The sequence below is a fragment of the Streptomyces sp. NPDC002911 genome, assembly GCF_053591835.1.
Map to the genome: position 1 here is coordinate 230,687 of NZ_JBSFUO010000007.1, position 57,671 is coordinate 288,357.

At 70.7% G+C, this 57,671-nt stretch carries 51 protein-coding genes and 3 pseudogenes (2 of these 54 running past the window's edge); 19 read left to right on the forward strand and 35 right to left on the reverse strand.

Going from position 1 to position 57,671, the window contains the following annotated elements; translation table 11 throughout:
- The 4 genes in view from ACWD04_RS14015 to hisD are tightly spaced (each overlapping or abutting the next) and all read right to left on the reverse strand, a layout consistent with a single transcriptional unit that may run on beyond the window.
- A protein-coding gene (locus ACWD04_RS14015) for a hypothetical protein (RefSeq protein ID WP_451131505.1) crosses the window boundary here: on the reverse strand, positions 1-64 show its 5' portion. The gene continues 104 nt to the left of window position 1, outside the view; 64 of the gene's 168 nt are visible here — the first part of the coding sequence; its start codon is at positions 62-64; its stop codon lies beyond the left edge, outside the window.
- Entirely contained in the window at positions 61-654 is a 594-nt protein-coding gene (gene hisB / locus ACWD04_RS14020) for an imidazoleglycerol-phosphate dehydratase HisB (protein ID WP_031098999.1), read from the reverse strand. Before hisB ends, ACWD04_RS14015 begins: the two co-directional genes overlap by 4 nt.
- A complete protein-coding gene (locus ACWD04_RS14025; protein ID WP_451131507.1) occupies positions 651-1,778 on the reverse strand; it encodes a histidinol-phosphate transaminase in 1,128 nt (375 codons plus the stop codon). The genes hisB and ACWD04_RS14025 overlap by 4 nt, the downstream gene beginning before the upstream one ends.
- Positions 1,775-3,097 (reverse strand): histidinol dehydrogenase, encoded by a 1,323-nt coding sequence (gene hisD / locus ACWD04_RS14030; RefSeq protein ID WP_451131509.1) that lies wholly within the window; start codon positions 3,095-3,097, stop codon positions 1,775-1,777. Before hisD ends, ACWD04_RS14025 begins: the two co-directional genes overlap by 4 nt.
- 161 nt (positions 3,098-3,258) lie before the next feature.
- Between hisD and ACWD04_RS14035 the strand changes: the two genes are divergently transcribed.
- From ACWD04_RS14035 to ACWD04_RS14055, 5 genes are all read left to right on the forward strand, one after another.
- On the forward strand, positions 3,259-4,860 hold the full coding sequence (locus ACWD04_RS14035; protein WP_451131511.1) for an oxidoreductase: 1,602 nt from the start codon (positions 3,259-3,261) through the stop codon (positions 4,858-4,860).
- Positions 4,861-5,082: 222 nt separating this feature from the next.
- A complete protein-coding gene (locus ACWD04_RS14040; protein WP_451131513.1) occupies positions 5,083-6,117 on the forward strand; it encodes a hypothetical protein in 1,035 nt (344 codons plus the stop codon).
- 11 nt (positions 6,118-6,128) lie between these two features.
- On the forward strand, positions 6,129-6,905 hold the full coding sequence (locus ACWD04_RS14045) for an LON peptidase substrate-binding domain-containing protein (protein WP_451131515.1): 777 nt from the start codon (positions 6,129-6,131) through the stop codon (positions 6,903-6,905).
- A 16-nt stretch (positions 6,906-6,921) separates the two neighbouring features.
- Positions 6,922-7,422: a Cys-tRNA(Pro) deacylase gene (ybaK, locus tag ACWD04_RS14050; RefSeq protein WP_451131517.1), complete on the forward strand. Its 501-nt coding sequence runs from the start codon at positions 6,922-6,924 to the stop codon at positions 7,420-7,422.
- 98 nt (positions 7,423-7,520) lie between these two features.
- Entirely contained in the window at positions 7,521-7,889 is a 369-nt protein-coding gene (locus tag ACWD04_RS14055) for a TraR/DksA family transcriptional regulator (protein WP_451131686.1), read from the forward strand.
- A gap of 45 nt (positions 7,890-7,934) precedes the next feature.
- Here the strand turns inward: ACWD04_RS14055 and ACWD04_RS14060 are convergent, their stop codons facing one another.
- From ACWD04_RS14060 to ACWD04_RS14080, 5 genes are all read right to left on the reverse strand, one after another.
- A complete protein-coding gene (locus ACWD04_RS14060) occupies positions 7,935-8,132 on the reverse strand; it encodes a hypothetical protein (protein WP_451131696.1) in 198 nt (65 codons plus the stop codon).
- 189 nt (positions 8,133-8,321) lie between these two features.
- Complete coding sequence (locus ACWD04_RS14065) at positions 8,322-9,059, reverse strand: ABC transporter permease (RefSeq protein ID WP_451131519.1); 738 nt, start codon at positions 9,057-9,059, stop codon at positions 8,322-8,324.
- Between the two features lie 34 nt (positions 9,060-9,093).
- Positions 9,094-9,942, reverse strand: coding sequence for an ABC transporter permease (locus ACWD04_RS14070; protein WP_451131688.1), 849 nt, complete (start codon positions 9,940-9,942; stop codon positions 9,094-9,096).
- 67 nt (positions 9,943-10,009) lie between these two features.
- The gene (locus ACWD04_RS14075; protein WP_451131690.1) at positions 10,010-10,984 is read right to left on the reverse strand and encodes an ABC transporter ATP-binding protein; all 975 of its coding nucleotides are present in this window, start codon (positions 10,982-10,984) and stop codon (positions 10,010-10,012) included.
- 139 nt (positions 10,985-11,123) lie between these two features.
- Positions 11,124-12,383: an NYN domain-containing protein gene (locus tag ACWD04_RS14080; protein WP_451131521.1), complete on the reverse strand. Its 1,260-nt coding sequence runs from the start codon at positions 12,381-12,383 to the stop codon at positions 11,124-11,126.
- A 265-nt stretch (positions 12,384-12,648) separates the two neighbouring features.
- Here ACWD04_RS14080 and ACWD04_RS14085 point away from each other — a divergent pair, with 265 nt between their 5' ends.
- On the forward strand, positions 12,649-12,828 hold the full coding sequence (locus tag ACWD04_RS14085) for a hypothetical protein (protein WP_451131523.1): 180 nt from the start codon (positions 12,649-12,651) through the stop codon (positions 12,826-12,828).
- 79 nt (positions 12,829-12,907) lie between these two features.
- Here ACWD04_RS14085 and dnaE read toward each other — a convergent pair whose 3' ends face one another.
- Entirely contained in the window at positions 12,908-16,444 is a 3,537-nt protein-coding gene (gene dnaE, locus ACWD04_RS14090) for a DNA polymerase III subunit alpha (RefSeq protein ID WP_451131525.1), read from the reverse strand.
- Between the two features lie 169 nt (positions 16,445-16,613).
- Here dnaE and ACWD04_RS14095 point away from each other — a divergent pair, with 169 nt between their 5' ends.
- From ACWD04_RS14095 to ACWD04_RS14110, 4 genes and pseudogenes are all read left to right on the forward strand, one after another.
- The gene (locus tag ACWD04_RS14095) at positions 16,614-17,939 is read left to right on the forward strand and encodes a DUF2252 domain-containing protein (RefSeq protein WP_451131527.1); all 1,326 of its coding nucleotides are present in this window, start codon (positions 16,614-16,616) and stop codon (positions 17,937-17,939) included.
- A gap of 56 nt (positions 17,940-17,995) precedes the next feature.
- Entirely contained in the window at positions 17,996-18,721 is a 726-nt protein-coding gene (locus ACWD04_RS14100) for a hypothetical protein (protein ID WP_451131529.1), read from the forward strand.
- Positions 18,722-18,770: 49 nt separating this feature from the next.
- Entirely contained in the window at positions 18,771-19,586 is an 816-nt protein-coding gene (locus ACWD04_RS14105; protein WP_451131531.1) for a thioredoxin domain-containing protein, read from the forward strand.
- 186 nt (positions 19,587-19,772) lie between these two features.
- A pseudogene (locus ACWD04_RS14110) lies at positions 19,773-20,222 on the forward strand (alkaline phosphatase D family protein); the annotation flags it as partial.
- Between the two features lie 45 nt (positions 20,223-20,267).
- Here ACWD04_RS14110 and ACWD04_RS14115 read toward each other — a convergent pair.
- On the reverse strand, positions 20,268-20,846 hold the full coding sequence (locus tag ACWD04_RS14115) for a dienelactone hydrolase family protein (RefSeq protein WP_451131533.1): 579 nt from the start codon (positions 20,844-20,846) through the stop codon (positions 20,268-20,270).
- A gap of 37 nt (positions 20,847-20,883) precedes the next feature.
- Between ACWD04_RS14115 and ACWD04_RS14120 the strand changes: the two genes are divergently transcribed.
- Positions 20,884-22,026 (forward strand): mechanosensitive ion channel family protein, encoded by a 1,143-nt coding sequence (locus ACWD04_RS14120; RefSeq protein ID WP_451131535.1) that lies wholly within the window; start codon positions 20,884-20,886, stop codon positions 22,024-22,026.
- 58 nt (positions 22,027-22,084) lie between these two features.
- On the opposite strand, the pseudogene ACWD04_RS14125 reads toward ACWD04_RS14120, so the two are convergent.
- The 5 genes and pseudogenes from ACWD04_RS14125 to ACWD04_RS14145 form a co-directional block, all read right to left on the reverse strand.
- Positions 22,085-22,364: pseudogene (locus ACWD04_RS14125) on the reverse strand (Na+/H+ antiporter); the annotation flags it as partial.
- A gap of 25 nt (positions 22,365-22,389) precedes the next feature.
- The gene (locus tag ACWD04_RS14130) at positions 22,390-22,866 is read right to left on the reverse strand and encodes a GNAT family N-acetyltransferase (RefSeq protein ID WP_451131537.1); all 477 of its coding nucleotides are present in this window, start codon (positions 22,864-22,866) and stop codon (positions 22,390-22,392) included.
- Entirely contained in the window at positions 22,863-23,804 is a 942-nt protein-coding gene (locus ACWD04_RS14135; RefSeq protein WP_451131539.1) for an RluA family pseudouridine synthase, read from the reverse strand. Before ACWD04_RS14135 ends, ACWD04_RS14130 begins: the two co-directional genes overlap by 4 nt.
- Before the next feature lie 23 nt (positions 23,805-23,827).
- On the reverse strand, positions 23,828-24,439 hold the full coding sequence (gene lspA, locus ACWD04_RS14140; protein WP_451131541.1) for a signal peptidase II: 612 nt from the start codon (positions 24,437-24,439) through the stop codon (positions 23,828-23,830).
- A gap of 267 nt (positions 24,440-24,706) precedes the next feature.
- Positions 24,707-25,504, reverse strand: coding sequence for a TraR/DksA family transcriptional regulator (locus ACWD04_RS14145; RefSeq protein WP_451131542.1), 798 nt, complete (start codon positions 25,502-25,504; stop codon positions 24,707-24,709).
- Positions 25,505-26,053: 549 nt separating this feature from the next.
- Between ACWD04_RS14145 and ileS the strand changes: the two genes are divergently transcribed.
- Positions 26,054-29,203 (forward strand): isoleucine--tRNA ligase, encoded by a 3,150-nt coding sequence (gene ileS / locus ACWD04_RS14150; RefSeq protein ID WP_451131544.1) that lies wholly within the window; start codon positions 26,054-26,056, stop codon positions 29,201-29,203.
- A 486-nt stretch (positions 29,204-29,689) separates the two neighbouring features.
- On the opposite strand, the gene ACWD04_RS14155 is transcribed toward ileS, so the two are convergent.
- From ACWD04_RS14155 to rsmH, 16 genes are all read right to left on the reverse strand, one after another.
- On the reverse strand, positions 29,690-30,856 hold the full coding sequence (locus tag ACWD04_RS14155; RefSeq protein ID WP_451131546.1) for a DivIVA domain-containing protein: 1,167 nt from the start codon (positions 30,854-30,856) through the stop codon (positions 29,690-29,692).
- 49 nt (positions 30,857-30,905) lie between these two features.
- Complete coding sequence (locus tag ACWD04_RS14160) at positions 30,906-31,202, reverse strand: YggT family protein (RefSeq protein ID WP_031098947.1); 297 nt, start codon at positions 31,200-31,202, stop codon at positions 30,906-30,908.
- Between the two features lie 68 nt (positions 31,203-31,270).
- Entirely contained in the window at positions 31,271-31,882 is a 612-nt protein-coding gene (locus tag ACWD04_RS14165; RefSeq protein ID WP_451131548.1) for a cell division protein SepF, read from the reverse strand.
- Positions 31,883-32,009: 127 nt separating this feature from the next.
- Positions 32,010-32,729, reverse strand: coding sequence for a YggS family pyridoxal phosphate-dependent enzyme (locus tag ACWD04_RS14170; protein WP_451131550.1), 720 nt, complete (start codon positions 32,727-32,729; stop codon positions 32,010-32,012).
- A gap of 6 nt (positions 32,730-32,735) precedes the next feature.
- Positions 32,736-33,476: a peptidoglycan editing factor PgeF gene (gene pgeF / locus ACWD04_RS14175; protein WP_451131552.1), complete on the reverse strand. Its 741-nt coding sequence runs from the start codon at positions 33,474-33,476 to the stop codon at positions 32,736-32,738.
- A 17-nt stretch (positions 33,477-33,493) separates the two neighbouring features.
- Positions 33,494-34,705 (reverse strand): cell division protein FtsZ, encoded by a 1,212-nt coding sequence (gene ftsZ, locus ACWD04_RS14180; protein ID WP_451131553.1) that lies wholly within the window; start codon positions 34,703-34,705, stop codon positions 33,494-33,496.
- A gap of 276 nt (positions 34,706-34,981) precedes the next feature.
- Positions 34,982-35,779 (reverse strand): cell division protein FtsQ/DivIB, encoded by a 798-nt coding sequence (locus ACWD04_RS14185; protein WP_451131555.1) that lies wholly within the window; start codon positions 35,777-35,779, stop codon positions 34,982-34,984.
- 49 nt (positions 35,780-35,828) lie between these two features.
- Complete coding sequence (gene murG / locus ACWD04_RS14190) at positions 35,829-36,923, reverse strand: undecaprenyldiphospho-muramoylpentapeptide beta-N-acetylglucosaminyltransferase (protein ID WP_359466385.1); 1,095 nt, start codon at positions 36,921-36,923, stop codon at positions 35,829-35,831.
- A gap of 6 nt (positions 36,924-36,929) precedes the next feature.
- Entirely contained in the window at positions 36,930-38,390 is a 1,461-nt protein-coding gene (gene ftsW, locus ACWD04_RS14195) for a putative lipid II flippase FtsW (protein WP_451131556.1), read from the reverse strand.
- A gap of 129 nt (positions 38,391-38,519) precedes the next feature.
- On the reverse strand, positions 38,520-39,953 hold the full coding sequence (murD, locus tag ACWD04_RS14200; protein WP_451131558.1) for a UDP-N-acetylmuramoyl-L-alanine--D-glutamate ligase: 1,434 nt from the start codon (positions 39,951-39,953) through the stop codon (positions 38,520-38,522).
- A complete protein-coding gene (mraY, locus tag ACWD04_RS14205; protein WP_451131559.1) occupies positions 39,935-41,005 on the reverse strand; it encodes a phospho-N-acetylmuramoyl-pentapeptide-transferase in 1,071 nt (356 codons plus the stop codon). Before mraY ends, murD begins: the two co-directional genes overlap by 19 nt.
- Complete coding sequence (locus ACWD04_RS14210) at positions 41,002-42,420, reverse strand: UDP-N-acetylmuramoyl-tripeptide--D-alanyl-D-alanine ligase (RefSeq protein WP_451131561.1); 1,419 nt, start codon at positions 42,418-42,420, stop codon at positions 41,002-41,004. Before ACWD04_RS14210 ends, mraY begins: the two co-directional genes overlap by 4 nt.
- Before the next feature lie 4 nt (positions 42,421-42,424).
- Positions 42,425-44,155, reverse strand: a complete 1,731-nt coding sequence (locus ACWD04_RS14215; RefSeq protein ID WP_451131563.1) for a UDP-N-acetylmuramoyl-L-alanyl-D-glutamate--2,6-diaminopimelate ligase — start codon at positions 44,153-44,155, stop codon at positions 42,425-42,427.
- Between the two features lie 16 nt (positions 44,156-44,171).
- The gene (locus ACWD04_RS14220; protein ID WP_451131565.1) at positions 44,172-46,160 is read right to left on the reverse strand and encodes a peptidoglycan D,D-transpeptidase FtsI family protein; all 1,989 of its coding nucleotides are present in this window, start codon (positions 46,158-46,160) and stop codon (positions 44,172-44,174) included.
- A gap of 4 nt (positions 46,161-46,164) precedes the next feature.
- Positions 46,165-46,680 (reverse strand): FtsB family cell division protein, encoded by a 516-nt coding sequence (locus tag ACWD04_RS14225; protein WP_451131567.1) that lies wholly within the window; start codon positions 46,678-46,680, stop codon positions 46,165-46,167.
- 49 nt (positions 46,681-46,729) lie between these two features.
- Positions 46,730-47,695 (reverse strand): 16S rRNA (cytosine(1402)-N(4))-methyltransferase RsmH, encoded by a 966-nt coding sequence (gene rsmH / locus ACWD04_RS14230; protein WP_451131569.1) that lies wholly within the window; start codon positions 47,693-47,695, stop codon positions 46,730-46,732.
- Positions 47,696-48,103: 408 nt separating this feature from the next.
- Between rsmH and ACWD04_RS14235 the strand changes: the two genes are divergently transcribed.
- The 4 genes from ACWD04_RS14235 (at position 48,104) to ACWD04_RS14250 (ending at position 53,696) form a co-directional block, all read left to right on the forward strand.
- The gene (locus ACWD04_RS14235; RefSeq protein ID WP_451131571.1) at positions 48,104-48,667 is read left to right on the forward strand and encodes a beta-class carbonic anhydrase; all 564 of its coding nucleotides are present in this window, start codon (positions 48,104-48,106) and stop codon (positions 48,665-48,667) included.
- A 195-nt stretch (positions 48,668-48,862) separates the two neighbouring features.
- Positions 48,863-49,909, forward strand: coding sequence for an AAA family ATPase (locus tag ACWD04_RS14240; protein WP_451131573.1), 1,047 nt, complete (start codon positions 48,863-48,865; stop codon positions 49,907-49,909).
- Positions 49,909-51,282, forward strand: coding sequence for a DUF58 domain-containing protein (locus tag ACWD04_RS14245; RefSeq protein ID WP_451131575.1), 1,374 nt, complete (start codon positions 49,909-49,911; stop codon positions 51,280-51,282). Before ACWD04_RS14240 ends, ACWD04_RS14245 begins: the two co-directional genes overlap by 1 nt.
- Positions 51,279-53,696 (forward strand): transglutaminase TgpA family protein, encoded by a 2,418-nt coding sequence (locus ACWD04_RS14250; protein WP_451131577.1) that lies wholly within the window; start codon positions 51,279-51,281, stop codon positions 53,694-53,696. The genes ACWD04_RS14245 and ACWD04_RS14250 overlap by 4 nt, the downstream gene beginning before the upstream one ends.
- Positions 53,697-53,927: 231 nt before the next feature.
- On the opposite strand, the gene ACWD04_RS14255 is transcribed toward ACWD04_RS14250, so the two are convergent.
- The 3 genes from ACWD04_RS14255 to ACWD04_RS14265 form a co-directional block, all read right to left on the reverse strand.
- Complete coding sequence (locus ACWD04_RS14255; protein WP_014156735.1) at positions 53,928-54,332, reverse strand: DUF3040 domain-containing protein; 405 nt, start codon at positions 54,330-54,332, stop codon at positions 53,928-53,930.
- A gap of 301 nt (positions 54,333-54,633) precedes the next feature.
- Complete coding sequence (locus ACWD04_RS14260; RefSeq protein WP_451131579.1) at positions 54,634-55,392, reverse strand: class I SAM-dependent methyltransferase; 759 nt, start codon at positions 55,390-55,392, stop codon at positions 54,634-54,636.
- A 102-nt stretch (positions 55,393-55,494) separates the two neighbouring features.
- Positions 55,495-56,034 (reverse strand): SAV_6107 family HEPN domain-containing protein, encoded by a 540-nt coding sequence (locus tag ACWD04_RS14265; RefSeq protein WP_451131581.1) that lies wholly within the window; start codon positions 56,032-56,034, stop codon positions 55,495-55,497.
- Positions 56,035-56,203: 169 nt separating this feature from the next.
- Here ACWD04_RS14265 and ACWD04_RS14270 point away from each other — a divergent pair.
- From ACWD04_RS14270 to ACWD04_RS14280, 3 genes and pseudogenes are all read left to right on the forward strand, one after another.
- A pseudogene (locus tag ACWD04_RS14270) lies at positions 56,204-56,521 on the forward strand (ATP-binding cassette domain-containing protein); the annotation flags it as partial.
- A gap of 136 nt (positions 56,522-56,657) precedes the next feature.
- A complete protein-coding gene (locus ACWD04_RS14275; RefSeq protein ID WP_451131582.1) occupies positions 56,658-57,269 on the forward strand; it encodes a TetR/AcrR family transcriptional regulator in 612 nt (203 codons plus the stop codon).
- A 351-nt stretch (positions 57,270-57,620) separates the two neighbouring features.
- A protein-coding gene (locus ACWD04_RS14280; RefSeq protein ID WP_451131584.1) for a DUF4126 domain-containing protein crosses the window boundary here: on the forward strand, positions 57,621-57,671 show its start. 567 nt of this gene lie beyond the right edge of the window; only the first 51 of its 618 coding nucleotides appear in the window; the start codon lies at positions 57,621-57,623; its stop codon lies off the right edge, out of view.

The window sequence follows — 57,671 nt, forward strand, 5'->3', positions numbered from 1 at the left end:
AGGAGTAGACGCCGCCGGCCAGGAAGAGGCCGACGATGATCAGAACGGTGTTGAGGCCGGTCACAGCGCGCCCTTCGTGGACGGAAGGATTCCGGCTGCGCGCGGGTCGTGCTCGCTGGCGTAACGCAGGGCGCGGGCCAGTGCCTTGAACTGGCACTCCACGATGTGGTGGGCGTTGCGGCCGTACGGGACGTGGACATGGAGGGCGATCTGCGCCTGGGCGACGAAGGACTCCAGGATGTGCCGGGTCATCGTCGTGTCGTACTCGCCGATCATCGGCGCCATCTTCTCCGGCTCGGTGTGCACCAGGTAGGGGCGGCCGGAGAGGTCGACGGTGACCTGGGCGAGCGACTCGTCCAGCGGGACGGTGCAGTTACCGAAGCGGTAGATGCCGACCTTGTCGCCGAGCGCCTGCTTGAAGGCGGCGCCGAGCGCGAGGGCGGTGTCCTCGATGGTGTGGTGCGAGTCGATGTGGAGATCGCCCTCGGTCTTGACCGTGAGGTCGAAGAGCCCGTGCCGGCCGAGCTGGTCGAGCATGTGGTCGTAGAAGCCGACCCCGGTCGCGACATCGACCTTGCCGGTGCCGTCGAGGTTGATCTCGACGAGCACGGAGGTCTCCTTGGTGGTCCGCTCCACCCTGCCTACGCGGCTCATGCGTCGTGCTCCTTCTTCAGTTCGCGCACCGCATCGAGGAACGCGTCGTTCTCTTCCGGGGTTCCCGCGGTGACCCGCAGCCACCCCGGTACGCCGTTGTCCCGGACCAGGACGCCCCGGTCGAGGATCTGCTGCCAGGCGGTGCGGCTGTCGGCGAAGCGGCCGAACTGGACGAAGTTGGCGTCCGAGTCGGTGACGGCGAAGCCGAGCTCCCGCAGTGCGGCGACCAGCCGGTCGCGCTCGCTCTTGAGCTGCGCGACGTACCCGAGCAGCGTATCGGTGTGCTCCAGGGCGGCGAGTGCGGTGGCCTGGGTGACGGAGGACAGGTGGTACGGCAGACGCACCAGCTGCACCGCGTCCACGACGGCGGGGTCGGCTGCGAGGTAACCCAGGCGCAGGCCCGCCGCGCCGAAGGCCTTGGACATGGTGCGCGAGAGCACCAGGTGGCGGCGGCCCTCGATGAGCGGCAGCAGCGAGGGGTGATGGCTGAACTCGCCGTACGCCTCGTCGACGACGACCATCGAGGGCCGGGCTGCCTGGGCGGCGTCGTAGAGCTCCACGACGGTCTCCGCGTCCACCGCGGTGCCGGTCGGATTGTTGGGCGAGGTGATGAAGACCACGTCGGGGCGGTGCTCGGCGATGGCCTTCTTCGCGGCGTCGAGGTCGATGGTGAAGTCCTCGTTGCGCGGCCCGGAGATCCATCCGGTGCCGGTACCGCGGGAGATGAGGGCGTGCATCGAGTACGAGGGCTCGAAGCCGATCGCGGTGCGCCCGGGTCCGCCGAAGGTCTGCAGCAGCTGCTGGAGCACCTCGTTGGAGCCGTTGGCCGCCCAGACGTCGGCCTGGCCGACCTCGTGGCCGGTGGTGCGGGTGAGGTAGCGGGCCAGCTCGGTGCGGAGCTCCACCGCGTCACGGTCGGGGTAGCGGTTGAGGTCGCGGGCGGCCTCGCGGACCCGCTCGGCGATGCGGGCGACGAGCGCGTCGGGCAGCGGGTACGGATTCTCGTTGGTGTTGAGCCGGACCGGTACGTCGAGCTGGGGCGCCCCGTACGGGGACTGGCCGCGCAGCTCGTCGCGGATCGGGAGGTCGTCCCAGGCGTTGCCGGTGGTGCTGTCGTCTCTCACGCTTGCGGAACCTTCCAGCCGAACCTGGCCTTGAGTGCGGCGCCGTGGGCGGGGAGATCCTCCGCCTCGGCGAGGGTGACCACGTGGTGGGTGACCTCGGCGAGTGCGTCGCGGGTGTAGTCGACGATGTGGATGCCGCGCAGGAAGGACTGCACGGACAGGCCCGAGGAGTGGCAGGCGCAGCCGCCGGTGGGCAGGACGTGATTGGAGCCGGCGCAGTAGTCGCCGAGGGAGACGGGCGACCACGGCCCGACGAAGACCGCTCCCGCGTTACGGACCCGTTCGGCGACGGCGGCGGCGTTCTCCGTCTGGATCTCCAGGTGCTCGGCGGCGTACGCGTCGACGACCTTGAGGCCGTCCTCCAGGTCGTCGACCAGGACGATCGCGGACTGGCGGCCGGCCAGCGCGGGCTCGATCCGGTCCGTGACGTGCCGGGTCGCGGCGACCTGCGGCTTCAGCTCGGCCTCGGTGGCGGCGGCGAGCTGCTCGGAGTCGGTGACGAGGACGGCGGCGGCCATCGGGTCGTGCTCGGCCTGGCTGATCAGGTCGGCGGCGACGTGCACCGGGTCGGCGCTCGCGTCGGCGAGGATCGCGATCTCGGTGGGGCCGGCCTCGGCGTCGATGCCGATGCGGCCCTTGAGGAGGCGCTTGGCGGCGGCGACGTAGATGTTGCCGGGACCGGTGACGAGGTTCACGGGCAGGCAGTCCTCGGTTCCGTACGCGAACATCGCGACGGCCTGCGCGCCGCCGGCGGCGTACACCTCGTCGACACCGAGGAGGGCGCAGGCGGCGAGGATCGTGGGGTGCGGCAGACCGCCGAACTCCTTCTGGGGTGGTGAGGACACGGCGATGCCCTCGACGCCGGCCTCCTGCGCCGGGACGACGTTCATCACGACGGAGGAGGGGTAGACCGAGCGGCCGCCCGGGACGTACAGCCCGACGCGCTCGACGGGGACCCACTTCTCGGTGACCGTACCGCCGGGGACGACCTGGGTGGTGTGCGTGGTGCGGCGCTGCTCGCGGTGGACGAGACGGGAGCGGCGGATCGACTCCTCCAGGGCCGCCCGTACGGCCGGGTCGAGCCGCTCCAGCGACGCGGTGATCGCGTCGGCCGGGACGCGGATCGCGTCGAGGTGTACGCCGTCGAATTTCTCCCCCCACTCGATCACTGCCGCGGAGCCACGATGGCGTACGTCCTCGCAGATGGGCCGCACCGTCTCCAGGGCGGCTTCCACGTCGAACTCGGCACGGGGCAGCAGGTCGCGCAGGGCGCCGCCCTCGGGGAGGGCGGTACCGCGCAGATCGATTCGAGAGATCACACCGCAATTCTCTCAGACCGTTTCCGGCCTCCGGTCGCCCGTATCACTGGCTGATACATGTCCCGGCTGTCACTGCTGACCATGAGCGTTCATCTCGTCACACAGAGGGGAAGAACGACTGTACGAAGCGCGGGACAGAACGCGCAGGCGGAGGTGAGGCAGTGACCGAACCGCACGACGGCGAGATCCCCGACGGGCTCAGCGCCGCGGAGCTGGGTATGTGGCAGTCCTTCCGGAACGGCACCACCTACGATCTGCGCTCCCACGATCCGGTGCGCGACGATCCGTTCGCCCCGCACAGCTGGGGACCGGAGCGGAGCGTCGGCGCCCGGACGGTGGCCCGGCTGCTGCTCAGCGGGCCGGCGGCGCGGCCGGGGCGGGTGGCCGCGCTGAAGCTCCGGGGCGTCCGCATCACGGGGAAACTGGATCTGGCGGGCGGGCGCGTCTCGCCCTACGTGGAGCTGACGGGCTGCCGCTTCGAACAGGAGGTGGTGCTGCCCGAGTGCCATTTCACGACACTTCGGATGGTGGGCTGCGCGGTGCCCAGGCTGGACGCGGCCCGGCTGCACACGGAGGGCGATCTGCATCTGCCGCGCTGCCGGATCGAGCGCGGTATCCGGCTGACCGACGCCCAGATCGGTACGGACCTGCTGATCAACCAGATCCGTGTCGGCCCCGACCGGCGAGGCCGCGCCTTCGTGGGCGACGGGATGTCGGTGGCGCAGGACCTGCAGGCGGAGATGATCGAGACCCTCGGCGAGCTGAGCCTGCGCGGGGCGAAGGTCGGCGGTTCGCTGAGCCTGCGCGGCAGCCGGCTGCGCGCCACGGACGGGCGGCGGGCGCTGAACGCCCCGCAGCTCAGCGTGGAGCGCACTCTGTACATGACGGAGGCCTGGGTGAGCATCGCCACCGGGAACCAGGGCACCACTCCCCCGTTCGGTGTCGCGCGCGGCGGCGGCCCGGCGCGCGGGACGCGCGCGCAGGCCTTCGAGTGCCGGGGCGCGGTGCGGCTCGACGACGGGCGGTTCGGGGACGCGGTGGACCTGCACAAGGCCCGGTTCGTGCTCGCCGACCGCGAGGAGCTGTCGCTGCGCCGGATCGTCGCCCCCGAACTGCGGTTCAACGCGGAGCGCCCGCGGGAGGGCCGGGTCGTACTGAACGGCGCGAAGGTCGTCACCCTGATCGACGTGTCGACCAGCTGGCCGGGCCCGGGCGGCCTGGCGATGGGCGGCTTCGTGTACGAGAACCTTGTCCCGTACGGCCATTTCCCGCTGTCCCGGCGTCTGGAGTGGGTGCTGGCCGCGACCCCGGAGTACGTCCCGGAGCCGTACGAGCGACTCGCGATGGTGCTCCGCAGCTGCGGGGAGGACGCCGACGCCCGGGAGGTGCTGCTGGCCAAGCAGCGGCGCCGGCGCGAGACGCTGCCGCCCGCGGGAAGGATCTGGGGCTATCTGCAGGACTGGACGGTGGCCTACGGCTACCGGCCGGGGCGGGCCCTGGTGTGGATGGCGGTGCTGTGGGCGGCGGGGGCGGTGGCCTTCTCGCAGTACCACCCGGAGTCGATCAAGGGGGACGAACATCCGCAGTGGAATCCCGCGCTGTACGCGCTGGATCTGCTGGTGCCGGTGATCGATCTCGGGCAGGACGGTTACTGGCTGCTGGAGGGGGGATGGCAGTGGACGGCGGCGGCTCTGGTGCTGGTGGGGTGGATATTGGCCACCACGGTGGCGGCGGGCGCGTCCCGGCTGCTGCGGCGCGGCTGACCGACAGGGGGCGCCCCGTCCGTCGCGCCCCCTGTCGGCACGGTGATCGAAAGGGCGCTCGAAGCCCGGCAGGACGAGCGGTCAACGGCACCGGGAAGGTCGGAATCGCGCCAGCCGCACGCGCTTCCTTTGCCGTTTCTTGACCTAGCCCAGGGCAACCCTTCCACTCGCTACAGAAGCTTCACAGAGCCCCTCTGGCGCCGCCCCCACCAGGGCTTTTCAATGGTCTGCACCATGGCTTTCCTCCGCGTACTGCTGAGTTCCGCGCGCACGTTCCGGTACGGCCCCGGGCTGTCGGCCGGGTTGCCGGCGGACGACGCGGTGCTGCTCGACGCCCCCGACAGGCGGCTCTCCCCCGCGTTGGTCGCCGCGGCCATGGGTGACTTCGAACCGGCCGCCGAACTCCTCGCCACCACCCGGGACGACGCCGACTGGGAGACCCGCGACCGCGCCCTGGCCCGGCTGGTCGCCTTCGCCCGCAATCGCGACGACTGGCTCACCGGCTGGCTGGCCGCCGCCCCGCGGGACCCGGACGCCCTGCTCGTCAAAGCCGCGCTGTCGATGCGCCGCGCCTGGGAGTCCCCCGCCCACGCCGAGCTGCTGCGCGAGGTGGGCCCGCTGATCACGGCGGCGACCGAGGCCGATCCCCTTGACCCGGTGCCGTGGCGGCTCGCGCTCGACCACGCCCGCGGCACGCATGCCACGCACACGGTGTTCGAATCGCTGTGGGAGCAGGCGGTGCGCCGCTCCCCGCACCACTACGGCAGCCATGTCGCCGCGCTCCGGTACCTCTCGGCAGAGTGGTACGGCTCCCACAGCGAATGCTTCGACTTCGCCGAGCGGGCGGCCGAGGACGCCGCCGGTGACTCCCTGGTGCAGGCACTCCCCTTACGGGCGGCCTTCGCCCTGCTGCGGGACGAGGAGGCGGTCGTACGGGCGACCTCCGTGCAGGGGGACCGGATCGACGCGGCCGCCGACCTCGCGATCAGCCTCTCGGCCGGCTTCCCCGCCGGTGACCCCTGGCCGGCCGAGGTCCGCAACCTCCTCGCCTACGTCCTGGTCGCCCGGGGCCGCGCGGGCGAGGCGCTGGAGCAGTTCCGGCTGATCGGCCCGTACGCGACCTCGTTCCCCTGGGCGTCCGTGACCGGGGAGGCGCTCGGGGGATTCCTCGACGCGCGGGCGGATGTCCGGCTCCGAGTGGCCTCCTCCACGCCTCTGTGCGGGAGGCCGGAACACAGCGGGCGTCGCGGCCATTAGGCTTGGCGGTTGTGACCACCGCTCGCCTGCCCCTCTTCCCGCTGAACGCGGTGCTGTTCCCCGGCCTCGTGCTGCCGCTCAACGTCTTCGAGGAGCGTTATCGCGCCATGATGCGCGAGCTGCTCGCGATCGACGAGGACGAACTGCGCCGCTTCGTCGTGGTCGCGATCCGCGACGGCCGCGAGACCGCCCCGACGGCCACCGGGATGCCGGACACGATCGCCGCCGCGCCTCCGGCGGAACGGGCGCCGGCCGACGGCTTCGGCCCCGATCCCCTCCAGACCTTCCACCGTGTCGGCTGCGTCGCGGACGCGGCGAAGATCCGTGAGCGCGCGGACGGCAGCTACGAGGTCCTGGCGACCGGCACCACCCGGGTCCGGCTGCTCTCCGTCGACGCGAGCGGCCCGTTCCTGACGGCCGAGGTCGAGGAACTGCCCGAGGATCCGGGGGCCGCCGAGGGCCAGGACTCGCCCAAGGACGAAGCGGGGGCTCTGGCGGAGGGTGTCCTCCGGGCCTTCCGCAGCTACCAGAAGCGGCTGGCCGGGGCGAGCGAGCGTTCCCTGACGACCGGCGCGGACCTGCCGGACGACCCGTCCGTCGTCTCGTATCTGGTGGCCGCCGCCGCCGTGCTCGACGTGCCGACGAAACAGCGGCTGCTCCAGGCCCCGGACACGGCGACCCGGTTGCGCGAGGAGCTGGCCCTCCTGCGCAAGGAGACGGCCGTCATCCGGCACCTGCCGTCGCTGCCGGCGGCCGACCTGACGCGCGACCCGACGTACCCCAACTGACCCGAGGACCTGCCAGGTGGCGAAGAAGTCCAGGAAACAGCAGCCCGGCGGCACCCCGGCCACGGTCGCCCTGACCGGGGCGGGCATCACTTTCACGGTTCACTCGTACGAGCACGACTCCTCGTCCCCGTCCTACGGCGAGGAGGCGGCGGCGGCCCTCGGGGTCTCCGCCGACCGCGTGTTCAAGACGCTGGTCGCCGACGTCGACGGCGAACTGGTCGTCGCCGTGGTGCCCGTCGCGGGATCACTGGACCTCAAGGCACTGGCATCGGCGGTGAACGGCAAGCGGGCGGCCATGGCGGACCCGGCGGCGGCGGAACGCACCACGGGCTACGTGAGAGGCGGCATCTCCCCCCTGGGCCAGCGAAAGCGCCTGCGTACGGTGCTGGACGCCTCGGCCGGGTCGCACGCCACGATCTGCGTCTCGGCGGGCCGTCGCGGCCTGGAGGTGGAACTCTCCCCCACGGACCTGTCCGCCCTGACCGACGCCGCCCTGGCTCCGATCGGCCGGGCGTAGCGCGGAATACGCCTGCGTGGGACGGCCTGCGGGAGGGGCGCGGAATGCGGGGCCGGGGTTCGACCGTTGGCGCCCAGGTGAACGATTTTTCTTCCCCTGTGGGTGCCGGGCCGGGTGACCGCGCCGCCGTCCGCGAGCGGCTGGAGGCGGAACGCCGGGACACGCAGGCCCGGATCGCCGCGCTGCACAGCGATTTCGACGGAATCGTCGAGGCGAACGCGCTGGTGGCGGTCGACGACGAGCACGACCCGGAGGGATCCAGCACCGCCTTCGAGCGGGCCCACATCGCCTCGCTGCTGGCTCAGGCGCGGGACCAGCTGGAGGGGGTGGACAAGGCGCTGGAGCGGCTTGAGCGAGGCGACTACGGTCGCTGCGAAGGCTGCCGCGAGCCGATCCCGCCGGGCCGTCTGGAGGTGCGTCCGGCAGCGACGACCTGCGTGCGCTGCGCTGCGGGCGCACCCCTCTGACGCGGTCCGCACCGGTCCGGGGAAGCCCCTTCCACCGGCACGTGGTCAGTGCTTGAAGGTGTCCTTCGACTTCTCCTTGGTTTCCCGGCCCTTGCCCCGGGCCTCCAGTGCCGCCCCCTTGGCCGCGGTGGTGTCGTTGCCGACCGCGTGGGCCACCTTGCGCACGGCCTTTCCGACGATCTGCTCGGTCTTGGCCTTGGTCTTCTCTCCGGCACTCATGTCGGTCCTTTCGTAGGTGCTCATCCAGTCGCCTGCCCCTCTCCCCGGGGCGGAAACGGCCTGAGCGGAAACGGCCTGAGCGGAAACGCCCCTGCGCGGGAACGGCCCCGGACGGGAACGGGAAAGGCGCCGGAGAGGGCCCGGACGAGGCCTGGGGCCGCAGATCCCGGTTGCCCGGCCGACGAGGCGGAATGCGGCCGACTCCTGGAACCGCTACGGCCGCTCCGGGCCCGGCCCGTCCGCCGGCCGGCCGCCCTCGGCTCCCGGCGCCCCGGCGACATCGGGTGCCGGCCCGAACGCGGTCCCGGCCCCCGGTTCCGCCTGGGGCACGCCGTACGGGACGCCCCACTCGGGCTCAGGATCCCGTGGCCCGAACAGCGCTGTCAGCCCCAGGTGGACGATCATCGCTGCGACGGGCCAGGCGAGCATCGCCGCCCCCACCGCGTGCAGCTCCATCGGCGCGTCGAAGGTGACTCCCTTGCCGACCTCCTTGGCATGGGCCACCACGTCGGACGCCGGCCCGAACCAGGTGCCGATCCCCCACGCCAGCAGGGAGCCGAGCAGGCCGCCCAGGGCGAGCCCCACCACCAGCGGGATGCCTCCGCGCCGGCGGAACAGGAAGACGGCGACAGCCGAGACCAGACCGCAGGCGAGCCCCAGCAGCACGAACGTGCCGTCGGCCCCGATGGCCTCCTCGCCCTCGCTGTTCTTGAGGAACACGGCGGTGTCGTCGGAGACGAGCGGTACCCGGGGCGCCAGCCACAGCCAGAGCAGCCCGAGGACGACACCCGTCACGGTCAGCACCGCGGCGATCACCGCGCCCTGCCGGAGCTCCGCCCGCCGCTCGTCCGCGCCCGGCTCCCCGCCGGGCTCGACATGCGACCCGGAGGGCGGAGCCTGCCACGGGTCGTTCGGCTGGGGCTGGTCCGGCGGCGTCAACGGTGCGGTCACGGTGCCATCGTGCCAGGCCGACGCGTGCACCGCCTCACCGGACCGCCGCCCGCCGGTACGCCCACGTGGCCACGGCCAGCGAGAGCACACCGACCGCCGCGCACACCGCGAGGTCGAGGGCGACGACGGCCCAGTCGGGGTGGGTGTCGAAGGACCGGGACAGTGCCTCGACTCCGTAGGTCGAAGGAAGCAGATCGCGCGCCCACCCGACGGGAGCGGGCAGCCGCTCGGCCGGCAGCACGCCCAGCAGCAGCGCGGCCGACATGCCCAGCTGCCCGAGCAGCGTCGCCAGCTCCTGCCGAGGCGCCAGCAGCCCGAGCGCGGCGCCCAGCCCGGAGAGCGCGGCACCGGAGAGCGGGATGACCGCGACGAGTACCCACAGATGCGTCATCGGCAGCCCGAACAGCGCACTGCCCGCCACCGCGGTGACGATCGTGCCGGGCACGGTGAACGAGGCGTACGCCCCCGCCGCCCCCAGCACCACCGCGGCAGGGGGCACCGGCAGCGTGGCGTAGTGGTCGAGCCCCCCGCCGGCCCGGAGCTGGCCGAAGTACTGGGCGAGCAGGTTGAGTGCGACGAAGGCCACGACCAGCACGCTGGACCCGGCGACGACGGCCCGTGCCTCGGCACCGCCGTCGACGACCCCGCGCATCAGCACCATGATCCCGACGGACTGGAAGGTCGCGACGAACAGCAGGGGAATCCGCGCGACCCTCGCCCGCGACAGCTGCGCCCGGTAGACGGCGGCGAGCGAGGGAAGCAGTCTGGCCCGCGGCGCGAGAGCCGCGGGGGCCGTACGGGCGGGCGGGCCGGGCCGGGCGGCGGAGGTCCGGACCTTCGGCCCGGACACCTTCGCGGACTCCCTGGGAACGATGCTCGTCACCTGGCAGTGCTCCCGTTCGACTCCGACATGTGATGCGACACGCATCCCGACACGCTCACCGTCCTGATCACGCCTTCACCAGCCCCTCGGTGGCCCTGGCAGCGTCCCCGCCGAGCGCCAGATAGACGTCCTCCAGGCTGGGCGTGGCCAACGTGAAGTCGTCCAGCGAGGAGAAGGCCGACCCGCCGGTCACGGCGGCCACCGCGGCCCGCGCCTCGTCCGGTCCGAGCCGAAGGACCCACTTGCGCCCCGACTCCTGCGCCAGCTCGCGGAGCGCGGCCACCTCGGGAACCTCCAGCGGTGCACGCTCGCGCCACACCAGCTCGACCCGGACCTCACCGGCCACCTGCTCCTTGAGCCCGGACGGGGTATCGCAGGCGATGACCTGCCCGCGTTCCATGACGGCCACCCGGTCCAGGACCGTCTCGGCCTCGATGACGTTGTGGGTCACGAGCAGCACCGTCGCCCCGTGCTCGGCCCGCCGCCGGTCGACGGCGGACCAGACGGACCGCCGGGCGACGGGGTCCATCCCGGTCGTCGGCTCGTCCAGTACAAGGACGGGGCGCTCACCGACCAGCGTCGCGGCGAAGCAGGCGAGCCGCCGCTGTCCGCCGGACAGCTTCTTCAGCGGGCGCCCGGCGAGCGCGGTGAGCCCGAGCTCCTCCAGTACGTCGTCGCGCGCGGCCCGGGCTTCCCGTGCCGGCAGGCCCCTGAGCCGCCCGGTGGTCTCCGCGGCGAGCGACACGGTCAGTTCGTCGAGGGCGGTGGACTCCTGGCCGAGGTAGCCGATGAGCCGCGAGGCCCGCTCGGGGTGGCGCACGAGGTCGTGTCCCAGTACCTCGACGCTCCCGGCATCGGGGCGCATCAGCCCGGTGAGCTGGCGTACGAGCGTGGACTTTCCGGCGCCGTTGGGCCCGAGGAGTCCGAAGATCTCACCGCGCCGGACATCGAGGGACACCCCGTCGGTGGCGCGCACCTCGGGAGTGGCGGCGCGGCCGCGTCGGCCGCGGACGGCGGGGTAGGTCCTGACCAGGTCACGCACCGCACAGACGGACTGTGCCTGTGCTGTGCCCGTAGCCTGCGCTGTGCCCGTAGCCTGTGCTGTGCCCGTACTCACGAGGGATGAGACTACGGGGTCGGATGCCCCGTATGGCGTCCGGGGCCGGGCAGCGCCGCCCCGCTCACTCCCCCACGGGTGCGTGTTCGGCGGCGGCCCGTACGTCGATCTCGCGCCAGAACCCCGCCCTGATGGCATAGCGGTCGTGCTCGTCGATCTGGTCGTCCTTGTGCGCGAGCAGCCCGAAGCGGGCCGCGTACCGCAGCAGTTCGCCGTCGATGCGGTGCGGAATGCGGGGGTACATCGTGGACAGCTTCTGCAGGTGGACGGTCTCCGGCAGGCGTTCCATCCAGCGCCGGGCGAAGACCTGACCGACCTCGAAGGGGTCACCGCCGACGGTGGTGATGTCCTCCTCCCGGTCCGCCCAGCGCTGTTCCGCGCTGGTGAGCTGGGCCAGGGTCGGCAGGGACGCGGTCTCCGCGGGTTCGCCGAGCGGTCCGCCGCGCTCGACCCAGCCCCTGTCGGAGGACCAGCGCAGGGTCGCGTTGGCGGCCGGCGGCTGCGGCACGTGCTGCGCGGCCTGGGTCCCGGGGGTGCGCAGGCTCGCCAGGTCCTTGGGGGTGGGGACGCCCCTGGGGCCGGGCGCCGGCCGGGTGTGCGGGGCGGCGTCCTCGTCCGGCGCGGCCGTGCCGTTGGGGGCATCGGTGGCCCGGGCCTCCGACGCCCGCTCGGTGGAGGCGGCGGGTGCGGCCTCGGGCAGCGGCGCGGACAGGATCGCGGCGATCTCGGGGCGCGGGCCGGCCGGGGGCGCGCACACGCCGCCCGTCTCCTTGGCCCGTACGGCCTTGGTGATCCAGGCCCGGTCGAGCACCCGTCGTTCGTCGGCCTCGGCCACCAGGTCCTCGGACTGGTTGTAGTCGCCGTCGGCGGCCTGGACGGCCCAGAGGTGGACGGCGACGCCGTGTTCCTTGGCGGACATCAGCCCGGGCAGCAGATCGCCGTCACCGGTCACGAGCACCACGTCGGAGCAGGCCCGGTTCCTGGCGAGCTCGGTCAGTTCGGCGTGCATGGCCGCGTCGACGCCCTTCTGCGCCCACCGCCCGTCACTGCGGGTGAGGGCGCCCAGCCGAACGGTCACCCGCGGCATGACCCGCAGCCTGCGGTGCTCGGGCTGCGGCACACGGTCGGGGGCTCCGTCGAACCAGTAGATGCGCAGCAGGGGCTGCTCCGTGTCGGCGACGGCGCGCTCACGCAGGCCCTGGATCAGGGCAGCGTGGTCGACGGTGATGCGGGAACGGGCGGGCTCTCCGGCCAGCAGGCTCGCGGCTGCGCCCAGCAAGTAGCCGGCGTCCACCAGGACGACGCAACGGTCCACGCGTTCCACCCTCTTCCACTTCAGGAGCGGATCAGCGGGACCGGACCGGGGGTGGGTCCGCCGACCCGGGATTTACCTACTCAGGGTTTCCTTCGAGTCTGCCTGACGGTGCGGGGGTTGAGGTCCGGAACTCGATCATCGGCGTGGCGGATCGGAGAACGGCGCATGATACCTCGCCCACTACGCTCCGTAATGATCCAACATGCGGCTTTCGTGGTGACATGTGAGTCTGACAGCGGTTCTGGACCCCAGATCGCTCACAGGAGGCATCACGATGGCGAAGAACAAGAACCGCAAGCAGGGCAGCCGGCCCGACCGCGCGTCCGACGCGGAGCGTGGCGCGGAGGAGGCCAAGTCGACGGCGTACGAGTCACGGACCCAGCCTCAGTCGCAGAGTCAGGGCAGCCCGGCCGATGTTGCCCGTAAGCACCAGAAGCGCTTCGGCCACAACTGACGGCCCACAGGGCCCGCAGGCCGAGAGGGGCGCCCCGCCGGCCGGCGGGGCGCCCCTCTCGCGGGTACGGTGCCGGCCGTCAGCCGGCCAGGCAGGACGGGCCGAGCAGCACCTTCAGGTCACCGAAGAGGGCGGGGTCCGGCTTGACGCGATGCCGGTCGAGACGGAGCACGGTGGTCTTGCGGGGGCCCTGGAGCCTGATGCGGACCTCGGTGTCGCCGCGGTGGTTGCTGAGGACCTCGCCGAGCCGGCTGACCATCGGCGGGGTGACCCGGACCGTGGGGATGGTCAGGACGACGGGAGCGTTGGTCCCGGCCGAGGAGATGTCGGGGACCTGCATCTCCATGGCGACCAGGCGCGGCACGTCCTCACGCTTGTCGAGACGTCCCTTGACGAAGACGACGGTGTCCTCGACGAGCTGGGTGGAGACGAGCTGATAGGTCGCGGGGAAGAACATGCACTCGATGGAACCCGCGAGGTCCTCCACGGTCGCGATGGCCCAGGCGTTGCCCTGCTTGGTCATCTTGCGCTGGAGGCCGGAGATGATGCCGCCCACGGTGACGATCGCCCCGTCGGAGTGCTCACCGCCGGTGAGCTGCGAGATCGCCGCGTCCGACTTGTCGGACAGGACGTGTTCGAGGCCGAAGAGCGGGTGGTCGGAGACGTACAGGCCGAGCATTTCCCGCTCCTGCGCGAGCAGATAGGACTTCTCCCACTCGATGTCGGAGAACTCCACGTCCAGCCCGAAGCCCGGCTCGTCGCTGTCCTCCTCGCCGCCGCCGAAGAGGTCGAACTGCCCCTCGGCCTCCTTGCGCTTGACCTGCACCACGTTGTCGATCATCGGCTCGTGGTGAGCGACGAGTCCCTTGCGGGTGTGTCCCATCTCGTCGAAGGCGCCGGCCTTGATGAGCGATTCGACGGTGCGCTTGTTGCAGACGACCGCTTCGACCTTGTCGAGGAAGTCGGGGAACGTGGAGTACTTCCCCTTCGCCTTGCGGGACCGGATGATCGAGTCGACGACGTTCTGGCCGACGTTGCGGATGGCCGTCAGCCCGAAGAGGATCACGTCGTCACCCTGGGCGGCGAAGTTCGACTCGGACTCGTTGACGTTCGGCGGGAGCACCTTGATGCCCATGCGGCGGCACTCGTTGAGGTAGACCGCCGACTTGTCCTTGTCGTCCTTGACGGAGGTCAGCAGGGCCGCCATGTACTCGGCGGGGTAGTTCGCCTTGAGGTAGGCGGTCCAGTAGGTGACCAGGCCGTACGCCGAGGAGTGCGCCTTGTTGAACGCGTATCCGGCGAAGGGCACCAGGACGTCCCACAGGGCCTTGATCGCCGCGTCGGAGAAGCCGTTCTTCTTGGCGCCGGCCTCGAAGAGGACGAAGTTCTTCGCCAGCTCGTCGGCCTTCTTCTTGCCCATCACGCGGCGCAGGATGTCGGCCTCGCCGAGCGAGTAGCCGGCGACGATCTGGGCGGCCTTCTGCACCTGCTCCTGATAGACGATCAGGCCGTAGGTGAGCCCGAGGACCTCCTTGAGGGGCTCCTCCAGCTCCGGGTGGATCGGGGTGATCTCCTGCCGGGCGTTCTTGCGCTCGGCGTAGTTCGTGTGCGAGTTCATGCCCATCGGGCCCGGCCGGTAGAGGGCCGAGACGGCGGAGATGTCCTCGAAGTTGTCGGGCTGCATCTGGCGCAGCAGCGAGCGCATGGGGCCGCCGTCGAACTGGAAAACCCCGAGCGTGTCACCGCGGCAGAGCAGCTCGTACGTCTTGGGGTCGTCCAGCGGGAGCGAGAGCATCTCCAGGTCGACACCCTTGTTGGCCTTCACCATCTTGATGGCGTCGTCCATGATCGTCAGGTTGCGCAGGCCCAGGAAGTCCATCTTGAGCAGGCCGAGCGACTCGCACTGGGGGTAGTCCCACTGCGTGATGGTGACGCCGTCGGTGTGCCGCACCCAGATCGGCGCGTGGTCGACGATCGGCTCGCTGGACATGATCACGCCGGCCGCGTGCACACCCATCTGCCGGACCAGGCCCTCCACACCCTTCGCGGTGTCGATGACCTTCCGGACGTCCGGCTCGCTCTCGTACATCCCCCGGATCTCGCCCGCCTCGCTGTAGCGCGGGTGCTTGGGGTCGGTGATGCCGTTGAGATCGATGCCCTTGCCGAGGACGTCGGCGGGCATGGCCTTGGTCAGGCGGTCGCCCATGGCGTACGGGTAACCGAGGACGCGCGCGGAGTCCTTGATCGCGTTCTTGGCCTTGATCTTGCCGTAGGTGCCGATCATGGCGACCTTGTCGGCGCCGTACTTCTCGGTCACGTACCGGATCACCTCGACGCGCCGGCGCTCGTCGAAGTCGATGTCGACATCGGGCATGGACACGCGCTCGGGGTTGAGGAAGCGCTCGAAGATCAGCCCGTGGGTGATCGGGTCGAGGTCGGTGATGCCCATGGCGTACGCGACGATCGAGCCGGCGGCGGAACCACGGCCGGGGCCCACCGCGATGCCGTTGTTCTTGGCCCACATGATGAAGTCGGCGACGACGAGGAAGTACCCCGGGAACCCCATCTGGATGATGATGTCCATCTCGTACTCGGCCTGCTTCTGCCGGTCCTCGGGGACGCCTCCGGGATAGCGGCGGTCCATCCCGACCCGGACCTCCTCCTGGAACCAGGTGATCTCGGTGAAGCCCTCCGGGATGTCGAACTTCGGCATCAGGTCGCGCTTCTCGAACATGCCGGTGGTGTCGATCTGCTGCGCGACCAGGAGGGTGTTGGCGCAGCCCTCCTGCCAGGCGTCGGAGGAGTCGACGCCGTACATCTCGTCCGTCGTCTTGAGGTAGTAGCCCGTGCCGTCGAAGCGGAAGCGGTCGGGGTCGGAGAGGTTCTTGCCGGTCTGGATGCAGAGCAGGGCGTCGTGCGCGGTCGCCTCGTTCGCGTACGTGTAGTGCGAGTCGTTCGTCACGAGCGGCGGGATGTTCAGCTTCCGGCCGATCTCCAGGAGCCCGTCGCGGACCCGGCGCTCGATCTCGATGCCGTGGTCCATCAGCTCCAGGAAGTACTTGCCCTCGCCGAAGATGTCCTTGTAGTCGGAGGCAGCCTGGACCGCCTCGTCGAACTGCCCGAGCCGCAGCCGGGTCTGCACCTCGCCGGAGGGGCACCCGGTGGAGGCGATGAGGCCCTCGGACCACTGGGAGATGGTCTCCTTGTCCATACGCGGCCACTTCTGCAGCCAGCCCTCGGCGTACGCGTCGGAGGAGAGCTTGAAGAGGTTGTGCAGCCCGGTGCTGTTGGCCGCCCAGATGGTCTTGTGCGTGTAACCACCGGAACCCGAGACGTCGTCCCGCTTCTGGTGCGGCTGGCCCCACTGGATCTTGCGCTTGTGCTTGCGCGACTCGGGAGCGACGTACGCCTCGATCCCGATGATCGGCGTCACCCCGGCCTTCTGGGCCGAGTGGAAGAAGTCGTACGCCCCGTGGAGGTTGCCGTGGTCGGTCATCGCGATGTGCGACATACCCATGTCGTTGCACGCGTCGAACATGTCCTTGAGCCGCGCGGCACCGTCCAGCAGCGAGTACTGGGTGTGGACGTGCAGGTGCGTGAATGGCGGCTTGCTCACGGCGCTGTGCCTCCGGGAGAACTCGGGATGACGGCTTGGGGGGACAGCGGGGAAGTCTACGTCTCCGAGATGACGAGCGGCGGGCACTCCGAGGTACGGTCGCGCGTTGGAAGACCGGGGACACCTGTCCCTTTTGTCATGAACGCCATGTATCAGGAGGCACCCAGCGATGTCGGACACGCAGACCTGCGCAGAGCGGCGCGGGGAGCAGATTCTCACCGTATTCGATACCGCCTTCGGGCAGCTCCTGGCCGCCGACCCCGCAGCCTTCCGGGTGAAGTTCCGCAAGATGGCGGGCTCGGCCTTCGCGTTCTACCGGGGCTCCGCCGGCCTGTTCTACGCCGATCTGGACCGCGAGCAGCACAGCGGTGCCTACCTGGACGAGCGGACGAGCCGGGTCTGGATCCACGGCGATCTGCACGCGGAGAATTTCGGCACCTACATGGACGCCCACGGCCGCCTCGTGTTCAACGTCAATGACTTCGACGAGGCCTACGTGGGCCCCTTCACGTGGGACCTCAAGCGCTTCGCGGCCTCCGTCGCCCTGATCGGTTACGCGAAGGCGCTGGGCGACGACCAGATCACCGAGCTCGTCCAGGTCTACGCCGCCGCGTACCGGGAGCGGATCCACGCCCTGGCGACGGGCGCCAAGAACGGCGAGGTGCCGCCCTTCACCCTGGACACCGCCGAGGGTCCGCTGCTCGGCGCGCTGCGCGACGCCCGCGCGCTGACCCGGTTCGGCCTGCTGGACTCGATGACGGAGATCCGGGACTTCGAGCGCCGGTTCACCGCCGACGGCGGCGCGATCGACCTGGACGCGGCGACGCGCTACAAGGTGCTCGCTGCGTTCGACGGCTATCTGGAGACGCTGCCGGAGTCGAGCCTCACACGGCCCGATTCGTACCGGGTGAAGGACGTCGTCGGCCGCCGGGGCATCGGCATCGGGTCGGCCGGCCTGCCCTCGTACAACATCCTCCTGGAGGGCAACAGCGACGCCCTGGAGAACGATGTGGTGATCTATCTCAAGCAGGCACAGACCCCGGCCGTGTCCCGGCACATCACCGACGCCGCCGTGCGGGACTACTTCCAGCACGAGGGGCACCGCACGGTGATCTCGCAGCGCGCACTCCAGGCACACGCCGACCCGTGGCTGGGCTGGACCGAGCTGGACGGCTCCGGTCAGCTGGTCGCCGAGGTCTCTCCGTACGCCGTCGACCTGGACTGGTCCGACATCGACGAGCCGGAGGAGATCGCTGCGGTGGTCGCCGATCTCGGCCGGGCCACGGCGACGATGCACTCGGCGGCGGACGACGAGAGCGGGCACTCGCTGGTCCCGTTCTCCACGGAACGCGCGATCGACGCGGCCATCGCCGCCGACGAGGAGGGCTTCGCCGAGCTGCTGGTGGGCTTCGCACACAGCTACGGCGCGCGGGCCCGCGCCGACCACCAGATCTTCGTCGACCTCTTCCGCAACGGCCGCATCCCGGGCCTGTAGGCCCGCCGTACGCCCTTGGCGGACACTTACGGGAACGCATGGCACACTCTCGGGCGATGGACGTATCAGGGACACAGATCAGAGCGGTACGCGCGGCGCTGTTCACCGCGCTCGTCGTCACGCTCTCGTCCGCGTCCCATGTGCTGCTCTCCCGGGTCCCGTTGCCGGTCACCGCTGTCGCGCTGCTGGCCGGGGCCGTCTTCGCGGTGGCGTTCGCACTGGCGGGCCGGGAACGCGGTTTCGGGGCGATCGCCGGGCTGCTGGTTCCGCTGGAGCTGGCCGCCGACACGGTGTTCACCGTCGGCCAGCACCTCTGTTACGGGGCGGCGGGCGGCCCGATCGCGGGCCCTCTGCGCTCCGTCGGCGTCGATGTGCTCTGCGGCGGCGAGACCGGGCGCGGAGCGGACGGTCTCGCCGGTGTGACCACGGTCGGCACACCGCTGGCCGGCGTGACCGCCGAGGGTGACCACGCGGCCGCCCTGCTGGCCTCACCGGGACCCGCTGTCCCGTGGCTGCTGCTGGCCGCGCATGTGACGGTCGGCCTGCTGGCCGCCGCCTGGCTGCGGCGCGGCGAGTCGGCGCTCGCCGGACTGCTGCGCGCGGCGGCCGCCGTCGCCTTCCGGCCGCTGCTCACCGCGGCCGCCGTGGTGGGCACGGCGCGGCACCGCATACAGACCGGGGCCCGCCGCGCCGGGCGCCCGCACCCGCTCGCCCCGGTCCGCTTCCTGGTGCACTCCGTGGGACGGAGGGGCCCGCCGCGCTCGGCCTGCACCCCTGTCTGAGCACGCGTAATCCCTTTCCGAGCCGCCCCCACTTCTACGGAGCACCCTCATGAGCAAGCGCAACACCCAGGCCAACAAGTCCGCTGCCCGCGAGCGGCTGCGCGCGGAGCGCGAGCTCCAGGCCAAGAAGGACAAGACACGCAAGCAGATCGTCGTCGGCCTCTCGGTCGTCGCGGTTCTCGCTGTCGCCGGCGCTGTCAGCTACGGCGTGATGCAGCTGAACAAGCCCTCCGCCTGGGAGGCCGCGGCGGACGCGAAGAACGTCACCGCCCCCAAGAACACGTCGGGCGACGACGGCACGACTGTCGTGATCGGCGAGTCGGGCGCCAAGAAGACGCTGGAACTGTACGAGGACTCGCGCTGCCCGGTCTGCGCCACGTTCGAGCAGGCGGTCGGCGAGACCGTGGACAAGGACGTCGAAGCCGGCAAGTACAAGATCAAGTACGTCGGCGCGACCTTCATCGACAACGCGGCCGGCGGCGAGGGCTCGAAGAACGCCCTGAGCGCGCTCGGCGCGGCGCTGGATGTGAGCCCCGAGGCCTTCCTGGAGTACAAGGCCGCGCTGTACTCCGCGAAGTACCACCCCGCGGAGACGAGCGACAAGTTCGGTAAGGACAGCTACCTGATCGAGGTGGCTGATTCCGTGGAAGCGCTGAAGGGCAACAAGGCGTTCCAGAAGGACGTCGAGGACGGCACGTTCGACGCCTGGGCGATCAAGATGTCGAAGGCGTTCGACGAGAGCGGGGTCAAGGGCACGCCGACCCTCAAGATGGACGGCAAGACGCTCACCGCCGAGGGCAGCGAGAACGCTCCCATGACGGTGGCCGACTTCAACACTGCGGTCACCAAGGCCCTGAAGGGCTGACCGGAGAACCGACGGCCCGGCGGGGACCACCGACACGGCTCCGGGCGTCATCCGGCCAACGGGCGGGCGAACTTCCCTTGTTCGTGCGCCCGTTGGCTCTACCCGTCAGCAGGGTCATCGTCCGTGACCAGGCGACACCTCTTCACCGCACCCAGCCGCGCACGGTCGTCAAGGCCGCCGCCACCGCTGGTCGGCACCTCGGTGATGATCTCGCCGGTCGCCTTCACAGCGTTTCCGGCCCATCTGCTGGCACCGCTCGCGGAGCTGCTGGGGCTACACGGACGACCGCAGGGAGCTGATCTTGCGTCTGCGGGACCACGCCGTCACCGACACGGTCTTCCTGACCGGCGACATTCATATGGCGTGGGCCAACGACGTACCCGTGGAGGCGGCGACCTATCCGCTGTCCGCATCGGCGGCCACCGAGTTCGTGGTGACCTCCAAGCGTCATGTGAAGTGGGTCGACATGGACTCGCAGGCTACGGCGTCCTGGACGTGACGGCCCAGCGCTCGCAGATGGACTACTACGTGGTCTCCGACAGGACCAGCAAGGAGGCGACGGCGTCCTGGGTCCGCTCGTACCGCACGCGCAACGGCACCCGGAAGATCGAGAGGGCCGACGCCCCGGTGCGCTGACCCGCTTCGGCCGCGCGCCCTCAGGTGCGCGGCCGGAGCCGGTGGCTACAGCGTGGCGAGGAAGCCCAGGGAGACCTTCCAGGTCAGCTCGGCCGCGTCCGCGTCGTGATCGGGCAGGTCGGGGTCGGTGAAGAGGTGACCGGCGCCGGGATAGCGGTAGACCTCGACGTCCGCGCCGGTCCGCTGCATCTGGAGGTACCAGCTGGTGAGCCAGTCGTGCGACTCGAACGGGTCGGGATCGGCCACATGCAGCTGGACGGGCAGTTCGTCCACCGAGGCGCTCTCGGCGATGTCCGACGTACCGTGGAGCAGCAGCAGCCCGCGGGCCTTCGCGTCGCCGAGCGCGAGGGTCTGCGCGACGGACGCCCCGAAGGAGAAACCCGCGTAGACGAGGCCCTGGTCGGAGTAGGGCGCGGCGGCCAGGACGGCGCGCTTGAGCAGCTCGTCCTTGCCCACCTCCTCCTTGAAGGCCATTCCGTCCTCGACGGTGTCGAAGGTGTGCCCCTCGAAGAGATCGGGCACGCGCACCTCGTGCCCGGCCGCACGCAGCCGGTCGGCAGCCGCGTGCACAGCGGGCCGCAGACCAAAGGTCGAGTGGAAAAGCATGATGTTCATGAGGCCCATGGTGCCAGCTGTGCCCCGACGCTTGGAGGACGAGGGAATGGAGAACATACTGCGACCGCTGCTGGTCGTGGGCGGATCCTTGGTGATCACACTGGCGATGGGCTGGCTGGTCGATCTGCTGCTACGGCGCGCCGACAGCCGGCATCACGAGACTCCCGTCTGGGGCCTGCTCCGGCTCTGCCGCCCTCCTCTGCAGGTGGTGCTCTGCACGGCGCTGCTGAGGGCCAGCTTCGACCAGCTCCGGTTCGACGTGGTGAGGGACAACCGTGCGGCGATCGGCCAGATCCTGACCCTCGTACTGATCGGGGCGTCGGCCTGGCTGGTGATCCGTATCGCGGCCACCGTCGTGCAGTCCTCGTACGCCCGTTACGCGTCGTCCACCCGCGATCCCGCCCGGGTCCGCCGGGTCCGGACCCAGGTCACGCTGATCCAGCGTGTGGTCACCGCCGTGGTCGCGACGGTCGCCGTCGCGGCGATGCTGCTGACGTTCCCGGCGATGCGCACCGTCGGGACCTCGATGCTGGCCTCCGCCGGTGTGCTCGGCATCGTCGCCGGTGTCGCCGCCCAGTCGACCCTCGGCAATCTCTTCGCCGGCTTCCAGATCGCCTTCGGCGACATGGTCCGGATCGGCGACACCGTCGTGGTGGACGGCGAGTGGGGCACCGTCGAGGAGATCACCCTCACCTTCCTCGCAGTACGGACCTGGGACGAGCGGCGGATCACGATGCCCGTGTCCTACTTCACCAGCAAGCCGTTCGAGAACTGGTCGCGCGGCGGGGTCCAGATGACCGGGACCGTCTTCTTCCAGCTCGACCACTCGGCCCCGGTCGCGGCGATGCGTGACAGGCTGCGCGACATCCTCGGCGAGTGCGCCGCCTGGGACGGCCGGGACTGGTCCCTGGCGGTCACGGACACCACCCCGACGACGATCGAGGTGCGTGCGGTGGTCACCGCCAAGGACGCCGACGACATCTGGACGGTGCGCTGCGCCGTGCGGGAGCAGATGATCGGCTGGCTCCGGGACCATCACCCGTACGCGCTGCCCCGCATCATGACGTCACCCGCGGCGCTGCCGCCGGGTGACCACTGGCGGGAACTGACGGGCGCGGACACCGGGCTCGCCCCGTACGACGGCCAGGGGCCGACGCTCGACAAGACTCCCCGCACAGGGCGCGGCTGAACTGCCGGCAGGCGGGGCGCGTCAGCGGAGCTGCGTACGTCCGGGGTGCGCAGCATGTGGACCACCACCTCGGGATCCGCCCCCGGCTCGGTGCGGGCGTCGAGCAGAGACAGGTGGCGGGCAGCAGCCGTATGCCGACCACACGTCCGCGACGACGACGGCGAGCCCAGCCCAGGAGCCCGGTTCGCGTCCGTGGCGGTGCCGAAGACGTTACGGAGTTCGAGGCCGGTCAGGCCGAAGGCGACGCCGGTCACGAGGGTGTCGACGATCTCCCGGAAGGACCGGCCGGTGAGCCGCCCGAGGACGTCGTCGGCGTCCGCGGTGTGCTCGGCGAGGAAGGGGCACCCCGTGCGATGCGCGCGGTCAGAGCACGCGGCGCATGGCCCGGTGCGGCATCCCGGCGTCCGGGAACTCGGGACCGTACGCCGTGTAGCCGAGCCGCTCGTAGAAGCCGAGCGCGTGCGTCTGGGCGTGCAGGTCCACGGCGGCCAGGCCCAGGGTGCGGGCCTCCTCCTCCACGGCGCGGACCAGGGCGGCCCCGACGCCGAGGCCACGGGCCGCGCGGGTCACGGCGAGCCGGCCGAGCGACCCGACGGTGTGGTCGCCGCCGGTCCTGTCCGCCGCGTCCTCGCCGTGCAGCAGCCGTCCCGTGCCGAGCGCGACGCCGTCCTCGGCCACGGCGAGGACGTGCACCGCCGTGGCGTCGTGGGCGTCGTACTCGATCTCCTCGGGCACCTGCTGCTCACCGACGAAGACGTCCTTGCGGATCTGGAAGCATGCCGCGAGGTCACTCTCGTCGAGAGCCCTGCGGGTGCTGTACGGGGCGGGCCCGGGGGTCATTCGCTCTCCGCGGCAATCGTGTCGAGGGCGTGGCGCAGGTCGTCCGGGTAGCCACTTCCGAATTCGACCCAGCTGCCGTCGGCCGGGTGCTCGAAGCCGAGCCGGACCGCGTGCAGCCACTGCCGGGTCAGGCCGAGGCGCTTGGCCATCGTCGGGTCCGCTCCGTAGGTCAGGTCACCGACGCAGGGGTGGCGGTGCGCGGACATGTGCACGCGGATCTGGTGCGTGCGCCCGGTCTCCAGCTTGATGTCGAGCAGGCTGGCCGCGCGGTAGGCCTCGATGAGGTCGTAGTGCGTCACGGAGGGCTTGCCCTCCGCGGTGACGGCCCACTTGTAGTCGTGCTGCGGGTGGCGGCCGACGGGGGCGTCGATGGTGCCGCTCATCGGGTCCGGGTGGCCCTGCACCAGTGCGTGGTACTTCTTCTCGACGACCCGGTCGCGGAACTGCGCCTTGAGTAGGGTGTAGGCCCGCTCGGACTTCGCCACGACCATCAGGCCGGAGGTGCCGACGTCCAGCCGGTGCACGATGCCCTGACGCTCGGCGGCGCCCGACGTCGAGATGCGGTAGCCGGCCGCGGCGAGGCCGCCGATGACGGTGGTGCCGGTCCAGCCGGGGCTGGGGTGGGCGGCGACGCCGACCGGCTTCATGATGACGACGATGTCGTCGTCATCATGGACGATCTCCATGCCCTCGACAGGCTCGGCGACGATCTGGACGGGAGCGGGTGCCTGCGGCATCTCCACTTCCAGCCAGGCACCGCCGTGCACCCGCTCGGACTTCCCGGCCGCCGCGCCGTCCACCTGGACCTTCCCGGCAGCGGCCAGCTCGGCGGCCTTGGTGCGGGAGAACCCGAACATCCGGGAGATGGCGGCGTCGACACGCTCGCCTTCCAGGCCGTCGGGTACGGGCAGGGTGCGGACCTCGGGATACGTACTCACCAGTCGAGTATGCCTTGCGCCCGCTAGTCCTTGTGCACGGTGCCGTCGGGGTCCAGGCCCTTGAAGGAAAAGATCACGATCAGGATTCCGCCGCAGACGATCGCGGAGTCGGCGAGGTTGAAGACCGCGAAGTGCGCGGGGGCGATGAAGTCCACCACCGCGCCCTCGAACACGCCGGGCGCGCGGAATATGCGGTCGGTGAGGTTACCGAGCGCTCCGCCGAGCAGCAGACCCAGGGCGATGGCCCAGGGCAGACTGTAGAGCTTGCGGGCGAGCCGGATGATCACGATGATCACGACGCACGCGATGGCCGTGAAGATCACGGTGAAGGCCTCGCCGAACCCGAAGGCGGCGCCCGCGTTACGGATCGCGTCGAACTTCAGCCAGTCGCCGAAAATCTCGATCGGCTCCTCGTGCTCCAGTTTCGCGACCACGATCATCTTGCTGACCAGGTCCAGGAGGTAGGCCAGGACGGCCACACCGAGGAGAACCAGGATCCGCTTCTTGCCCCGGCCGCCGCCCTCGTCAGCCCCTGCTGGGGTCGAGCCCTCGTCGGGCTGCTGGGGCTCAGCCCCGTCGGCCCCCTCGGCATCAGGGATATCCGGCGTACCGATGATGCGCTCCGCCTCTGCCACGTGAGTCCCTCAACCTAGGTGCCTGACTGAGGACGAGGGTACGACACACCCGGGGAATCAGGGGCCTCGGGCTCAGGACCACCCTGGTCCCCGCCGCCGGGGGGCTTTCATCCGGATCAGCCGTCTCGGGCCGGATCAGCCGTGTCCGGCCGGATCAGCCGTGTCCGGCCGGATCAGCCGTGTCCGGCCGGATCAGCCGTATCGGATCGGGCCGAGGATCCGGCTCGGGGCTGACCGAGCCGGATCCGGCGCAAGGGGGCCCGGCCCTCAGCCCCGCCGCTCCTGCTTCTGCTTGTCCTCCACGCAGAGCGTGGCCCGGGGGAAGGCCTGCATCCGCGCCTTGCCGATCGGCTTGCCGCAGACCTCGCAGAGCCCGTAGGTCCCCGCGTCGAGCCTGGCGAGGGCGCGCTCGGTCTGCTCCAGCGTCTCCTGGGCGTGCGCCGCCAGGGACAGCTCGTGCTCCCTGGTGATGTTCTTCGTACCGGTGTCCGCGTCGTCGTCGCCGGCCCCGTCCCCGGAGTCGCGCATCAGGCCCGCCAACGCCGCGCCCGACGCCTCCAGCTCGGTGCGCAGCCGCATGACCTCACCGGCCAGCTCGGCCTGCGCCGCGTCGACCTCCTCCGGGGTCCAGGGGTCCTCCCCCGACCTGACCGCCAGGTCGCCGGGCGCCGTCGCCACTCCGGCCCTGGCCGGGGGGACCGCTGTCGCGGTGCCCTCTCCTACCGCCGTGGTCCGGGCCGCGCTCTTCTTGGCTACCACCGTGTGGGCTCCTGTCTGCTCGGCGGCCTGGGCCGCCCCCGTGGCCTTCTTCGACCCCTTCTTGGCTGCGCTCTTCTTCACCGGCTCGTGGTGCGCCGGCTCCTGGCCGGCCTGCTCCGGCTCCGGCGGATGTGCCGCCGAGTTCTTCGCTGCGGCGGCCGCCTTCTTCGCCGGCCTCTTGACCGGCTTCTCCTGGTCCACCTCCGGACCTGCCTCCTCGCCCGGGCTCCCGGTCTCCTCCTCGGCAGCCGCAGCCGTGGATCTCGCGGACGCCGTTCTCGATACGGCGGTCTTCTTCGCCACCATGGCCGCGGCCCCTTCACATATTGTGATCTTGCACGCGAATCGTGCTGGGACGATAAATCGACCCCAGCTCCGCGGCAACGGGGCACGCCGCCGGTTCGCCCCTCCCCGCAGCCGGGCAGTGGCGCGCCTGCAACCGTTGTGCCCAGCTCCCCGCGCGGTAATCCGCCCTCGCGCGCGCTCACGAACTCCTTCCGTCCCCACTGGCCATTCGGGTGCAAACCCCTCCCGTTCGCCGGTCGGTCCGAACCGGTCGGCCGTCACCCGTAAGGGCCCGTACACTGGCCGCAGCGAGAGGCATGGATGGGACGAGTAGCGTCGTACGCAGCCACGAGCGACCCGGGGACGGTGGAAGCCCGGGGGCGAGCGCGCCGCGAAGATCACCCCGGAGCCGCCGGAAGAACGCCGCAAGGCCACTAGACCCGGCATCGCGACCCCAATGAGGGGGCCACGGGTGCATGCCCGGGGCCAAGGAGGGTGGTACCGCGGGAGCTGAACCGGCTCTCGTCCCTCCGACGGAAGTGGAAGACGTCCGCCGGAGGAAGCCCGCACATGACATCGCCGCAGTACCGCCAGGTACCCGCCCAGGTCGACCTGCCCGCCCTCGAGCACGCCGTGCTCGACTTCTGGCGCGACAGCAAGGTCTTCGCCAAGAGCCTCGAACAGTCCGAGGGCCGCCCCGAGTGGGTCTTCTACGAAGGTCCGCCGACCGCCAACGGCATGCCCGGGGCCCACCACATCGAGGCCCGCGTCTTCAAGGACGTCTTTCCGCGCTTCCGTACCATGCAGGGCTACCACGTCGGGCGTAAGGCCGGCTGGGACTGTCACGGCCTGCCGGTCGAGCTCGCGGTGGAGAAGGAGCTGGGCTTCAACGGCAAGAAGGACATCGAGGCCTACGGCATCGCCGAGTTCAACGCGAAGTGCCGTGAGTCCGTCACCCGTCACACCGACGCGTTCACCGAGCTCACGACCCGCATGGGCTACTGGGTCGACCTCGACGACGCCTACCGCACGATGGACCCGGAGTACGTCGACTCCGTGTGGTGGTCGCTGAAGAAGATCTTCAACAAGGACCTGCTGGTCCAGGACCACCGCGTGGCCCCCTGGTGCCCGCGCTGCGGCACCGGCCTCTCGGACCACGAGCTCGCCCAGGGCTACGAGACCGTCGTGGACCCCTCGGTCTTCGTACGCTTCCCGCTGACGAGCGGACCACTGGCCGGCGAGGCCGCGCTGCTCGTCTGGACGACTACCCCTTGGACCCTGGTCTCCAACACCGCCGTCGCCGCGCACCCCGACGTCACGTACGTCGTCGCGACGAACGGCGAGGAGAAGCTGGTCGTCGCCCAGCCGCTGCTGGAGAAGTCTCTCGGCGAGGGCTGGGAGCTCACCGGCCGGACGTTCACCGGCCGCGAGATGGAACGCTGGACATACGAACGCCCCTTCCAGCTCGTCGAGTTCCCGAGCGAGGCGCACTACGTCGTCAACGCCGAGTACGTCACGACCGAGGACGGTACGGGTCTGGTCCACCAGTCCCCCGCCTTCGGCGCCGACGACCTCGTCGTCTGCCGCTCGTACGGACTGCCGGTCGTCAACCCGGTCCGCCCCGACGGCACCTTCGAGGAGGACCTCCCGCTGGTCGGCGGCGTCTTCTTCAAGAAGGCCGACGAGGCTCTCACCGAGGACCTGGCCGCGCGCGGAAAGCTCTTCCGCCACGTCCCGTACGAGCACAGCTACCCGCACTGCTGGCGCTGCCACACGGCCCTGCTGTACTACGCGCAGCCCTCCTGGTACATCCGCACCACTGCGGTCAAGGACCGGCTGCTCGAGGAGAACGAGAAGACCAACTGGTTCCCCGACTCGGTCAAGAACGGCCGCTTCGGTGACTGGCTGAACAACAACGTCGACTGGGCGCTCTCCCGCAACCGTTACTGGGGCACGCCGCTGCCGATCTGGCGCTGCGAGGACGGTCATCTGACCTGTGTCGGCTCCCGCGACGAGCTCTCCGAGCTCACCGGCCGCGACCAGTCGGACCTGGACCCGCACCGCCCGTTCATCGACGAGATCACGTTCACCTGCTCGAACGAGAACTGCCGGCTGGAGGCGTACCGCGTCCCGGAGGTCATCGACGCCTGGTACGACTCGGGTTCCATGCCGTTCGCGCAGTGGGGCTACCCGTACAAGAACAAGGAGATCTTCGAGAGCCGCTACCCGGCGCAGTTCATCTCCGAGGCCATCGACCAGACCCGCGGCTGGTTCTACACGCTGATGGCCATCGGCACGCTCGTCTTCGACAAGTCGTCGTACGAGAACGTGGTGTGCCTCGGCCACATCCTCGCCGAGGACGGCCGGAAGATGTCCAAGCACCTGGGCAACATCCTCCAGCCCATCCCCCTCATGGACCAGCACGGCGCCGACGCGGTCCGCTGGTTCATGGCTGCGGGCGGATCCCCGTGGGCGGCGCGCCGTGTGGGCCACGGCACGATCCAGGAGGTCGTCCGCAAGACGCTCCTCACCTACTGGAACACCGTGGCCTTCCAGGCCCTGTACGCCCGTACGTCGAAATGGGCGCCGTCCGCGGCCGACCCTGCCCCCGCCGACCGCACGGTCCTGGACCGCTGGCTGCTGAGCGAGCTCGGCACCCTGGTGGACGAGGTCACCAAGGCTCTGGAGGGGTACGACACCCAGCGCGCCGGCAAGCTGCTCTCGGCGTTCGTCGACGACCTGTCCAACTGGTACGTCCGCCGCTCCCGCCGCCGCTTCTGGCAGGGCGACAAGGCGGCTCTGCGCACCCTGCACGAGGTCGTGGAGACGGTCACCCGGCTGATGGCCCCGCTGACCCCGTTCATCACTGAGCGGGTCTGGCAGGACCTGATCGTCCCCGTCGCCCCGGACGCCCCGGAATCGGTGCACCTGTCCTCCTGGCCGAAGGCGGACCCGGCGACGATCGACCCGGCGCTCTCCACGCAGATGGCGCTGGTGCGCCGTCTGGTGGAGCTCGGCCGGGCCACACGCGCCGAGTCGGGGGTCAAGACCCGGCAGCCGCTGTCTCGGGCGCTCGTCGCCGCTCCGGGCTTCGAGTCGCTCACGCCCGAGCTGCGCGCCCAGATCACGGAGGAGCTGAACGTCTCCTCCCTGGCCTCTCTCTCGGAGGTCGGCGGCTCGCTGGTCGACACCACGGCGAAGGCGAACTTCCGTGCGCTGGGCAAGCGGTTCGGCAAGGGCGTCCAAGCGGTGGCCAAGGCCGTCGCGAACGCCGACGCCGCCGCGCTCAGCCTGGCGCTGCGCGAGGGCACGGCCTCGGTCGAGGTCGACGGCGAGCGGGTCACCCTGGCCCCCGACGAGGTCATCATCACGGAAACCCCGCGCGAGGGCTGGTCGGTGGCGTCCGACTCGGGTGCGACGGTCGCCCTGGACCTGGAGATCACCCCGGAGCTGCGGGCCGCCGGACTGGCCCGTGACGCGATCCGGCTGATCCAGGAGGCACGCAAGAACAGCGGCCTGGACGTGGCGGACCGGATCGCGGTCCGCTGGACATCGGCGTCCCCCGCGACGGCCGAGGCCCTGACCGGCCACGCGACGCTGATCGCGGACGAGGTCCTGGCCCTGGACTTCGCGCAGGGTGAGGCGGACGACACGTACGGCGCCCCGTTCGAGGACGAAGGCCTGGCTCTGACGTTCCGCCTCCGTAAGACGGAGCGGTAACGCGGATCACACCGAAAGGCCCGGCCGGACACGCTCCGGCCGGGCCTTTCCCGTCCGTCCCTCCACCTCACGACCACCTCGGGCCGGAAGGCCCGGCCGGACACGCAGCGTCGACCACGCTCCGACCGGGCCTTCCCGTCCGTCCCTCCACCTCACGACCACCTCGGGCCCCTCCCCTCCCCCGGCCCTAGCCCTCCATCCCCACAAGCCTCCAGCCCCTCCTCTCCGACCGACGGCCCTCACCCCTCAAGCCCTCAAGCCCTCAAGCCCTCCAGCTCCTCCCCTCCACCCCAGCCCCTCCGGCGCTTGAGGAGCGGGGTCCGGGGCAGAGCCCCGGTTTCGGGAAAGGGCGGGTAGGGGGACAGCCCGCCGCAGGCGCCCCGCCCACCCCGAGCAACGCTCACGCCAAAGGGCCGGGCCCCGGGGATTCCCCGGGGCCCGGCCCTCAGCCTGCCGACGGCTACGCGCTCAGCGAGCGCGGACCGCTCAGTTGTCGTCCTCGTCGATCAGGAACCCGCGCATCGGCGACGGCGCCTGCTGCATCGGCTGCGGCGCCTGCGGCCGCACCGGCGCCATCGGCTGTGTCATCGCGGGCGTCATCTGCTGCTGCCCACCGCCGTACGACGGGCCACCGCCCATCGACTGGTTGCCGCCGCCCATCTGCTGGTTACCGTGACCACCGTGGTTGCCGCCCATGGCGTGCCCCATCGCACCCGCACCGGCCGGAGCCAGCGAAGGCGACGGCGGCAGCGAGGCGGCGGCGGGGGTCCGCGGCGGAGCCAGCGAGTCGTCGGCCTGGGTCTCCAGCTGACGCAGCTGGCTCTCCAGGTAGGACTTCAGACGGGTCCGGTACTCGCGCTCGAAGCCGCGCAGGTCCTCGACCTTACGCTCCAGCGTCGCGCGGGCCGACTCCAGCGAGCCCATCGCCACGCGGTGCTTCTCCTGCGCGTCCCGCTCCAGGGCGTCAGCCTTGGCACGGGCGTCACGCTCGAGGCCCTCGGCACGGCTGCGCGCCTCGCCGACGATCTTGTTGGCCTCGGAACGGGCCTCCGCGATCGCCTGGTCGGCGGTCTGCTGGGCGAGGGAGAGGACACGGGCGGCACTGTCGCCACCGGGGCCCTGACCGGGCTGCTGCATCTGCTGCTGCTGCTGCATCTGCTGCTGCTGCATTTGCTGCTGCTGCTGCTGCTGCTGCTGAGCGTGACCGCCCATGGGGCCGCCCATCGGGCCACCCATGGGACCGCCCTGCATCGGTCCGGGGCCGTGCGGGCCCTGCGGACCGTGGCCGCCCTGGGGGCCATGGCCGCTGGGACCGGCAGGCAGCTGCGGAGCTCCACCGGGCAGCTGGGGGGGACCCATCTGCGGGGGCTGCTGCTGCTGCACCGGCGGACCAGATATGGCGGCCGGCACAGGGGCCCCTGGCCGGTCCTGCTGCTCCGGTGGTTTACGCATTCCCTGCTGCTGCTGGTTCTGCGCGGCCGCACGCGTGGCGGCGGCCAGCTTGGCGCGCAGGTCCTCGTTCTCACGGAGCAGGCGGGTCAGTTCCGATTCGACCTCGTCGAGGAAGGCATCGACCTCGTCCTCGTCATAGCCTTCTCGGAGGCGGACCGTCGTGAACTGCTTGTTCCGCACGTCCTCGGGGGTCAGCGGCATCTCTTCTTCACCTCTACGTAGTCGTCGGCAGTCGGCAAGACCGTATCGTTCACACGCTGCTCGCAAGCTTGCCCACGAGGTTGAGCAGAATGTAGACGATGATCATCAGAACGAAGAAGGACAGGTCAAGTGCCACGCCCCCGAGACGCAACGGCGGTATGAACCGCCGCAGAAGCTTCAGCGGTGGATCCGTGACAGTGTAAGTGCCCTCGAGAACGACCACCATCGCCTTGCCTGGCTGCCATGAACGTGCGAACTGGAAGACATAGTCCATGACCAGCCGGAAGATCAGCACGATGAGGAAACACATCAGCGCGATATAGACCACATCCAGTGCGACGCCCATGTCCCGCGCTTCCCTCTCCCCTGGCTCTCGTTGCCCCGGCCACCCGGCCGGGTTTGTTCCTGTTGTTCTCAGCTCTGGTTGAAGAACCCGCCCTCTGCGATGCGGGCCTTGTCCTCCGCCGTGACATCGACGTTAGCAGGCGACAACAGGAACACCTTCTGCGTCACCCGCTCAATGCTGCCATGGAGACCGAAGACGAGTCCCGCAGCAAAGTCGACAAGTCGCTTCGCATCCGTGTCGTCCATCTCCGTGAGATTCATGATCACCGGAGTGCCCTCTCGGAAGTGTTCCCCGATGGTACGGGCCTCGTTATAGGTCCTGGGGTGCAGCGTGGTGATCCTGTAGGGCTCACGCTCGGACACAACCTTGGGCATGATCACCGGTGCGTTCTTCTCCATGTTCGGGCGCTCAGGTGTGATGGACGCCACGGGGGCGATTCGGGCGGGTCGTCCGCTTTCCGCCGGGAGCTGAACCGGTTCCCGCGGTGCGGGCGCCTGCACCGCTCGCACCGGTTCATCTCTTTCCCGCTCCACCGGATGCACGGGCTGATGCCGCCGCCGGTCCCGCTCGGGCTCCGGCTCGGGTTCGAATTCGTCGTCGGGGTCGAACCCCGGACCGTCGTACCCATCGTCCTCCACGAGGCCGAGGTAGACCGCCATCTTGCGCATCGCGCCGGCCATGCTCCGAGTCCTCCGCTCTGTGGTGGATCGGCATTCGTGTCACCAAGTGCCCGAGATCCACTCCGGCCTGCCCGCTTCGAGCGGGAATGACCATATTTTCTGCTGTGGTCCGACTTGCTTCGCGACGTTACCCGAGCCGGGGTCGGACTCCGAGTACCGCCGTACCGACGCGTACATGTGTCGCTCCGGCCGCGACCGCGTCCTCGAGATCCGCGCTCATCCCAGCAGAGACCATGTTCGCAGCCGGATGGTTCCCGCGCAGGCGGGATGAAATTTCCATCAGGCGGTCGAACGCGGCCCGTTGCCGGCCGGCGTAGGAACCGGCGAGCGGGGCGACGGTCATCAGGCCGTCGAGCCTGAGCCCTTCCGCCGCCTCGACAGCCGCGGCCAACTCCTCGATCCCGTCCGGTGCGACGCCGCCCCGGTCCCCGCGTTCACCGCTCCCCGCGTCGAGAGCGACCTGGATGAGGCAGCCGAGCTCACGCTCACCCCTGACCGCCGCCGACGAGAGCGCGGTGACCAGCTTCACCCGGTCCACCGACTGCACCACATCGGCGTAACCGGCCACGGAGCGGACCTTGTTGGTCTGCAGCTGTCCGACAAAGTGCCAAGTGAGCGACAGATCCGCACAAGCCTCGGCTTTTGGTGCCGCGTCCTGATCACGATTCTCCGCGACCTGGCGCACACCGAGTTCGTGCAAAATGCGCACATCACTCGCGGGGTAGGTCTTGGTGACCACGATCAGGGTCACTTCTTCCCGCTTACGGCCGGCCGAAGCGCAGGCGGAAGCAATACGTTTTTCCACTTGCGCCAGGTTCGCCGCGAGTTGCGTCCTGCGATCCGTCATGTCCTATCAGTCCAACCAGACATATCCGGCGAGCCGCCCTGTGGTGCGGTCGCGGCGGTACGAGAAGTGGTCGCCTGATTCCAGGGTGCAGAACGGCGAGCTGTGCCGGTCGACGACGCCGAGCTCTTCGAGCTGGGAGTGGACTCCGGCCGTGACGTCGACCGCGGGTGTTCCCCAGCTGGTCTGCGACCACGACGCCGGGACGGCCTCCGCGACCTCCGCGCGCATCTGCTCCGGAACCTCGTAACACCGTCCGCATACGGCCGGTCCGGTGTGGGCGACGATCCGGGACGGTTCGGCACCGAGTGCGGTCATGGCCTCGACCGTGGCCGGGACGACTCCCGCCACCAGACCGGGCCGTCCCGCGTGGGCGGCGGCGACGACACCGGCCGCCGGATCGGCGAGCAGCACGGGCGTGCAGTCGGCGGTGAGCACCGCGAGCGCGAGATTACGCCGCGCCGTCACCACCGCGTCCACCGCCGAGATACCCGAGGCGTCGGAGGTGTCGTCCCAAGGGCCGTCGACCACGGCCACGTCGCGCCCGTGCACCTGATTCATCCAGACCACCCGGGCCGGGTCGAGACCGAGAGTACGGGCGGCGCGTGCACGGTTCGTGCGCACGGCGGCGGGGTCGTCGCCGACCGCACCGCCGAGGTTGAGCTCCTCGTACGGAACGGCGCTCACTCCGCCCCACCTGTCGGTGAAGGCGAAATGGGCGCCGCCCGCCGAGGGCTCCGCGGCTTGCACCGCGTGCTGCGGACCTATCACTTCAAGAAGTCCGGTACGTCCAGCTCTTCGGCCTGGGTGTCCTGGTAGGGCCGGGCCGTCGGGACGTGCGGCGGGGACACCTGCAGCGCGGTCTCGTTCGCCACCGGCGCCGGCTCGGCCGGCGTCTGGGTCTCCTCGCGCGGGGGCACGGAACCCAGTCCGCCGGTCTGGCGCGCCGGCTCGGCGGCCCGGGCCGGCGGAGCCGGCTCCTCGCGCTTGCCCGCACTCGATCCGAGGACGTTCTCCCGACGGGCCGGCGGCTGTCCGCCGTCGAAGCCCGCGGCGATGACGGTGACCCGCACCTCGTCGCCCAGCGCGTCGTCGATGACCGCGCCGAAGATGATGTTCGCCTCCGGGTGGGCCGCCTCGCTCACAAGCTGGGCGGCCTCGTTGATCTCGAAGAGACCGAGGTCGCTGCCGCCGGAGATGGAGAGCAGGACGCCGCGGGCGCCGTCGATGGACGCCTCCAGGAGCGGTGAGGAGATCGCCATCTCCGCGGCGGCCACCGCGCGGTCGTCGCCGCGGGCGGAGCCGATGCCCATGAGCGCCGACCCGGCCTCGGACATCACCGACTTGACGTCGGCGAAGTCGAGGTTGATCAGACCCGGGGTCGTGATGAGGTCGGTGATGCCCTGAACACCCGAGAGCAGCACCTGGTCGGCCGACTTGAACGCGTCGAGCACGCTCACCTGACGGTCCGAGATGGACAGCAGCCGGTCGTTGGGGATGACGATGAGGGTGTCGACTTCTTCGCGGAGTTCGGCGATGCCGTCCTCCGCCTGGTTCGCACGTCGCCGGCCCTCGAAGGTGAACGGGCGGGTGACCACACCGATCGTCAGGGCGCCCAGCGAACGTGCGATGTTGGCGACGACGGGTGCGCCGCCGGTGCCGGTGCCGCCGCCTTCTCCGGCGGTGACGAAGACCATGTCGGCCCCCTTGAGGACCTCCTCGATCTCCTCACGGTGGTCCTCTGCCGCCTTACGACCGACGGCCGGGTTCGCCCCGGCGCCGAGGCCACGGGTGAGTTCACGGCCGACGTCGAGCTTGACGTCGGCGTCGCTCATCAGGAGTGCCTGCGCATCGGTGTTGATCGCGATGAACTCGACACCCTTGAGGCCGACCTCGATCATTCGGTTGATGGCATTGACACCACCGCCGCCGACACCGATGACCTTGATGACTGCGAGGTAGTTCTGCGGTGCTGCCACGTCGAAGGCCTCTCGCCTCGAGTTACGTGTCGTCGCTTCGCGGTAGTCCCGCCGCGACGACGGATGCCGATTGGGTCGGTCCGGACGCCGACCCAAACCCTAACGTTGAAGTTTAGGGTTACCAGTGTGTCTGCTTCTTGGACTCTTCCGAACAGGACACTAAGTCGACAAGTGGCGCACGTTCAACGAACACGCCGAACCTCCCGTTTTTCTTTTCACCCTATGTGATCACCCGTAGCGCTGACCAACCAGGGGGCTGGCCAGGACAAACGTGCGTCAACTCTTCGATGCCGCAGGGGCGGTGGGGGCACTCACGTCGAAGTGCCCCGCTTTGGGAGACGCTTTCATGAGAGCGGTGAGTACCCGCGCCTTCACGGGCCCTTCCTCACTGCTTCCCCACATAACGGTGCGTCCTCGGGTCAGTTCGAGGACGGCGGAGTCGTACGAGGTGACCCGTACGGTCTCGGTCTCCCTGGCGACCCCTGCCGGGACATCCCCCGCGACACGGACCGATTCCCGCAGTAGGCGGTCACTGCCGAAGCGTCGCAGGCTCGCGGACTGATCGGGTGCCAGTTCCAGGAGCGGCACATGCGGGGGCGCTTTGTCCACGATTGCGAAGCGGACGCCTCGTGCGTCCACTTCGATGAACTCCTCGCCCTTCTCGACCAACAGGACCGGCTTCCGCTCGGTCACCTCGAGGCCGACGCCATGCGGCCAGGACCGTACGACATCCACGGAGCCGATACGAGGCAGCTTCCGGCGCAAGCGGTCCGCGATCGCGTCGGTGTCCACGGAGATCAGCGGAGAGCCCACCGGAGCCGCCGCCGCTGCCTCCACCTCGCTCCGGGTCAGGACGTCGGCGCCGGAGACCGTCACCCGTTCCAGCCTCAGCCAGGACGAGCCGTAGAGCACCCAGACGGTGGCCGCGGCGGTCAGAACGAGGCCGACCGCGGCCAGAATCAGCCGCATACGGCCGGTCAGCCGCCGTCGCCCCTCGGGGCCGATGTGCGGCGGGCGGGCCGGGGTGTCCGCCCGCTCGGCCTCGCCGCGCTGGGCGGTCGTCGGTCCGGCCACGCTCGCTCCTTCGCCGGACCCGGGGCGCACGCCCCGGGTCCGCCCCGCCTCACGCCTGACGGCGTGCGGCAATCGCCTCGTACACCATGCCGACGAGCAGGTCGTCGGCGTCCCGTCGCCCGAACTCCGCGGCGGCACGGGACATCTCGTACAGCCGGTGCGGATCCGAGAGCACCGGCAGGACGTTGCCCTGCACCCATTCCGGGGTGAGCGCCGCGTCGTCCACCAGCAGGCCGCCACCGGCGTTGACCACCGGCTGGGCGTTGAGCCGCTGTTCGCCGTTGCCGATCGGCAACGGGACGTAGGCGGCGGGGAGCCCGACGGCGGAGAGTTCGGCGACGGTCATCGCGCCCGCGCGGCAGAGCATCATGTCGGCAGCGGCGTACGCGAGGTCCATCCGGTCCACGTACGGTACCGGGATGTAGGGCGGCATCCCGGGCATGTTGTCGATACGCGGCAATTCGTTCTTCGGGCCGACCACATGCAGTATCTGGATCCCGGACCGCTGGAGCAGCGGTGCGATCCGCGTGACCACCTCGTTGAGGTGGCGGGCGCCCTGCGAGCCGCCGGAGACGAGCAGCGTCGGCAGGTTGGGGTCGAGACCGAAGGCGGCACGCGCCTCCGGACGGACCCGTGCCCGGTCGAGGGTGGCGATGGTGCGGCGCAGCGGGATGCCGATGTAGCGGGCACCGCGCAGTTTGCTGTCCGGGGTGGAGACGGCGACCCCGTGGGCGTACCGCGACCCGATCTTGTTGGCCAGGCCCGGCCTGGCGTTGGCCTCATGGACGACGATCGGGACCCCGGCGCGCTTGGCCGCGAGGTAGCCGGGAAGGGCCACGTAGCCGCCGAAGCCGACCACACAGTCCGCCTTGGTGCGCTCCAGGATCTGCTCGGCGGCCTTGATCGTGCCGCGGAGCCGCCCCGGGACGGTGATCAGCTCAGGTGTGGGCTTGCGCGGCAGCGGTACGGCAGGGATCAGTGCCAGCTCGTACCCCCGCTCGGGTACGAGCCTGGTCTCGAGTCCGCGCTCCGTGCCGAGGGCAGTGATGCCCACGGCCGGGTCCTGCCTCCGCAGGGCGTCTGCGAGGGCAAGCGCGGGCTCGATGTGCCCGGCGGTCCCCCCGCCGGCGAGTACGACATGCACCGAAATTCACCGCTCTCCCGACGGACGCTTCATGACGCGCCGTCTCATCGTCTTCCATCTGACCCCGGGCCTCCGCATGGCCAGGGCCGCTCTCGCCGCAGGATCCTCTCGCGCGAAGGCGATCATGAGCCCGACAGCGAACATGGTCGGCAGCAGGGCCGAGCCCCCGTAGGAGAACAACGGGAGCGGGACACCGGCGATCGGCAACAGGCCGAGCACCGCACCGATATTGATCACGGCCTGTGCCGTGATCCAGGTGGTCACACCTCCCGCTGCGTACCTCACGAAGGGGTCCTCCGTGCGTCCGGCCACGCGGATACCCGCATAGCCTAGAGCCGCGAAGAGGGCCAGCACCGACAGCGTCCCCGCCAGGCCCAGTTCCTCCCCGGTGATGGCGAAGATGAAGTCGGTGTGCGGTTCCGGAAGTTGACCCCATTTTTCCACACTCGCACCGAGCCCGGAACCGAACCAGCCGCCGGACGCCAGGGCGTAGATTCCGTGCACCGCCTGCCAGCAGGAGTCGCCGGGGCCGGGCTCGGACGCGCCGATGCAGCCGAGCCGGGACATCCGGTTGGGGCTGGTCCTGATGAGGAGGAATCCGATGAGACCGGCGACTGCGAGCACACCGGCGAAGAGCCTGGTCGGGGCGCCGGCCAGCCAGAGCAGGCCGAAGAGGATCGCGGTGAGAATGATCGCAGTCCCCATGTCGCCGCCGAGCATGATCAGCCCGAGCAGCATGAAGGCGACCGGCACGAGCGGGACGAGCATGTGCTTCCACTGGGCGAGCAGCCGCTTGTCGTGTTTGCGGGCGAGCAGGTCCGCGCCCCACAGGACGAGGGCGAGCTTGCCGAATTCACTGGGCTGGAGCTGGAAGGGGCCACCGAGATAGATCCAGTTCTGGTTGCCGTTGACCGACATCCCTATCCCCGGCACCTGGACCAGGACCATCAGGAAGACCATGCCCACGAGCAGCGGGTAGGCCAGCGCCCGGTGGAGTTTGACGGGCATCCTCGAGGCCAGCAGCAGCAGTCCGGCGCCGATCACTGCGGCGAGGAACTGCTTGCGGAAGAAGTACGTACTGGGCCGCGCCAATTCCAGCGCCTTGATCATCGAGGCGGAGTAGACCATGACGAGGCCGAGCACGGTGATCAGCAGGCCGGCGCCCAGGATCAGGTAGTACGCGGTCAGCGGGCGGTCCCAGGCCCGTCGTGCCCGCTCGTACGTCCGCCGCACCCCGGTCCCCCGGCGCGGACGGGGCGGCGTTCCCCGTCCACGGGCTCCGCCACGCGGCGCGGGGGGCCGCCGGGAGCCGGTGGCGGGCCTGCTCCGCAGGGCGAGCCCCGCGAGGGGCCCGGGGCCGGCGGGCGGCGGACCGGCGAGCAGGGGCGGGCTGAGCGCCCGACGGATCACGGTGGCCGCCCGTGAGCGGCCGGCTCCGCGCACTGCTGAGTTCTCGTCGGCCGGCATTGTCGCTGTCCCCTCCACTGCTCGTGCCCGGGGCTGTCGTCGGGGCCCGCAAGGCCGGCGGCGCCGCTCGTGACCGGGCGACCGGACACCCCGGTTCTCCGGGACGGTACGACGCGGAGACCGGGCCCGTCAGGCGCTGTCGCCGGCCAGTTGACGGACCGCGTCCGCGAACGCCTCGCCCCGCTTGTTGTAGTTGCCGAACATGTCCATCGAGGCACAGGCCGGGGCCAGCAGGACGGTGTCACCCGGACCGGCCAGCCGTGCCGCCTCGCGGACCGCTGCGGACATCGCCCCAGTGTCGGTCCGGTCGAGGTCGACCACCGGTACCTCGGGTGCGTGTCGCGCCAGGGCTTCGCGGATCAGCGCCCGGTCGGCGCCCATCAGGACGACGCCCCTCAGCCGCTTCGCTGCCCCGCCGACCAGCTCGTCGAAGGTGGCGCCCTTGGCGAGGCCCCCGGCGATCCAGACGATCGGTTCGTAGGCCGCGAGGGAGGCCTCAGCGGCGTGGGTGTTGGTGGCCTTGGAGTCGTCGATGTAAGTGACACCGGCGACATCGGCCACGTGCTCGATGCGATGGGCATCGGGACGGAAGGCCCGCAGCCCGTCCCGTACGGCGGCGGGCTGCACGCCGAAGGCGCGGGCCAGGGCCGCGGCGGCCAGGGCGTTGGCGATGTTGTGGGGGGCCGGCGGATTGATGTCGCCGACCTCGGCGAGCTCCTGGGCATGCTTCTGACGGTTGGCGACGAAGGCCCGGTCGACGAGGATGCCGTCGACCACGCCGAGCTGCGAGGGGCCCGGCGTACCGAGGGTGAAGCCGACGGCCCGGCAGCCTTCCTCGACGTCGGCCTCACGCACGAGGTCCTCCGTCGCCTGGTCCTGCGCGTTGTAGACACAGGCGACGCTGTTGCCCTCGTAGACCCGGCCCTTGTCGGCGGCGTAACCCGCCATGGAGCCGTGCCAGTCGAGGTGGTCCGGGGCCAGGTTGAGCACGGCCGCGGAGTGGGCGCGCAGCGAGGGTGCCCAGTGCAGCTGATAGCTGGACAACTCGACCGCGAGTACGTCGTACGTCTCGTCGCCGAGCACCGCGTCCAGCAGGGATACCCCGATGTTGCCGACGGCGGCGGTGCGCAGGCCGGCCGCTTCGAGGATCGAGGCGAGCATCCGTACGGTCGTGGTCTTGCCGTTGGTTCCGGTGACCGCGAGCCAGGGAGCGGCGCCGGGGCCCCGCAGCCGCCAGGCGAGTTCGACGTCGCCCCAGACGGGGACGTCCGCCTCGGCGGCTGCGAGGAAGAGGGGCTTGTCCGGCTTCCAGCCGGGGGCCGTGACGATCAGCTCCGTGGACTCCGGCAGGGTCGCGCCGTCACCGAGGCGCACGGTGATGCCGAGCGCCTCCAGTTCGGCGGCCTGGACGCGGGAGCGCTCGTCGTCACCGTCGTTGACGACGGTGACGAGGGCCCCCCGCTCGTGCAGGGCGCGGGCGGCGGGGATACCGCTCACCCCGAGCCCGGCGACCGTGACGTGCTTGCCCTGCCAGTCCACGTTGCTCACTTCTTGGCTGCCCATCCCGCGTAGAAGAGGCCGAGTCCGACGATCACGCACATGCCCTGGATGATCCAGAAGCGGACCACGACAAGGACTTCGGACCAGCCCTTGAGCTCGAAGTGGTGCTGGAGCGGTGCCATCCGGAAGACCCGCTTGCCGGTCATCTTGAAGGATCCGACCTGGATGACCACGGACATGGTGATCATCACGAAGAGGCCGCCGAGGATGGCCATCAGGAACTCCGTGCGGGAGCAGATGGCCAGGCCCGCGAGCGCGCCGCCGAGGGCGAGTGAACCGGTGTCCCCCATGAAGATCTTCGCGGGCGACGTGTTCCACCACAGGAAGCCGAAGCAGGCACCCATCAGTGCGGAGGCGACGACCGCGAGGTCGAGCGGGTCCCGTACCTCGAAACACGCCTGTGGGTTGGTGAGGGTGGTGGCGTTGGCGCAGGACTCCTGGAACTGCCACAACCCGATGAAGGTGTAGGCGCCGAAGACCATCACCGACGCGCCGGTGGCCAGGCCGTCCAGACCGTCCGTCAGGTTCACGCCGTTGGACATGGCGAGAATCATGAACAGCGCCCAGACGCAGAACAGCACCGGGCCGATCGACCAGCCGAAGTCCTCGACGAACGACAGCCGGGTGGAGGCCGGAGTGTTGCCGCGCGCGTCCGCGAACTGGAGCGAGAGCACCGCGAAAGCGATACCGACGATCAGCTGGCCGGCCATCTTGGCCTTGGCCCGCAGACCCAGCGAGCGCTGCTTCACGATCTTGATGTAGTCGTCGAGGAAGCCGACGAGGCCCATCCCGGCCATCAGGAACAGGACGAGGACGCCGGAGAAGCGCATCGGCTCGCCGGTGATCACCTTCGCCAGGACGTACGCGATGATCGTCGCCAGGATGAAGGCGATCCCGCCCATGGTGGGCGTGCCCTGTTTGCTGCCGTGGGTACGCGGACCGTCGTCCCGGATGAACTGCCCGTAGCCCTTGCGGGCCAGAAGTTTGATCAGCAGCGGAGTGCCGACCAGGGTCAGGAAGAGCCCTATGGCCCCTGCGAAGAGGATCTGCCTCATCGGACGGCGACCTCGCCCTCGGTCGTCTCCAGCAGTGCCAGGGCGACCCTCTCCAGGCCGACCGACCGGGACGCCTTCACCAGCACGACGTCTCCCGGGCGCAGTTCACTGCGCAACAGGTCGACGGCCGCCTGTGCGTCGGACACGTGCACCGACTCCTCACCCCACGAACCCTCGTTATATGCGCCCAGTTGCAGCCAGGAGGCTTCTCTTCCTCCGACAGCGACGAGCTTGCTGACGTTGAGCCGGACGGCGAGCCGTCCGACCGCGTCGTGCTCGGCGAGCGACGCGTCACCGAGCTCGGCCATCTGACCGAGCACCGCCCACGTGCGTCCCCCGTCTGCCCGTCGGGCCTTGCCCATGGCGGCCAGCGCACGGAGTGCGGCCTTCATGGATTCGGGGTTCGCGTTGTAGGCGTCATTGACGACCGTCACACCGTCCGGACGCTCGGTGACCTCCATGCGCCAGCGGGAGAGGGTGCCCGCCCCGGAGAGCGCCTCGGCGATCTCGGTCACGGACATGCCCAACTCATGGGCGACGGCGGCCGCGGCGAGCGCGTTCGACACGTGGTGCTCACCGTACAGGCGCAAGGTGACGTCGCTGCACCCGGTGGGTGTGTGGAGCGCGAAAGCGGGGCGGCCGTCGTCCGTGAGCCGCACGTTCTCTCCCCGTACGTCCGCATCCGGGGCCTCTCCGAAGAGGATCACCCGGGCTTTCGTGCGGGATGCCATAGCCCGCACGAGCGGGTCGTCGGCATTGAGGAGCGCGGCGCCGTCCTCCGGGAGGACCTCGACGAGCTCGCCCTTGGCCTGGGCGATCGCCTCGCGGCTGCCGAACTCCCCGATGTGGGCGCTGCCGACATTGAGGACCAGGCCGATCCGTGGCGGCGTCAGGTCGGCGAGATAGTGGATGTGGCCGATGCCCCGCGCACCCATCTCCAGGACGAGATGGCGGGTTTCCGCCGTGGCGCGGAGCGCGGTGAGCGGCAGGCCGATCTCGTTGTTGAGGGAGCCGGGTGTCCAGACCGTGGGCGCCTTACGCTCCAGCAGTTGGGCGATCAGGTCCTTCGTGGACGTCTTGCCGGCCGATCCGGTCAGCGCGACGACGGTGGTGCCGAGGCGTTCGACGACGGCGCGGGCGAGGGCGCCGAGTGCTCCCACGACGTCGTCGACGACGATCGCCGGAACACCGACGGGGCGGGCGGCGAGCACGGCCACCGCGCCCGCCTCGACGGCGCGCTGCGCGTAGTCGTGGCCGTCGACCCGCTCGCCCGCGAACGCGGCGAAAAGGGAGCCCTGCCGCACCTCCCGGGAGTCGATGACGACGGGGCCTGTGACACCGACGGACGGGTCCGGCACGTCGTGCGGCTGCCCGCCGACGATTCCGGCGATCTCGGCGAGGGAAAGGGCGATCACTTGGTCATCCCTGACTGTTGTTCTCATGGGTGTGTACGCGGTCCTCGGTGGCGTGCGCGGCGCCCGTGCGCCCCAGGGAGCGCTCGATGGCCTCGCGCAGGACCTTCCGGTCGTCGAAAGGCCGTACCACTCCGTGGATGTCCTGCCCCTGCTCATGCCCCTTTCCGGCCACCAGTACGGTGTCGCCGGGCTCGGCCCTGGCGACCGCGGCGGCGATGGCAGCGGCCCGGTCGGCGTCGACGAGCACGTCTCCGCGCTCGTGGACGGGCACCTCGGCCGCGCCGGAGAGCATCGCGGCGAGGATCGCGAGGGGATCCTCGGAGCGGGGGTTGTCGGAGGTCAGCACGGCGGTGTCGGCGAGCCGTGCCGCAGCGGCACCCATCGGGCCGCGCTTCGTCGTGTCGCGGTCGCCGCCGCAGCCGAGCACCATGTGCACCCGACCCTCGGTGACCTTCTGCAGGGAGCGCAGGACCGATTCGACGGCGTCGGTCTTGTGCGCGTAGTCGACGACCGCCAGGTACGGCTGTCCGGCGTCGACGCGTTCCAGCCGGCCGGGAACCCCCGGAACGGCCGCGATGCCGTCGGCGGCGGTCTGCGGGTCGACGCCCGCGACGGCCAGGGTGACGATCGCGGCGAGGGTGTTGGCCACGTTGAACGGGCCGGGCAGCGGAGCCCTGGCGGTGATGTGCTCGCCCTTGGGACCGGTCACGGTGAAGCTGCTGTCCTGGGGACCGACTTGGACCTCCTCGGCCCGCCAGTCGGCGTCCGGGTGCCCCTCCGCGGAGAAGGTCACGACTGGAACGGACGCCTCCGTCACCAGCCTGCGGCCGTACTCGTCGTCGAAGTTGACGACACCGATCCTGCTGCGCTGCGGGGTGAACAGCTGAGCCTTGGCCTGGAAGTAGTCCTCCATCCCGGAGTGGAACTCCATGTGCTCCGGGCTGAGGTTGTTGAACACGGCGACGTCGAAGACGCAGCCGTCGACCCGGCCGAGCACCAGGGCGTGGCTGGAAACCTCCATGGCGACCGCCTCGACACCGCGTTCGCGCATGACGGCGAACAGGGCCTGGAGATCGGTGGCTTCGGGGGTGGTGCGCTCCGACTTGATGCGCTCGTCGCCGATCCGCATCTCGACGGTGCCGATCAGCCCCGTGCTGCGTCCGGCTCCGCGTAGCCCGCCCTCGACCAGGTACGCCGTGGTGGTCTTCCCGGACGTTCCGGTGATGCCGATCTGGAGGAGGCCGACGCCCGGCCGTCCGTAGATCTCGGCCGCGATGTCGCCCATCCGGCCGCGCGGGTCCTCGGTGAGGAGGACCGGGAGGCCGGTGGCGGCGGCGCGCTCGGCGCCCGCCGGGTCGGTGAGGATCGCGGCCGCTCCGAGGCCCGCGGCCTGGGCGGAGAAGTCGGCACCGTGGAAGCGGGCTCCGGGCAGAGCCGCGTACACGTCCCCGGGGCGCACGGCCCTGGAGTCGTGGGTGATGCCGGTGACCTCACCGGAATCCTGCGGTCCGGCACCGAGCCGGGCTGCCAGCTCTCCGAGGGAGGTCGGCCTGAGCCGGTCCGGTCGGGGCGCTCCCGGGTAGTTCACAGGCGCGTCCTTCTGAGTGGTTTGGCACTGATCAGCGTGGGGCACGGCGGTGAGCGTACCGGGCGGACCCGGCCTCTCGCGAAGTGAGGGGCCGGGGTCACGGTACTTCTCGTTCCGGTTCCCGGGATCAGGCGTGATGGTCGTCACTGAGGGTTCCCCCGAGTCACTCGCCGGGCTTGAAGGACACCGGCAGCCGGGCAGGATCGCTGCCGGACGGAGGTGTCTGGAGGGTCTTCAGGGCGAACTCCATGACCTTCTTGTAGATCGGGCCGCAGATCTGGCCGCCGAAGTAGCTGCCCTCGGTGGGATTCTGGATGGCGCAGTAGACGGTGATCTGCGGGTCGTCGGCGGGCGCGAAGCCCGCGAAGGACGCGGTGTATCCCTTGTAGACGCCGCGTGCGGGATCCACGCGGTTGGCTGTGCCGGTCTTGCCCGCCACCCGGTAGCCCTGGATGTGGGCTTTGGTCCCGGTGCCCTCCTCGTCGTCCACCACGGACTCCAGCATCCTGGCCAGGGTCTTGGCGGTCTTCTCGCTGACCACCCGGGTGCGCTCGGGGGCCTCGGACGCCGCGTAGTTGCCGTCCGCGTCCTTGGTCCCGCGGACCAGGGTCGGCTCGATCCGGACCCCGCCGTTGGCGATGGTCTGATAGACCGACGCGGCCTGCATGGCGTTGAGCGAGAGCCCCTGGCCGAACGGGATCGTGTACTGCTGCGAGGTCGACCAGTCCTCGGGCTTGGCGATGATGCCAGGCGACTCGCCCGGATAGTCGAGCCCGGTGGTGCTGCCGATGCCGAATTTACGCAGGTAGGAGTACAGGACCTTGTTGGCTTCGGCCTGGGTCTTCCCGAGCTGGCCGGTGGCCAGGATGGTGCCGATGTTGCTCGATTTGGCGAGTACGCCGTTGAGCGTGAGGTACCAGGTGGGGTGGTCGATGTCGTCCCTGAAGAGCCGGTCGCCCCGGTGCAGCCGATTGGGGACGGTGACGTGCGTGCCGGGCGTGGCCGCCCCCTCCTCCAGCACGGCGGCCATGGACATGACCTTGCTGGTGGAGCCGGGTTCGTACACGTCCTGGAGGGCAGCGTTACCGAGGGCGGCCGAGTCGCTCTGCGCGAGGTCGTTCGGGTCGTATCCGGGGGCGTTGGCCATGGCCAGCACCTCGCCGGTCCTCGTGTTCTGGACGACCACGTAGCCACGGTCCGCCTTGGACTTCTCGACCTGGTCGGCGATGGCGCGCTGGGCCGCCCACTGGATGTCGCGGTCGATCGTCAGCTCGACGTCGGTGCCGGCGACGGCCGGGACCTCCGTGGAGCCGGCGGTCGGTACGGGACGGCCGCCCGCCTGGGCGTAGCGGATCTTGCCGTCCTCGCCCTGGAGCTGCTTGTTCAGCTGTGATTCCAGGCCGCCGCCACCCTTGCCTTCGGCGTTGACGAATCCCAGTATCCCGGCGGCCAGGTCCCCGTTGGGGTACACCCGCTTGGTGGTGGTCTCCTGGAGGACCCCGGCCAGCACGTTGGCTCCGGGACCACCGTTCGCCGTGTCCTCGGCCGCCTTGTCCGCGAAGACCGATTTGAGGTCCTTGATCTGCTTCCAGACCTGCGGGGTCTGCCGCCGTGCCAGCACCTCGTAGCGGGTCTTGGCGGCGAGCTTCTTCGCCAGCTCCGCCTCGTCCTTCCCGAGGATCGGGGCGAGCAGGGCCGCCGCTTGCTGCGGGGCGTCGGGGGCCTTGCTCTCCTCGGGAGTGAACAGCTTCGGGTCGGCCGTGATGTCGTGCGCGTCGACGCTGGTGGCCAGGGCGATACCGCCGCGGTCGGTGATCTCACCGCGTTCGGCGGCGATCGTGTACTCCAGGTAGCGGTTCGCCTCGGCCTTGGCGGCGTACGCACCGGCGTCGACCGCCTGGACCTGGAGGAGCCGGACGACGAACGCCAGCATGACGAGGGTCAGACAGAGGCTGATCAGCCGCAGCCGGGGGCGTGGGCTGCCCAGCCGGATGGACTGCGGGGAGCCGCCGCGCCGCTTTTTGGCCACCGGGCGCCGCGAACGCCTGGCCTCGGGACGACCGGCGGGCCGGGGGCGCCCCGATCCGCCGACCGCGTTACGGGAGCGCGCGGGGCCGGGTACGCGGCGGCGCGGCGGTTCCTTGGACGGCACTGCGTCACCTGCCGGAGCTCGTCGGGGGCGGTGTGGTCGGGAGCGGTGTGGCCGGGTCCGCTGTCGGCGTCGCGGAGCCGGATGGGGAGACCGACCCGGCGGGCCCGGCCACGCTCGCCTCCGGCTCGGGTGCCTCGGGCGGGGAGGGCTGAGCGGTGGCCCGCTCGGGTACTCCGCGCACCGTGCCGTCCGGGTCCAGGAACGCGGGGCTGCCGCCGGGCACCATGCCGAGCTCCCTGGCCCGGCGCTCCAGAGCGTCGGGTTCGGAGTAGCTGTCGACGTCCCGTTGGAGGGCCTGCTGCTCGTCGGTGAGCTCGGTGGTCTCCCGCTCCAGCTTGCTCAGCCTGAACGATCCTTCGTTGAGCGCCGAGTTCAGCAGCAGGAGCGAGATCAGGCCACCCGCGAGCAGCAGCACGACCAGCAGGACGAAGGGGGTACGGGCGGCGGTGTTCGGCCCCGAGGGCATCAGCCGGGCGAGTCTGCCGGCCCGCCCCTTCATCTGGTCGGCCGTTCCGGTCACCGCGGTGCCACCGTCCATTCGGGCGCCCGGCCGGCCCGGCGGGATCCGCTCACCGTTCTTCCTCGCGGATCCGCTGGGCGCCGCGCAGCCTGGCGGGGGCGGCGCGCCGGTTCTCGGCGACCTCCTCCTCGGTGGGCAGTTCGGCACCGCGGGTCAGCAGCTTCAGCCGGGGCTGGTAGCGCTCGGGGACGACGGGCAGTCCGGGCGGCGCCGTGTTGGCCGCGCCGGCCGCGAAGACCTGCTTGACCAAGCGGTCCTCCAGCGAGTGGTACGAAAGGACGGCGATCCGGCCACCGACTGCGAGGCTCCGCACCGCGGCGGGAACGGCCCGCTCCAGCACGGTGAGTTCACCGTTGACCTCGATGCGCAGGGCCTGGAAGGTGCGCTTGGCCGGATTGCCGCCGGTGCGCTTGACGGCCTGCGGCAGGGAGTCGCGGATCAGCTCGACGAGACGGGCGCTGTTGCTGAAGGGTTCCTTCTCGCGTTCGCGCACGACGGCCGAGACGATGCGCTTGGCCTGCTTCTCCTCGCCGTACGCGCGCAGGATCCGTACGAGTTCGCCCGGCGGGTAGGTGTTGAGCACCTCGGCGGCGCCGATACCGGTCGTCTGGTCCATGCGCATGTCGAGCGGCGCGTCCTGGGCGTACGCGAAGCCGCGGTCGGCCTCGTCCAGCTGCATGGAGGAGACACCGAGGTCGAAGAGCACGCCCTGGACCTTGGGGGTCCCCAGCCGGTCGAGGACCTCGGGCAGCTCGTCGTAGACGGCGTGCACGAGGGTGGCGCGGTCGCCGTACGGGGCGAGTCGCTCGCCGGAGAGCCGCAGCGCCTCCTTGTCCCGGTCCAGGGCGACCAGCCGGGCCTCGGGAAAGGCGGCGAGCAGGGCTTCGCTGTGCCCACCGAGCCCGAGGGTGCAGTCGACGACGACCGGGGGCTGTGGTCCGGTCGCCTCCAGAGCCGGGGCCAACAGGTCCAGGCATCGCTGGAGCATCACCGGGACGTGGCGGGTCTGGCTCAAAGCGCCCTCTCAGGCTATGTCCCGTGTGGCCGCACATACGGTCTGGTCCCCGCCCGCCCGGAAGGGGAGGCCGGCCGGCGCCGGGGAAGGGGCGTCGGCCGACCGACGAGCGGGAGAGGGCCGGGCCGCATGTACGCCGCACATCACGGGGAACTCGAAACATCTAAAAGTATGCAGAATGTGCAGGCGTGTCGGTAGCTTCGCGTCACTTTAGTCCACCCTGCCATTCGATCGATTCCCGATCAACGAACTGGGCAGCGCGTCGCACCGCTGTGGCGAACCGGGAACCTCACCCGGTCGGGTGCCTGAACGTGAGGCTTGTGGGGTACCTCACAACAAGGGGCGTTGATGTTCTTTGTCCCCTTCCACAGCACGCCAGGAGCGGTCGCGAACGCTAACGTCGTAGTCATGTCGACTTCTGCGCAGCCTTCCGCCGAGACCGATTCCCCCACGTCCTCCGCAGCCCGTTCCGGAGGGACCGTCACCGACCGCCTGGTCGAGCTGAACGCGCGTTACGCACAGGCGTTCAGCGACCCGGGCATGGATGCGCGGCCGGTACTGCAGGTCGCCGTGGTCGCCTGCATGGACGCCCGCCTCGACCTCCACGACGCACTCGGCCTGGAGCTCGGTGACTGCCACACCATCCGCAACGCGGGCGGCGTGGTCACCGACGACGTCATCCGGTCGCTGACCATCAGCCAGCGGGCGCTCGGCACCCGCAGCGTCATACTGATCCACCACACGAACTGCGGTCTGGAGTCGCTCACCGAGGGCTTCCGGCAGGAGCTGGAGCTCGAGGTCGGACAGCGCCCTGTCTGGGCGGTGGAGGCTTACTCGGACGCCGACCAGGACGTACGGCAGTCGATGCAGCGCGTGCGCACCTCGCCGTTCCTCCTGCACACGGACGACATCCGCGGCTTCGTCTTCGACGTGACCACGGGCAAGCTGCGCGAGATCCTGCCCACCTCCTGAAGCACCCCCGACATACAGACCCACATCCGGCATATCGCACCCACTTATCCACAGGCGAGTGACACGAAGCGGTAACGGCAACAAGAATGCGGGTGTGACATCTCTCCGGGTCCTCCGGAGAGTGTCCGTATGTCGGGGCGGGGCCGGGCAGATCTGCCCGTCGGCCCGTGCACAGAAGGGGCCGAGGAGGGCCGGGTGACGACCTATGACGATCGAGCGAGCCTCACAGATCTGACCACCACAGCGGAGCGGGTACGCAGGTCGGTCGAGGGTGTGATCGAGGGCAAGCCTGAGGTCGTACGCCTTTCGCTGACCGTGCTGCTCGCCGAGGGACACCTCCTGATCGAGGATGTGCCCGGGGTCGGCAAGACGATGCTGGCCAAGGCGCTGGCACGGTCCATCGACTGCTCGGTACGGCGCATCCAGTTCACACCGGATCTGCTGCCCTCGGACATCACCGGGGTCTCGATCTTCGATCAGCAGCGCCGGGACTTCGAGTTCAAACCGGGCGCGATCTTCGCTCAGATCGTGATCGGCGACGAGATCAACCGCGCGTCGCCCAAGACCCAGTCGGCGCTGCTGGAGTCGATGGAGGAACGCCAGGTCACGATCGACGGCCATACCTACGAGCTGCCCGATCCGTTCATGGTCGTGGCCACCCAGAACCCGGTGGAGATGGAGGGCACCTATCCCCTCCCGGAGGCGCAGCGCGACCGCTTCATGGCCCGTGTGTCCATCGGCTACCCGAGCGCCGAGGCCGAGCTGCAGATGCTCGACGTTCACGGCGGGGCCTCGCCGCTGGACGACCTGCAGCCGGTGGCGCACGCCCACGACATCGTGAAACTGATCGACGCGGTGCGCACGGTCCACGTGGCCGAGTCCGTCCGGCGGTACGCCGTGGAGCTGGTGGGCGCCACCCGTCAGCACCCGGATCTCAGACTCGGGGCATCGCCGCGCGCGACTCTGCATCTGCTGCGCGCCGCCAAGGCGTCGGCCGCACTGGCCGGGCGGGACTACGTCCTGCCGGACGACGTCCAGGCCCTCGCGGTCGCGGTGCTCGCCCACCGGCTGCTTCCCACGGCACAGGCGCAGCTCAACCGCCGTACGGCCGAGCAGGTCGTGCTGGACATCCTGCAGCGCGCGCCGGTGCCGACGTCGGGTGGCGCCGCCGCCCCCGCGCAGCCCCAGCCTCTGCCCGGCGTTCCGGTGTACGGCCGGCGGCCCGGCGCACGGCGGCTGTGATGCCGGCCGGGGCACCCGGTCCTGTGGACGACAGCGACGGCAGGGGCGGCCTGCGGGCGGCTCTGGGCGGACTGACGACACGGGGGCGGTCCTTCCTGGCCGCCGGTGTGGCGGCAGCGGTCTGTGCCTATGTGCTCGGCCAGGGCGACCTCCTCCGGGTCGGCCTGCTGCTGGCGGTTCTGCCCCTGGTCTGCGTCACCGTCCTCTACCGCACCCGATACAGGGTGTCCGGCAGCCGGCGGCTGTCGCCGTCCAGGGTGCCGACGGGCTCGGAGGCACGGGTTCATCTGCGCATGGACAACGTGTCCCGGCTGCCCACGAGTCTGCTCATGCTGCAGGACCGGGTTCCGTACGTTCTCGGCCCCCGGCCCCGGTTCGTGCTGGACCGGGTGGAGCCGGGCGGCGTACGGGAGGTGTCCTACCGGGTCCGCTCCGACCTTCGCGGGCACTACCCGCTGGGGCCCCTGCAACTGCAGCTCAGCGATCCGTTCGGGATGTGTGAGCTGACGCGTTCCTTCAGCGCCTACGACACCCTCGTCGTCATCCCCCGCACCGAGCCGCTCCCGGTACTGCGTCTGGCCGGGGAGGCTTCCGGATACGGCGACGGCAGACAGCGCTCGCTGGCGTCGGCAGGCGAGGACGACATCATCCCGCGCGGTTACCGCCACGGTGACGACCTGCGCCGGGTGCACTGGCGCTCCACCGCGCGCTACGGCGAGCTGATGGTGCGGCGGGAGGAACAGCCGCAGCGGGCCAGATGCACGGTGCTGCTGGACACCCGGCGGAGCGCCTACCGGGGGGCCGGACCCGGGTCGGCCTTCGAATGGGCGGTGTCCGCGGCGGCATCCGCACTGATGCACATGCTGGAGCGCGGCTTCGCGGTGCGGCTGCTCACGGACGAGGGGAGTGCCGTGCCGGGTGAGAGCCCCGACGACTTCGCCGGCTCGACCCAGGAGTCCGCGGACTCGGCGAGTCTGATGATGGACACTCTCGCAGTCGTCGACCACTCCGACGGGGGCGGTCTCTCCCGCGCGTACGACGCGCTGCGCGGGAGCAACGAGGGGCTGCTGGTGGCGTTCTTCGGCGAACTCGACGAGGAACAGGCATCGGTGGCCGCCAGGATGCGGCAGCGCAGCCGCGGGGCCCTCGCGTTCGTGCTGGACGGCGACGACTGGGCGCGCGGCGGAGCGGCCGCGCCTCCCGCGCCGGCCTCCGACCGCTTGCGCCTGCTGCGTGAAGCGGGATGGACGGCGATGGCGGTGCCACCCGGGGCGGAGCTCGCCCGGCTGTGGCAGCAGGCCGGACAGGGGGAATCCGGCGCGCAGTCCCCCGCCGCCGCACCGCCGACGGGGCTCTCCGGGGGATGGTCATGAGCGGGCGTAACCGACTGGCGCTGAGCGCCTTCGCGGCCACGATGATGGCGGCGGGGGCCCTGCTGCCCCTGGTCGAGACGTCCAAGTGGGTCCTGCAGGCCGCGTTCCTGCTGGCCGTTCAGTCCGGTGTGGGTGCACTCGCCCGCCGCCTGCGCCTGGCACGGGTCCTGACGGTCTCCCTCCAGGTGCTCGTCACCCTGTTGACGCTGACCGTGGTGTTCGCCAGGGAGCACGCCCTGTTCGGTGTGCTGCCCGGCCCCCAGGCGGGTCGGCGTCTCGCCGAGTTGCTGACCGTGGGCGCCGACGACGTCAGCAGGTACGCCATTCCCGCGCCGGCGACGGACGGCATCCGGCTGATGCTGATCGGCGGAGTGCTGCTGATCGGGCTCGCCGTGGACGTCCTGGCGGTGACCTGCCGCGCCGCGGCGCCGGCCGGTCTGCCGCTGCTCGCCCTCTACTCGGTCGCGGCCGGCCTCTCCGACGGTGCGGGATGGCTCTGGTTCCTGCTCTCCGCGTGCGGCTATCTGCTTCTCCTGCTGGCCGAGGGCCGGGACCGGCTGTCCCGGTGGGGACGGGTCTTCGGCGGTGTGTCCCGAACGTCCGGCGGGCCGGCGGCCGGCCTGGGCGGGCCCGGGCCCGCCCAGGCGCCGGTGCGTACGGGGCGGCGCATCGGCGCGGTGGCGCTGGGCATCGCGCTCGCCGTGCCCGCGGCCCTGCCCGCACTGGACGGCGGGCTGCTGGGTGGCACCGGCGACGGGCCGGGCAAGGGAGGCGGCGGGGGCACGATCTCCGCGGTGAACCCGCTGGTCTCGCTGCAGAACAATCTCAATCAGCCGGAGAACCGGGAGGTGATGTCGTACCGCACCGACTCCGGAAGTCCGCAGGACTTCTATCTGCGCATTCTCGCCCTGGATCAGTTCAACGGCGGCGAGTGGCGTCCGTCGACCCGCAGGCTGAGGGATGTCCCGGACAGACTGCCGCAGCCTGCCGGGCTGGGCGGGGATGTCGCCGTCACCGAGATCCGGACGAACGTCTCGGCGTCACGCTCCTACCAGCAGACGTATCTGCCGCTCCCCTACCCGGCGAGCGAGGTGGACGTCCAGGGCCGCTGGCGGTATGAGCCGGAAGGGCGCACCCTCGTCGGCGACGACGGCCAGACGACGGGAGGCGCGCGGTACGAGGTCAGCAGTCTGGTGGTGGAGCCGACGGCCGCCCAGCTCGCCGCCGCGAGGCCACCTCGTGCGGACCTGGCCCGTGAGTACACGCGGGTCCCCTCGTCGCTTCCTGGAGTGGTCGAGGAGACCGCCGAGCGGGTGACAGCGGGTTCCGCCGACGACTACGAGCGTGCCGTGAAGCTGCAGGACTGGTTCGCCTCGAAGGGTGGTTTCCGGTACGACACGAAGGTGACGTCGGGTACCGGCACCGCGGCGATCGAGCGGTTCCTGGAGGACAGGGAGGGCTTCTGCGTCCACTTCTCCTTCACGATGGCCGCGATGGCCAGGACCCTGGGCATTCCGGCGCGGGTCGCGGTGGGCTTCACGCCCGGTACGGTCCAGGCGGACGGTTCGGTCTCGGTCGGGCTCCGGGATGCGCACGCCTGGCCCGAGCTGTACTTCGAGGGCGTGGGCTGGACCCGTTTCGAGCCGACGCCCTCCCGTGGCAGCACCCCGGCCTACACCGTGCCGGACGCGCCCTCGCAGGATCCGAGCGATCCGGCGCTGCCGACGGACGGTGCCTCCGCGGCGCCCACCGCCGCCCCCTCCGCCTCGGAGTCCTGCCCCGCGCAGCTGCGCCGGCAGGGCGAGTGCGGTGCGTCCACGGCTCCCGGTGCGGTGACGTCCTCCGATCCGGGGACGCCGACGGGCACGGTGACGCTGTGGGTGCTCGGCTCCCTGGTGGTGCTCACACTCCCGCTTATGCCGATGCTCTGGCGTGTACGGGCCCGTGGCCGGAGGCTCGGCGCCTCGAGCGGGCGTACGCCCGCTGACGCGTCGGCCAGGGTGATGGCCGCCTGGCGGGAGATCACCGACACGGCCTGGGATCACGGCATCCCGCCGGACGAGTCGCAGACCCCTCGCAAGGCCGCGGCGCGTGTCGTACGGCGGGGTGGCCTCGACGGCCCGTCGGCCGCCGCGGTCCACCGGGCGGCGGGAGCTGTGGAGCAGGTGCTGTACGCACCCGGGCCGGGCGCGGCCTCCGTACCGGCCGAGGATGTACGGGACGTCCGGGCGGCGCTGTGGGCCTCGGCCGGACGCTGGGGCAGGCTGCGGGCGACGTTCGCGCCCCGTTCGGCCGTCCGGGTGATCTGGGCGGTCTCGGAGCGCAGGGCGGAGTTCGGCCGCCGCTGGTCGGACCCTGCGGGACGCGGCCGCTGGGCGGCGCGGCTGCGCCGCCCGTCACGGCAGGAGGGCTGATCCCCCTCTCGCCCCGGGGGGGGAGCGGATGCAGGCCGGTCTGGTCCCCGGTCCCCCGGGCGGGAGCAGATCCCGGGCGAGGGGCCGATGCCGTACAGGAGAACGTGTGAGGGGCGGTCGCTGTGATGCGACCGCCCCTCACATGCGAGGTTCAGCTCAAGTTCTCGGTGCGCGGTCCGTGTCCGGGGCCGGTGGCCGATGCCGCCCACCGCCGGCCGGGCAGAGGAAAGCTCACTGGCCCTGTTCGTCGCGGCGGCGCTGCCACCGCTGTTCGATCCGGTTCATCATCGACCGGCGCTGCCTGGGATGTCGGCTTTCGCCTCCGCCCCCGCTCGCACTTCCCGCCGGTTGCTGCTCACCGGGCTTCGGCGCTTTGCGCCATCCGGTGACCGCCAGCACGGCACAGCCCAGCATGACGAGAAATCCCGCCACGCTGACCCAGGTCTGCTGGAAAACCATTCCGGCCATGAGGAGTGCGATACCCACCAGGAAACCGGCTACCGCCTGGTAGACCCGTCGCCGGGTGTACCTGCGCAGCCCGCTTCCCTCAAGCGCTGTAGCGAACTTGGGATCTTCGGCGTACAGCGCTCGCTCCATCTGCTCGAGCATTCGCTGCTCGTGCTCCGAGAGCGGCACGGAGTCCTCCTCGTCGTCGGCCGCGGGGGCGACCGGTATGCGGCCCTTCCAGGATAGGCAGGGATTCGCCCCCGTGAAACCCGCCCTCTAGCCATAGCCAGTCCGGACCGCTATTTCGGCTCGGCTGCTGAGGCGTAGATTCCCCGACCTCCGATCCGTCATGCCGGATGGTGTCACCCGATCATACGGGGCTCGCGGCGCGATCGGGTGTTCTGGGCAGTACTCCGTCTGCAGCTGCGTTGCTGATCAGCCGTGCTGCCGTCGCGTTCGCGCCCGTGCTCCGGCGGTGCCGCCGCCCGGCTCAGGCGCGCTTCTCTCCCAGAACGTGCAGCTGGGTCGCCACCGAGTGGAAGGCCGGCAGTTCCGCGACGGCCGCCTCCAGCCTGAGGAGCTCCTCCATCGCGCCCGGTTCGGTGTCCACGAGAGCGCCCGGCACGAGGTCGGCGAAGACCCGTACCCCGTGGACCGCGCCGACCTCGATGCCCGCGGCGGCGACCAGTCCGGTCAGCTGGTCTGCGGTGAATCTGCGGGGCACCGGGTCACCGTCGCCCCAGCGCCCGGCGGGGTCCGTCAGGCCCTGCCGGGCCTCGGCGAAGTGTCCGGCGAGCGCCCTGGCCAGGACGGCCCCGCCGAGGCCGGCGCCGAGCAGGCTGAGGGCTCCGGACGGACGGAGCGCGTCGACCGCGTTCCGAACACCTTCGGCGGGGTCGTCCACGTACTCCAGGACGCCGTGGCACAGGACCGCGTCGTAACCGGCGCGGTCCACCACCTCGAACAGGCCGAGGATGTCGCCCTGGACACCGCGGACCCGGTCGGCGACACCGGCCTCCTCGGCGCGGCGCTCCAGCGCGAACAGGGCGTTCGGGCTGGGATCGACGACGGTGACCCGGTGGCCGAGCCGGGCGACGGGCACGGCGAAGTTGCCGGTGCCGCCGCCGGTGTCCAGCACGTCCAGGGCTTCCCTGCCGGTCGCCTTGACCCGGCGCTCGAGAGCGTCCTTGAGGACCTCCCAGACCACGGCGGTACGGAGGGAGGCGCGGGGGCGCAGCTGGTCCGACACGGCAGTTGACTCCTCGGCACGGTGCCGCCACGGACGGCGGAGCGTGAACGGTGCAGGTGATACGGGTGCTCTCCACCCTATTGCCTCGCACCGTCCTCGCGGTCACTCCTCGTCGGGCCGCCGCCCCGGGCCGTCCTTGCGCGGCTGCGGGACGACGGGCCGGAGGTCCAGCAGCCGCTCGACCAGGCGCAGGAACATGGCCGCGTCACGCAGCAGATCGTCGGCGTCGCGGCCGGTCGCCGCGCCGGGTATGCCCGCCTCCGCCCGAGCCCTGCGCCGGGCCCCGGAGGCGAACAGGGCGCTCCACTCGGTGAGCTCCGGCGCGATGCCCGGAAGGACTTCCCAGGCGCTGCGGATCCGCTCCCTGCGGCGCGCGCCGGTCTCGGGCCGACCGCGAGCGGCGAGCACGGCGGCCGCGGTGCGCAGCGCGGCGAGGTGCGCGGTGGCGTACCGCTCGTTGGGCACGTCGAGTACGGCTGCCTCGTCCAGGCCGGCGTGGGCCTGGGCGAGCAGATCGAGAGCGGCGGGCGGCGCCGTGGTGCGGCGCGGAACGGGGTGGACGTCGGTTGCCGGACCGGTCGGTGAGGGGGCAGGGCTGCCTGCGCGGCGCCGCGGGGCGGCGGCTGCGGATGAGCTGGCCATGACGAGCCTCCTGTCGTCGCGTGACGGCTCCGTGGCCGTATGTATCCATCGTGACGGCACCCACTGACAATTCCTCAGAATCCACCTCCGACCAGGCACTTTTGCGTCGAGCGCGGGTACGGGTGACTCTTTGCACTGACTGGTCAGTGCAAAGAATGGGGGTGGGAACGTGGACAGCCCGCACGGGGCGGCGCCGAGCGCTGAGGACTTCGGACTGTAAAGGGTCGCGCGGCTGGGTCTTCCAGGGAGTGGATGTCACCGCCGGTCCCGGATCGCTCGTCGCGGTCGCGGGGCCTTCCGGATCGGGCCGTACGCGTCCGCTGCTCGCACTCACGGGCCGGATGCGCTCACACGGGGACACGCCGAGGTGGGTGGCGAGCGCCTGCCCGGCCGGCTCGCCGCCGTACGCGGATGCAGCGCGCCGGGCCCGGTCCCCTGGGTCGGTGTACTGGCCCCCTCCTTCAGCGTCGCCGGGCATCTGCGACAACCGTCCTGCCGGCCTTCACCGCGTGCGCCCTGGCGCTGACCGCGCTCTCCGCCGGGCGCAAACAGGTATGGACCCTGGACCGGCTGCATCCGGAGCTCAGTCTCTGAGCACGCCCGGACCTGTGAGAATCCTCGATATGGACAGCAGTAGCACCACGCGCCGCCAGGCCACCCGGCAGAAGCTCTACGAGGCGGCGGTGACCCTCATCGCGGAGAAGGGCTTCTCCGCGACGACGGTGGACGAGATAGCCGAGCGCGCCGGGGTCGCCAAGGGCACGGTCTACTACAACTTCAGGAGCAAGACCGAGCTGTTCGAGGAGCTGCTGCGGCACGGCGTCGGACTGCTCACCCAGTCGCTGCGGTCCGCCGCCGAATCGACGGACGCACGCGGCGGTACCCGTGTGGAAGCACTGGACGCGATGATCAGGGCAGGCCTGGTCTTCATCGACCGCTACCCGGCCTTCACCCAGCTGTACGTCGCCGAACTCTGGCGCACCAACCGTGCCTGGCAGTCGACCCTCCTGGTGCTGCGCCAGGAGGCCGTCGCCGTCGTCGAGGGGGTGCTCCAGGAGGGCGTCGCGGGCGGTGAGCTCAGCGAGGAGATCGACATCCAGCTGACGGCCGCCGCACTGGTCGGGATGGTTTTGGTGGCGGCTCTCGACTGGCAGGCGTTCCAGCCCGAGCGGACGATCGACGACGTGCACTCCGCCCTGTCCCTGCTGCTGCGCGGCCGGGTCAGCGGGCGCTGAGGCGCCCTCCCTGCCCCCACCGCGGAAAAACGCCGGTCCGGTGGAATTCGATCCCCCCGAATTCCACCGGACCGGCGTCCCGTACCGCCGCGGAGCCCTCCCCCGTGACCCCGTGTCCCCCGTGGTCCCGGAGCTCCGCCGTGCGCCCCCGTTCCGTCCGGGGTGCCGCGCCGTTCCGCCGCCCCGTGCCGGCGGTCCGGGCGCCGCGCCCCTTCCGTGGTCTCCACTCTTCCGTCTGCGCAGGTGAGGGCCTATCCGCATCCCTACTCATCTCCCGTACTAGGTAGAGGTACTCAGGCCTGCGCGGCAGTTCCCACCCGAGCGTCTCCCCGACTGGCTACGATCTCGTCCGTGTCCTTACTCCCCCTGGTGTTCACGAGTGGCTGGGCGAGCGGGATCAAC

Coding starts and splice junctions, on each gene's coding strand:
- ACWD04_RS14095 (WP_451131527.1), top strand. CDS start 16,614: ATGTCGGACACGCAGACCTGCGCAGAGCGGCGCGGGGAGCAGATTCTC.
- murD (WP_451131558.1), bottom strand. CDS start 39,953: ATGGGCAGCCAAGAAGTGAGCAACGTGGACTGGCAGGGCAAGCACGTC.
- ACWD04_RS14130 (WP_451131537.1), bottom strand. CDS start 22,866: ATGACCCCCGGGCCCGCCCCGTACAGCACCCGCAGGGCTCTCGACGAG.
- mraY (WP_451131559.1), bottom strand. CDS start 41,005: ATGAGGCAGATCCTCTTCGCAGGGGCCATAGGGCTCTTCCTGACCCTG.
- ileS (WP_451131544.1), top strand. CDS start 26,054: ATGACATCGCCGCAGTACCGCCAGGTACCCGCCCAGGTCGACCTGCCC.
- ACWD04_RS14145 (WP_451131542.1), bottom strand. CDS start 25,504: ATGGTGGCGAAGAAGACCGCCGTATCGAGAACGGCGTCCGCGAGATCC.
- hisB (WP_031098999.1), bottom strand. CDS start 654: ATGAGCCGCGTAGGCAGGGTGGAGCGGACCACCAAGGAGACCTCCGTG.
- ACWD04_RS14060 (WP_451131696.1), bottom strand. CDS start 8,132: ATGAGCACCTACGAAAGGACCGACATGAGTGCCGGAGAGAAGACCAAG.
- ACWD04_RS14245 (WP_451131575.1), top strand. CDS start 49,909: ATGCCGGCCGGGGCACCCGGTCCTGTGGACGACAGCGACGGCAGGGGC.
- ACWD04_RS14040 (WP_451131513.1), top strand. CDS start 5,083: ATGGTCTGCACCATGGCTTTCCTCCGCGTACTGCTGAGTTCCGCGCGC.
- ACWD04_RS14105 (WP_451131531.1), top strand. CDS start 18,771: ATGAGCAAGCGCAACACCCAGGCCAACAAGTCCGCTGCCCGCGAGCGG.
- ACWD04_RS14100 (WP_451131529.1), top strand. CDS start 17,996: ATGGACGTATCAGGGACACAGATCAGAGCGGTACGCGCGGCGCTGTTC.
- ACWD04_RS14170 (WP_451131550.1), bottom strand. CDS start 32,729: ATGACGGATCGCAGGACGCAACTCGCGGCGAACCTGGCGCAAGTGGAA.
- ACWD04_RS14250 (WP_451131577.1), top strand. CDS start 51,279: ATGAGCGGGCGTAACCGACTGGCGCTGAGCGCCTTCGCGGCCACGATG.
- ACWD04_RS14115 (WP_451131533.1), bottom strand. CDS start 20,846: ATGGGCCTCATGAACATCATGCTTTTCCACTCGACCTTTGGTCTGCGG.
- ftsW (WP_451131556.1), bottom strand. CDS start 38,390: ATGCCGGCCGACGAGAACTCAGCAGTGCGCGGAGCCGGCCGCTCACGG.
- ACWD04_RS14160 (WP_031098947.1), bottom strand. CDS start 31,202: ATGGGCGTCGCACTGGATGTGGTCTATATCGCGCTGATGTGTTTCCTC.
- ACWD04_RS14265 (WP_451131581.1), bottom strand. CDS start 56,034: ATGGCCAGCTCATCCGCAGCCGCCGCCCCGCGGCGCCGCGCAGGCAGC.
- ACWD04_RS14085 (WP_451131523.1), top strand. CDS start 12,649: ATGGCGAAGAACAAGAACCGCAAGCAGGGCAGCCGGCCCGACCGCGCG.
- ACWD04_RS14165 (WP_451131548.1), bottom strand. CDS start 31,882: ATGGCCGGCGCGATGCGCAAGATGGCGGTCTACCTCGGCCTCGTGGAG.
- ACWD04_RS14155 (WP_451131546.1), bottom strand. CDS start 30,856: ATGCCGCTGACCCCCGAGGACGTGCGGAACAAGCAGTTCACGACGGTC.
- ACWD04_RS14235 (WP_451131571.1), top strand. CDS start 48,104: ATGTCGACTTCTGCGCAGCCTTCCGCCGAGACCGATTCCCCCACGTCC.
- ACWD04_RS14120 (WP_451131535.1), top strand. CDS start 20,884: ATGGAGAACATACTGCGACCGCTGCTGGTCGTGGGCGGATCCTTGGTG.
- ACWD04_RS14275 (WP_451131582.1), top strand. CDS start 56,658: ATGGACAGCAGTAGCACCACGCGCCGCCAGGCCACCCGGCAGAAGCTC.